The following is a 52789-nucleotide window of genomic DNA, read 5'->3' as shown; positions in this document are numbered from 1 at the left end:
GCCAAAGGGGAAGATATTTTGAATAAAATACAACGAGCCCGTGAGGCCATGGCCTCAAAAGCATGAGGAGCTTTATTTCTGAGACAGCACACTAGCGAGGACGGGAAAGCCCGAGCAGCCACCTCGCTCGGCCATGGCAACGTCCCCTCCCCCAATAACCCCTGCTGAGGCCCAGTCCCCATAGGGTCTGCGGCAGTACATGGATATATTCCATTATTCACGCCATACCTCCTTTTAGCCGATAAGCTGGATTCTGCAGCAGCCGGAGAATACTGCGCACCACATCTGATACCACGACGGTACCTTGGGCCGTGCAAACGCGGACGCGGTTGCTCAGCACTGAAGGCCATGCGGTGGACATTCCAGCCTTAAAGAAGCACCGGCTCGGGTAGGCACGCATGGGAACAAGATCCATCGTCATTTGCATCTCCTTGAAGGCAACTGGCAGCACGCTACCGCCGCGCTGAGCAACACATGGTCAACGCAACGACAGATTGGAGCATCATCATACCAATCATCGATTGGATCGCGGCTTAGCCTTACGTATCGGCACCATATTGGTGGAAACCTAAGCAACCGGACAGTGCAACGTGCCAGTAGCTGTCGCGAGTCGCGACCCTCTTCACAGTCTCAAGACCCTTACAGCTGCTTCAGGTGAGAAAGGAAACACCTGCGACCCCCGCCATGTCAACCCAGCTAGGCTCTGTACGTAAACTCAGAAAATACGATTTTCTGTAAAATACATCGCCATTAAAGCCAGGAGGCCAAGATGGCAAAGCGGTATGAGCTCCCCGACGCAACCTGGGCTCTGGTTGCAGATATCTTCACCAAAACCCAACGCACCGGGCGCCCTCGGGCCGATGATCGCCTGATGCTTAACGGTATCCTTTGGGTGCTTTGCTCTGGCGCAGCATGGCGAGATATGCCCGAGCGATTCGGTCCTTAGTCGACGATTTATCAACGGTTCCGGGAATGGCGTGATTGCGGAGCTTTTGATCTGATGCTCAAGCGTCTTCATATCCGCTTGAATGAGCAAGGTTTGATTGACCTGGAAACATGGATGATCGACTCCACTGCCGTACGAGCAACCCGGGCCTCATCAGGTGCCGGGAAAAAAGGGGGTTCGAAGAACCGCAAGACCACGCGCTCGGGCGCAGTCGGGGCGGTCTGACAACCAAGATTCACATGCTGTGCGACGCCAATGGTGTGCCAGCAGCATTGCTGCACGACGTCATCGAGGACACCGAGATTACGCAGGAAGCGCTGGCTGAGGCATTCGGAACAGATGTCGCTTCAACGGTGGCCTGCCTGAGTAAAAACTTGATCGTGCCGTTCTCTTACGAGCGCTACTTTCAGGCCATTGAACGAGCCCCATGAAAGACAGGACACCGTTCCCCCCTTAAGATAAGGGATAGGCAAACGGGTATGTTTATGACTAACAGCAACGATAAGGGTGGCGAGCTGCTCGGCCAGGAACGCCGACGCCGCTGGAGCACCGACCAGAAGCTGGCCATGGTTCGCGAGAGCCTTGAGCCTGGGCAAAGCGTTTCCGTGGTGGCCCGACGCAACGGCATAAACGCCAACCAGCTGTTCCTGTGGCGCAAGCTTTACCAGGACGGAAGCTTGTCGGCGGTCAGTGCTGGCGAAGCCGTTGTACCTGCGTCGGAACTTACCGATGCGCTCAAGCAGATCCGCGAATTGCAGCGGATACTGGGCAAGAAGACGATGGAAGCCGAAGTCCTCAAAGAGGCCGTGGAGATTGCCCGGTCGCGAAAATGGATTGCGCACTCACCCTTGTTGCCGGGGGACGACCAGTGAAACTGGTCAGCGAATGTCTCGGTGTGTCGCGCTCGCAATTAACGGCTCGGATCAAGCAATTGGTATCGCCCAAAGTACGGCGACGTCGGCTCGTGAACGATACTGAACTGGTCGCTGAAATTAAGCAGCAGGTCAGCGAGTTGCCAAGCTATGGCTACCGCCGGGTTTGGGGGTTGCTGCGCCGCGAGCGTGAAGTCCAGTTACTGGCTCCGATCAATGTGAAGCGGGTTTACCGCGTCATGCGCGATCACAATCTGTTGCTGGAACGACGCATCAAGCAGCCTGGCGTGCAGCGTCGGCATGAAGGCCGAATTGCCGTTACTACCAGCGATACCCGCTGGTGCTCGGACGGCTTCGAGTTTCGCTGCGATGACGGTGCGAAGCTAAGCGTGACCTTCGCCCTGGACTGCTGTGATCGCGAAGCCATCGGCTGGGTCGCCAGCCCGACAGGCTACAGCGGCGATGACATCCGGGACTTGATGTTGGAAAGTGTGGAGAAGCGCTTTGGAGATCAGCTGCCGAGTACGCCGGTGCAATGGTTGAGCGATAACGGCTCGGCCTATATCGCCGAGCAGACGCGCCTATTTGCTCGCCAGATCGGCTTGCAGCCGGTGACCACACCGGTACGCAGCCCGCAAAGCAACGGCATGGCTGAGAGCTTCGTGAAAACGATCAAACGTGATTATGTGGCGCACATGCCCAAACCTGATCGAGAAACGGCGCTGCGCAATCTGACGATTGCCTTCGAGCATTACAACGAGCAGCATCCGCACAGCGCTTTGAAATATCGGTCGCCGCGAGAATTTAGGCGTTTGGCAGCAGCATCAATTTAACGGGGAGTTGGTGTCCGGTTTTGTAGGGGCAAGTCCAGCCATCGCCAATCACTCGAAGGAGGCCGCATCGATCAAGCTGTGCGATCGCATCACTAACCTTCAGTCTGCGCCGCCCACTTGGACGCCAGCCAAACGCGCGTCGTATCTCAAGGAGTCCGCGCAGATTCTTGCAGCGCTGGGGCATGCGAATGAATACCTGAAACTTCGCTTGAGTGATGCCATGGCACGATACGAGGCGCTGTATGTAAGTAAGCAGTAGCGAGCTACCGAGGGGCAAAGTATCGAGGCCCCTTGGCGTGCCCTCTTACAGACACGCTATGCACCCCTCTCGCTACGCAGAATTTCAAGCCTGCGCAGCATATTCAGCACATGGCCTTTCTCTATCATTGAACCGTGATGCCCATCGCAAAACTCTCCTCTGATGCAATACGTCAGCATGGTCTGTAAGTCTGCGAAGCTGGCGTGGGCGATGTAGGGTTCGTTCTCCAGCATCAACGCGGCCCCATTGCTCAGGTAATCGAAGTCATTCCAGCAATCCTTGGCGACAGCCTTGTAGAAATCATCGACGACGTCGAAGTAGCGCGACCAGTGAGTGCCCTCGGGGACGGTGTAGGTCTTGATCGCGATCCCGTTGGGGTACAGCTGGGGCAAGTATGAGAGCAGTTCGTCCATCTCGGCAGGCTGGGGAACGGGTTCTCCGGGTGGGCGTGCAGTGCTTGCATCGCGCATCAGCAGCACATTGCCTGATTGAAGTTTGGAGGTAAAAACTTCGACGTAGAGGTCAAAAGCCCAAACCTGGCCTGCTGTCATTCGTCCATTCTTGTAATGATGCACATCCTTTGTGAAGCGAATGAAGTCTTTGGACTCGGCACCATCTGCAACCAGTGAAACGAGGGCCGCACACTGCAGGTACCAGTAAATTTCCGCGCATTGCTCGGTGGCCTTGGCGCAGCTTAGATCGATCGCCCTTGAGTGCAGTTGCTGCGCCAGTTTATGGCCTTCCTCACAGCAGGGCTCTGTGAGCGCCAGTGGACCGACCTCCTGGGCGTGCGTCACGTAGGCCAAGTACCGGTTACGCAACTCGTTATCTTCCGGCCACAATCGTGGGCAACCGGGTAGCGGCGTCGAGAAGGGCTTCGATTCCTCATGGGTCGGCAGCCAACTCAGGTTATGTTGCACCGGAGAAAGCGCCTGAATCTCGCTTGGTGCAACCACCACTGGTTCAGATTGAACCGGCACCTTGCGACCCAGATACGCTCTCAAGCTACGCAGCAATTTCATTGGCCATTTCCCTATGAACGTTTTCGATTTCCAGACTGGGTAGCAGGCTGTCTTGCTAAACCGCAGAAGCCACACCACTGACACCGGCTGGAGAAACTACTCCGGCTATTACGACCTTGATCTCTAAGTCGCCAAGGATTTTGCTCATTCGGGCGTGCTATCACGCTGCAGGCTTTCCGGTTGCCATCATTTGTTCTCACCAAAAAACTGGATCTAACGAAATTCTTGGAGGCTTCGCCTCCCACGCAGGTAATCCAGTTCACCTTTTTGTACGTTTATTCAATGCCCGCTCACTCACTTGGAAAGTCGGCTTAAGCCTTGATCTATAGGGGTTTAACGTTAGATCAGGTTGCGAATAAGCAAGCTGATGGCATAAGGTCATCATTGCGCTGTGTACCGAAAGCGAGAAAAACTTAGCACCTGTGGGAACTTTTCTACGTAAAATAATGCCTCAGCTGACATTGCTGGCTACTCGATATCGATTTGCTAGTACCACACTCCCACTTATTCTTCGGGGTGAATTCTCGTGATGATTTCATCCGGGATAAAACTTCTCGAGAAGGTGTGCCAGTCGAGAAATATGTAGCCCTCCTGATGCCGGGTTGTCATGCGTGACATCGCACAGGGGGGTTCAGGGACGATGTACCTATGACTCAGACGTTTGATGTAGAAGCCTTGATCAAGCTGCGAAGCCAGACTCGAGCCGTTTCGGATGTGCTCAAGACTGAGGCCTCGGATTATCTGGCGACCCTTGCTCTGCTCATTCGCCCGCAAATGCTGTTCGGTGAGTATCTGCAAGGCGCACAGCGCAGCAGCGGCAGAGAAACACAGCATCACTTCAAAGAACTCAAAGAGCTGTACGACAGAATTGGTTCGGCCTCTTCGTTCCAGTTGGTCAATGAACTGGAAGTGCCGCTGAACCTGATCAGCACCACGCCTGAATTGTTCCCGCTCGAATATGACAAGGTCCTGGCACAAAGCGGCCAGACGATTCGCATCACAAGCCCGACGCGTTGGGTGGTAGGGTTCAATTCGTTCGATCTGGCCCAATTCCGCAAGGTCATCAAGGACCCGAATCGCAGCAGCGCCGAGCTTTATCGCTTTGTCGTGCATTACCTGGTTCTGTTCTATTGCGTGAGTAAATCACCAGGTCTCGGCCGCTTGTTCGAAGGGTTGCGTTTCCCGGTCAGTTTCGAGCGGTTGAAGGATTTCGGCGATCTGCCGTTCTGCGTGATCAGCTCACCGGTGCGTTCAACGCTGCCCGATGACTCGGTTATTCGCAGCAGTACACAGATTGCAGGCAATGCCAGCTTTGAAGAGCTGGTGGGCCACGACAGCATCATGGAAATGAAAGATGAGATTCGTCAGCGCTTGCTGATGACGATCGAAGGACTGTAACGCGGCCGGCTCAACGCTGGGCCGACACGCAAATGAATTGCAGCGAGTAGCTCGCACAGGAGATCACGATGGCGAAGAAGGAAAGTACCCAGCACAAGCTCGATCGCGTTCGCGCCCCTCGGGTTCACATCACTTACGACGTGGACATCGGCGATGCTCAGGAAAAGAAAGAGCTGCCCTTTGTCGTCGGCGTGTTGGGCGATTTCTCCGGCAACCCACTGGAGCCGCTGCCAAAGCTCAAGGATCGCAAGTTCATCTTCATCGATCGCGACAACTTCAACGGCGTGCTCAAGGGCATCAAGCCACGCCTGACTTATCGCGTCGATAACACCCTGGCCAAAAACGGCACGCAACTCGGTGTCGAGCTCAACTTCAACGCTCTGGAAGACTTCGAGCCGCAGAACGTCGTCAAGCAGGTCGAACCGCTGCGCAAGCTGCTGGAGGTTCGTAACAAGCTGGCAGATCTGCGCAACAAGATGGGTGGCAACGACAAGCTTGAAGAGCTGCTGATGGACGTGCTGCAGAACACCGAGAAGTTGAAAACGCTAGGCAAGGAATTCGGCCGTGAAGCCGCTGCTCCAGCCACCGATGCCAAAGAGTAAGCAGGAGCACGACGATGACCGATAAACAAACCGTGGCTCAGCAGGATACTGACCTGGTCGAAGTGGAAAACTTCGCGCCGCAGTCCTCTCTGCTCGACAGCATTATTTCTGAAAGCCGCGTTGCCCGCTCCGAAACCGAACGCACCCGCACCCGTGATCTGATCGGCGAGCTGGTAGGCCAGGTGCTTGAAGGCGAAATGACACCGAGCAAGGACCTGATCGCAGTCCTGGATGCGCGGATTGCTGAGATCGATTCGATGCTCTCCGAGCAGATGAACGAAATCATGCACGCTCGCGAATTTCAGCAACTGGAGGCCTCATGGCGCGGCCTGAAATACCAGGTCGATCAGACTGAAACCAGCACCACGCTGAAGATTCATCTGCTCAATGCTTCGAAGAAAGATCTGGTACGCGACCTCAAGGCGTCGTCCGAATTCGACCAGAGCGCGCTGTTCAAGAAGATCTACGAAGAAGAGTACGGCACCTTTGGTGGCGCACCTTTCGGCATGCTGCTGGGCGATTACGAGTTCAATCGCAACCCGGAAGACATGTACCTGCTTGAAGAGATTTCTCACGTTGCCGCTGCAGCCCACGCACCGTTCATTTCGGCAGCCTCGCCTGAGCTGTTCGGCTGGGACTCGTTCACCGACATGTCCGGCCCACGTGATCTGGCGAAGATTTTCGATACCGTCGAATACGCCAAGTGGAAGTCGTTCCGCGCCTCCGAAGACTCTCGCTATGTCGGTCTAACGCTGCCGCACGTATTGGGGCGTCTGCCTTACGGCCCGGATACCACCCCGGTCGAAGAATTCAACTTCGTCGAAAGCGTCGACGGTCGTGACCACAACAAATACCTGTGGATGAACGCTGCCTATGCGCTCGGCACCCGGGTTACTGATGCGTTCTCGCGTTATGGCTGGTGTGTGGCGATTCGCGGTGTGGAAGGTGGTGGTCTGGTAGAAGGCCTGCCGACCCATACCTTCAAGACCGATGACGGTGAAATCGCGCTCAAATGCCCGACTGAAATCGCCATCACCGACCGTCGTGAAAAAGAGCTGTCGGATCTGGGGTTCATTCCGTTGGTGCACTGTAAAGGCACCGACTACGCTGCATTTTTCGGCACCCAGTCGACCCAGAAGCAGAAGCAGTACAACACCGACATCGCCAACGCCAACGCCCGCCTCTCGGCGCAGTTGCAGTACATCTTCGCCACCTCGCGTATCGCTCACTACATGAAAGCGATCATGCGCGACAAGATCGGTAGTTTCGCTTCGCGCAAAGACGTCGAGATGTTCCTCAACAAATGGCTGTCCAGCTACGTGCTGCTCGATGACACCGCCAGCCAGGAAGCCAAGGCCAAGTTCCCGTTGCGTGAGGCGCGTGCCGAGGTATTCGAAGTACCCGGCAAGCCAGGGGTGTACAAGGCCGTGACGTATCTGCGTCCGCACTATCAACTGGACGAGTTGACCGCGTCCCTGCGACTGGTAGCCGAATTGCCGCAATCCACACGCGGCTGACCGCAGGGTTTGCCAGGGAGGCAATATGAGTAGCCAACACAAGCTGTTGCCATCACTGCTGGACCGATTGCTGGACGATCGTCCGCATCAGTCCGTCGAAGCTTCGTCGCAACGCTTGTGTTCGCTGTCCGACTACAAAGCCAGCATCGTTCGTGACCTGGAGATTCTGGTGAACACTCGCCAGTCTCTGGTCGCCGACGAGATCGACGACTTCCCCCAGTTGAACGGCACGATCCTCGATTACGGCATGCCTGACTTCACCAGCAGAAGCGTGCTGGACCCGCAGGACCGTTTGCTGATTCAACGACAACTGGAGAAGGCGATTTCGGTGGGCGACCGGCGCTTTCGCAGCGTCAAGGTACAACTACTGGCACAACAAACCGGCCAACGCATGCTGACTTTCCGCGTAGACGCGGTACTGCGCCTGCAAGACATCTCACGTCAGGTTTCCTTTGACGCGGTGCTGCAGGTCAACACCCAGGAATACAAAGTACAGAACCTCAACTGATGCTCGACGACCTGCTTCCCTACTATGAAAAGGAACTGTCGCACCTGCGCTTTTTGGGCCAGGAGTTCGCGAGCCAGTATCCGAAAATCGCATCGCGCCTGCTCATTGAAGGGGACAACTGCGAGGACCCGCACACCGAGCGTTTGATCGAGGCTTTTTCGTTTCTGGCTGCCCGCGTTCACAAGAAGCTCGACGATGAGTTTCCGGAAATCGTCGAATCGTTTCTTGAGGTGATGTACCCGCATTACCTGCGTCCGACGCCATCGATGTCCATCGTCGAATTCAGCATGGGCAAGAACGAGAAGGTCACCGAGGCCTATCGCATCGCTCGTCACACCCAACTGCACGCCAACCCGGTCGACGGCGTGGTGTGCAAGTTCCGCACGTGCTATCCCGTCGAGCTGTGGCCGATCACCGTGCAGCAGGCCTCCTTCGTGGAAATGGAGCGCTCAGCATTCAACGGTCACAGCGCCGAGCTGGTCGCGCGCCTGCGGATGGTGCTGGGGACTACGAGCGACGCGCTGTTCGGGCAGATGGAGCTGGACAGCCTGCGCTTCTTCCTGGACGGCGAAAGCACACTGATGCTGCAGCTGTACGAATTGCTGTTCAACAACCTGGCCAAGGCGACGTTGACCTTTCAGGATGAGGGGCGCACCCGGGAAGTGGTACTGCCTGCCAAGGCCCTGAAAGCCGTGGGCTATGGGCTGGATGATGGGCTGATCGACTACTCGGAGCGCTCGTTCCTGGGCTATCGCCTGTTGCACGAGTACTTCACGTTCCCCGACAAATTCATGTTCTTCGACCTGTCCGGGTTCAGCCGCATTCTGGCGGGCAAGGCGCTGGAAAAGGTCGAGATTAATTTCTATTTTTCCGACTACGACCTCAACGACCGTCTTGCACGCCTGACGCAGAACATCGGTCGCAGCAACTTCAAACTCAACTGCACACCGATCATCAATCTGTTCCGCCAGCAGGCAGAGCCGATCAAGCTGACCCACGCACAGCACGAATACCCGGTCATCCCCGATGTGCGTCTGCAAAGCTCAGCAGAGGTCGTGTCCATCGACCGCGTACGCCGTGTGAAAAAGCTCGGCGGCATCGACCAGGTCGCGACCTGTCACCCGTTCTTCGAACCCCGCGCCGACCAAGGGTCCGGCAACAGTTTCTGGATCGCCCGTCGCCGCCCCGTGCAGACCCAGCAGAGCGATGGCACGAACATGTTCATCCGTGTGGTCGACCGTGATCTGGAGTTGATCGATTCGACCAACGACACACTGAGCATCCGCCTGACCTGTAGCAACCGCGACCTGCCCTTGATGTTGCCATTTGGCGGCGAGCGCGGGGATTTCAACATTCCCGCCAATTCGGTCATCACCGACATTCGCTGCCTGCGCAAGCCCACAGCATCGGTGCGCGTGCCGCTGGGCAATGGTGTGATCTGGCGTCTGATTTCACACCTGTCGCTAAACCACATGTCGCTGGTCTCCAAAGGCCGTGATGTGCTGCTGGAACTGCTGTCGCTGTACAACTACCGCAATACCTCGGCGATCCGAAAACAAATCAACGGCATCGTTTCGGTCAGTAGCGAACCTGTGGTTGCGCGCATCGGTCATCCGCGCCCGAACTTTGTGCGCGGCGTCGGCATTACGCTCAAATTCGATGAAAGCCAATACACCGGCAGCGGTGTGTTCCTGTTCGGCATGGTGCTCGACCATTTCTTCGGTCAGTACTGCTCGATCAACAGCTTTACCCAATTAACCCTTCGCAGCTTGCAGCGCGAAAAGAGAGTGGTCCAATGGCCCCCGCGAACCGGCGATCAACCCCTGGTCTGATCGACCAGGCAAGGGCTGAGCCACACCGATTCGAGTTTTTTCAATTGGTGCGTTTGCTCCGCCTGCACTACAGCAGAAACGGGCGCATGGACCTGGAAACGCGGCCGCATGAAGATCCGTTGCGTTTCCGCTCGCAGCTGTCACTCAACTTTCCGGCGAGCGAAGTCAGCGACCTGAAGTTCGAGCGCGAGGGCAAGGTCTCGGCTGCAGGTTTGCCGCTGTCGGAAGTGCAGGTTACGTTCATGGGACTGGTCGGTCCCTCCGGCGTTTTGCCGCGTCCGTACACAGAGCTGTTGATGGAGCGCCACATTCTGTATCGCGACGACGCTGCGCACGCCTTTCTCGATCTGTTTTCGCATCGCATGACCACGCTGTTTTATGAGGCCTGGCAAAAGTACAAGTTCTACATCGAGTACGAACGCAACGGCAGCTCGAACTTCGACCGCTACCTGTTAAACCTTGTGGGCTTCGGGCCTCAGGCGCAGAAGCAGAAATTCGGCAAGGACGGCTCGCCCTTGCGTCGCGAGCTGTTCAGCTATTTCTCCGGGATGTTCGCTCAGAAGCCGCGCAACTCGCTGAACTTGCAGGTCATGCTGAGTTTTTATTTCTCGCTGCCCTTCAAGGTCAGGCAATTCGCCGGACGCTGGCTGAAGCTGGACGTCAGTCAATGCACGCAACTGGGCCTAAAAAATGCGGCGCTCGGCCAGAGCGCCGTAGCGGGCAACCGGGTCTGGGATTACCAGTCGTGCGTGCGCATCGAAATCGGTCCGTTGCTGCTGGCTGATTACCAACGCTTCCAGCCGGGCACCGACGACTACCAGAAGCTGGTGGAGCTGGTGCGTTTTTATGTAGGCGCGCACCTGGATTTCCAGGTGGCACCCACGCTCAAGCGCGAAGCCGTGCCAATGGCCCGGCTGGGTCGTCAGGGCAACGTTGCACTGGGCTGGATGGGCTGGCTCAAACGTCCGGGTGTCGATGTCGAGCCTTCCCGTTGTGCTCTTTTTAATATTCCTTTTGATGGGGTCTCCCTGTGAACCTGAAGTCGTTGTTCGCCAAGCTGAACGAAACCAGTCGCACAGCTACAGAAGCCGCGGCTGCCCTGTGTCTGTCAGAGCATCATTACGACGTCGAAGTCGAACACTTGCTCTTGCAGTTGCTGGAAGGTGACGACAACGACTTGCCAGCCATTCTTCGCCATTACGATGTGGTGCCGGAGCGTTTGCAGGCTCAGCTGGTTACCGCCCTTGGCACCTTCAAGAAGGGCAACACCCGTACGCCGGCGTTGTCGCCGCACATCACACGGATGATCGAGCAAGCCTGGGTGCTGGCGTCCATCGAATTCGGGCAAAGCCAGATCCGCACCGGCTATCTGCTCCAGGCCCTGCTGGACGACGATGAACTGCATCGCGTGGTCATCGCCTCGGCACCGGAGCTGGAAAAAATCAACGCCGACGATCTGCGCGTCAATCTCGGTGCTTTGGTGGAAGGCAGCGCGGAATCCCGCCTGTCCAGTCCGCTGCAAAGCCCGGACACCACCAGCAGCCGCCCGCTCAAAGGCAACGGCAAGACGCCTGCACTGGATCAGTACACCATCAACCTGACGCAAAGCGCTCGCGAAGGCCGCATCGACCCGGTGCTGGGTCGCGAATTCGAAGTGCGCCAGATGGTGGACATTCTCACGCGTCGTCGCCAGAACAACCCGATCCTCACCGGTGAGGCTGGCGTGGGTAAAACCGCTGTCGTCGAAGGGCTGGCCTTGCGCATTGTCCAAGGCGATGTGCCTTCGGTGCTCAAGGATGTTGCGATTCACACCCTGGACCTGGGTCTGCTGCAGGCCGGTGCTGGCGTGAAGGGCGAGTTCGAAAATCGCCTGAAGTCGGTCATCGAGGAAACCAAACGTAGCCTGCACCCGATCATTCTGTTCATCGACGAGGCGCACACGTTGATCGGCTCGGGTGGCCAGGCCGGTCAGAACGATGCCGCCAACCTGCTCAAGCCTGCCTTGGCGCGAGGCGAATTGCGCACCATCGCCGCAACGACCTGGGCGGAATACAAAAAGTATTTCGAGAAAGACGCCGCGCTGGCTCGCCGCTTTCAAGTGGTGAAAGTCGAAGAGCCCGACGAAGACAAAGCGATCCATATGCTTCGTGGCCTGCTCTCGAAAATGCAGGAGCATCACAAAGTTACGGTAATGGACGAGGCGCTGGTACAGGCCGTGCGGCTGTCCAATCGCTACATCACCGGGCGTCAGTTGCCGGACAAAGCTGTCAGCGTGCTGGACACCGCTTGCGCGCGCGTGGCGTTGGCGCAGTCTGCGCAGCCAGGTCCGTTGGAGGACTGCAAGCGACTGATTGAAAACGTACAGTCGGAAATCGCTGTACTCGAACAGGAGGCGTCCAAAGGCAGTGACCACACCCGTCGTCTCACGACGCTGAACGAAGAATTAAAGGCTGCACAGCAAAATCGTGAAAACCTCGAGCAACAGTGGAAACGCGAGCTGGATCTGGTCGAGAAACTCGCTGCGCTGAGTGCGGCCGACAAACCCGATGCAGACGGTATTTCAGCTGTGCGCGTCGAGTTGACTGCGGTTCAAGGCGAACAGCCTCTGGTCCATGCACTGGTCGACGGCGGCACCATCGGTGAAGTGATTTCCGGCTGGACCGGCATTCCTCTTGGCAAAATGCTGCGTGACGAAATCGAAACCGTTCAGCGTCTGCCTGCGCTGTTGGGTGAGCGCGTATTGGGCCAGGATCACGCGCTGCTGGAGATCGGCAAACGCATCAAAATTTCCCGCGCCCGCATGGAAGACCCAAACAAGCCTATTGGCGTATTCCTGCTGTTGGGCCCAAGCGGTGTCGGCAAGACCGAAACTGCACTGGCGCTTGCCGACACCCTTTACGGCGGCGAACGCAATGTCATCACCATCAACATGTCCGAGTATCAGGAAGCGCACACCGTTTCCAGCCTCAAGGGTTCGCCTCCGGGCTATGTCGGTTACGGCGAAGGCGGCGTGCTGACCGAAGCAGTGAGACGCAAACCCTACAGTGTGGTGCTGCTGGATGAGGTGGAAAAAGCTCACCCTGATGTGCTTGAGCTGTTTTTCCAGGTCTTCGACAAAGGTGTGCTGGACGACGGCGAAGGCCGGGAAATCAACTTCCGCAACACGGTAATCATCCTCACATCCAACACCGGCACCGACCGCATCATGCAGTGGTGCCTGAATACGACTGAGCAGCCGACCCCGCAGGACATTGTCGAGGGCCTGCGCGACGAGCTGAATCAGGTATTCAAACCGGCCTTCCTCGGCCGCCTGACCATCGTCCCTTACTACCCGGTCCAGGACGCGATTCTGGAGCGCATCGTGGCGCTGAAACTGGAACGTATCCGCAAGCGTTTCGAACGCAATCACCAAGCCGTGCTGGGGTACGACGAGGCGCTGGTAAAAGCCATTGCCGCACGTTGCACCGAAGTCGACAGCGGTGCGCGCAACATCGACAACATTCTGTCCAAAACCCTCATGCCCGAACTTGCCCAGCATGTTCTGGAGCGCATGGCGCAGGACAAACCGATCCAACGTCTGGACATCGAGCTGGGCAGCGATGGCGACTTTTCATACCGCCTGACTTGATCGAGCTTTCATAGGTAGCAGTCATGAATATGCACAACTTGGAACGTGTTTACCCCGGCGCAGGCTGGGCAAAGGGGCTGACCTTCCTTGCCATGTTACTGGCGCTGACGGCCTGTGGCATCACCGACAGGGCCGGCAAGCGGGTCGACGACACCTGGGCTGGCGACATGCTGTTCGGCGACAAAGAGAAGGTTATCCTGGTTTCCGACGGCGGTAATCAGCTGAATCCAGACGACGCGGGCAAGCCACTCTCGGTCGTGGTACGCGTGTATCAGCTGACCGCTCTGGAGCGCTTTGCTTCGGTCGACGCCGACACGCTGTGGGACGACCCGCAAAAAGCCCTCGGCAACACGCTGATCGACAGTCAGGAAATCACCCTGCTGCCAGGCATGGGCCAGAACAACCAATGGCCGCTGAATAAGGCTGCTGGCTATGTCGGCGTTGCTGCGTTCTTCCGCTCGGAGGAAAAGAGCCGCTGGAAAGTCGCCTTCGACGCCAACTCGCTGCGCAAAGACAGCATCTGGTTCTCTGCCGACAGCCTGCGGGTGTTGATAGACAACAACCAGGTGCTGGCCGTGCGCGGTGCTGACGTGCTGAACAAGCCACCGACCGAAGCACAGCTGGCGCAGCGCAATACCATTCCCGAAGACCCGGCAAACCCGACGCTCACGCAGAAAGTGCAGGACGCGATGATCCAGAAGGCTCAGGACACTGCGACGGAGTCTGCGCAGAAAAGCATGCAGTCAAAATTCGATTCATTATTGGAAGGCGTTCATGAGTAAGCAGAGCCGCGTGATGTGGTCCGAAGGAATGTTCCTTTTGCCACAGCATTTCCAATATCAGGACGAGTTTCATCAGCACCAGCTCGCGGAATCGACGCTGCGCAATACCCCGTTTCACTGGGGCGTGCAGGCAATGCAGATCGACGAAGAGGCGCTGGGCAATGGCTCGCTGCAGCTCACACGCCTGAAGCTGGTGTTTCCTGACGGCACTCTGTTCGATGCGCCTCAACACGACCCGCTGCCGGCAGCGAGGGATTTGCGCGAGCTGCTCAAGGGTAATGACTTCAAGGTTTATGCCGCCCTGAAGCTGCCTGAGCTGTTCGGACTGAACTATGTCGAGGATGGACAGGAGCAGAAGAGTGCGCGTCGTTTTCGCAAGCAGTTCGACACCCTGCCCGACCTCAACGAGGGTGATCTCGAAAACGAAATCACCAGCCTGCGCCTGAACGTCGTGATGCTGATTGATGGCGACACGCTGGACGGTTACAGCTACTGCCCGGTTGCACGCCTGTCGCGCAACAATATCGGCGGCTTCAATCTGGACACGCACTTCGTGCATCCAACGCTGCACCTTGGCAACCATGAGACCTTGATTGGCCTGGGCAAACGCCTGCTTGGCGCATTGCAGTCCAAGAGCAAGGCGCTGTCGGGTCGTCGTCGCGAACGCGCCGATCAAATCGCAGAATTCGGCTCCAGCGACGTCACGCTGTTCTGGTTGCTCAACACCGTGAACCGCGCCTATCCGAACCTGGCACATCTGCTTTCGCACCCTCGCCTGCACCCGGAACGCCTGTATCTGTTTCTGGCCGAACTGGCCGGGGGACTGCTGACGTTCTCTCTGGATACCGAACTCAACGACATCCCTGAATACGATCATCACGATCCGGCGGCCTCGCTGGTCAAGCTCGACGAGATGATTCGTGTGCTGCTGGATAACGTTATCCCGAACCAGTGCATCATGATTAACCTGACGCAGACCAAGCCGTCCTACTGGCAAGGACAGTTGCACGATCCTCGCCTTGTGGAAGCGGACTTTTACATTTCCGTGCATGCCGACATGCCAGGCTCAAGCCTTCTGGAGTTGGTGCCGCGTGCCTTCAAGGTCGGCTCGCCGGAAGACATCGAAGTGGTCGTCAACAGCGCCATGCCGGGCGTCACGCTCAATCACTCCACTCGCTTGCCCAACGCGATTCCCGTGCGGCTGGACAATCACTATTTCTCAATCGAGCCACATGGCCGGGTCTACGAACGCATGATGAGCGCGCAGGCAATTTCATTTTATGCACCCAGTGCCTTCACCAACCTCAAGCTTGAACTGATGGCGGTACTCAAATGAACGAAGCCGTAATGCAAGGCGCCTCGACCGCCAACCACGCCACCCCAACCTTGAAAGACCTGGTGCAGGACTTCATCAGCATGGCGCTGATCGTACGTCGTGGCCGCCAGGTGACTTCGGTGACCGCGTTCGAAGCCAGTGTCGATAGCTTTTTCGTCACCCTTGAGCGAGATGCACGCAGCGCCAATTACAGCGTTGAGCAGGTCAAGGACACGCAGTACGCACTGTGTGCCTTTCTGGATGAAAGCGTATTGCGTTCGGGAGACAACGAGCTGCGCCGTCACTTCGAGCTATCACCGCTGCAGTTTCGCTATTTCGGCGTGCACCTGGCCGGGGAAGGGTTCTTCGACAAAATCGACGCGCTGCGTGGCGACGTCAAACACAACCTGGATGTGCTGGAGGTTTACCACCTGTGCCTGGCGCTTGGTTTCGAAGGCAAGTTCGGCCTCAGCCAGAAAGACCAGTTGCGTTACCTGGCTAATACGCTGGGTCAGGACATTGCGCGTTATCGCAAGACCCCTAAAGCATTGTCGCCCGATTGGGCGCTGCCGGATCAGGTCTCGCAAATGCTGCGGCACGAAGTACCGGTGTGGCTCTACCTGGCGCTCATCGCGCTGGTCTGCCTGGGTGTTTACCTGACGCTAGACTGGTTGCTGGGCAAGGACGTCGCCGTACTGTCAGAACAAATAAGCCAACTGTTCAGTGCCTGAGCAATGGTCAGGTAACCGAGTCAGGAAGACATGAAAACATTACTTCGCGTATTAAAAAGTTTCTGGTTCCTCGTCATCGCGTTGTGGCTGGCAAGCCTCGTCGTGTGCTGGCTGATTGCGCCGCGCCTGCAATGGTCACGCGATCACGCGCTGCAAACGATGTTGATCGTCAGCGCGTTCTACATGCTGATTATCGTGCTGCGCCAATACAAACGGATCCGCACCGAGCGCAACCTCGAAAATCTGGTGCAGATCGAGGTCGACCGCTCGGTCAAGTCCAATGGTGAGTTCCGTGATCAGCAGGTGCTCAGGGACAGGCTCAAGCATGCAATTGCCATGTTGCGTGCTGACCGTTCCGCCGGCGGCGGCGGCTCTTCGGCACTGTATGACTTGCCGTGGTATCTGGTCATCGGTATGTCGGCAGCGGGCAAGACGTCGCTGCTCACTCGCTCGGGTCTGTCGGCCAGTATTGCCAGCAGTCAGAACGATAACGACAGCGGTACCCAACACTGCGATTGGTATTTCAGCCCGGATGCTGTGCTGATCGATACGGCGGGGCGCTACTTGCGCGACGACCAGTCTGCGAGCGAATTCACAGCATTCCTGCAACTGCTGAAAAAGCAGCGCAAGAAATCTGCAGTCAATGGTCTGGTGCTGGTCGTAAGCCTGCCGGAATTGCTGGGGGCCACGGCGCACGAACGCGCGGAAATGGCCACGCAGCTGGTGTCCCGGATCGAAGAATACGTTCGCTGTCTGGATGCCAATCCGCCCATCTACCTGATGCTCAGCAAGACCGACCAACTGCCCGGTTTCAATCAGGCTTTCGACGGCCTGGACCTCGCCGAGCGCCAGCAGCCGCTGGGCATGACCTTCGGACTGTCGGAAATACGCACCGACGGCCTGCGCACCGTACTCGACAGCAAACTGGCGAACCTGCACCACGGCATTCAGCGCCACGTCGATGCGCAGATGATCAATCTGGGCTCTGATGCCAACAGTGCATTACTCAACTTTCCGAACTACTTTGCCGAACTCTCGGGTGTGCTCGAACAGTTCCTTGAGCATTTCATCCAGCCTGCCAGCCAGGGCAGCCCGCTGTTGTTGCGCGGCTTGTACTTCACCAGTGCACTGCAGACCGATCAGCAACTGAGCCAGGTGTATGAGGACGATCTTGCTGAGTCCTTCGCGCTGTACCCTGCCGCCGACAGCCTGCAGTTCGCCGACGCCGGTGGCCGGAAGCTGGGTGATCGCAGTTACTTCATCACCGACACCTTCCGCCGCGTCATCTTCCCAGACCGCGATCTGACGCGTTATCAGTCGCGCACAGGACGTGACACGTCTTTGAGCCCGGCCGTCATCGCCCTGGCATTACTCTTTGGCCTGGCCTTCATTGGCTGGCAGGCACTGACGTTCAAGAACAACCGCGAATGGATCGCGGCCTTGCAGCAGAAGATCAGCAACCTCAGCGACGCCTCGGATCGTCCGCAGCGCATGGCCGCTGGCGAAGGTCTGGAGTTGCTCCGCGATGAACTGGCGCTTATTGAAAAGCACCGCGCCAAAGGCGTACCTCTGCACTTGAGCGCAGGCCTGTACCGCGGTAACGAGATCTTTGCGGCGGCGCAATCAGCCTACCTTCAGCAACTGCGTACCCAGGCGCTGGAGCCTGTGGCGCTGAAGTTGCAAATGCAGATGCGCACGTTCAACGATTTCGCCCTGGCGATGGATCCGCAGAATGAACCCAAGCCAGTCGCTGGCAAGGCAGCCGGGAAACCCGTCAAGGGGCAGAAGCTGATCGACCGTGGCATGCAGAACCTGACTGCAAACCCGGGCAAGTCGAGTCTAAGCAGCATTCCGCGCAGCGTCGGTGATGCAGGGAGCCGTTTCAAAGGAGCAGCGCGAGGCGTGGCGAGCAAAACCCGAGACGGCGCGCTGGCGGACCTGCGCAACCCGGCAACGACCAATGATGCTGCCGAGCTATCGGCCACCACGGGTGGGCTATCGCTGTCCGAAGAAATGCTGGGCCGTCTGGACGAGCAACAAGTTGCCTCGATCATTGAGGCCTACAACTCGCTCAAGCTGTACCTGATGCTCACTCAGCCCGGCGTTCATCCGGATCCTGAGTTCGTCGGCGCCGCTCTGCCTGTTGCGTGGGCCAGCACCTCGACCGATGACAGCCCTGTCAGCAATCAGGTGATCGACGATAACGCTCCGATGTACGTGCAACTGCTCAAGAATGGCCAGGCCCCTGCCCTGCCGCGCAATGAGCAACTGGTCGAGAGCACACGCACAAGCCTCAAGTCATTCATGATTTCCAGCTCGCTGGTTGACCGTGAATACCTGCGCCTGCAACTGGAATCCAGTCGTCAGTTTCCGGCCATCAGCCTGAAAGATCTGGTGCCGCTGCCCGGTCGTCAATTGCTGTATGGCACCGAAGCGGTGCCCGCGATCTTCACTCGGCAAGGCTGGGACGGGTTCGTCAAACCCGAACTGATCAAGCTGGTCTCGGGCAACCTGCGCAATGAGTCCGACTGGGTGCTCGATGGCGAGGGTGGCGACAGCATCGTGCAGAAAGCCAATTTCATGCGTGAATTCATGGCGCGTTACAAACGCGACTACGCACAGGTCTGGTACACCCTGCTCAACGGTGTTGGTGTTCGTCATTTCACCGATATGGCCAATGCCACCGAGCAGCTGTCGCTCTTGAGTGACGTGCAGAATTCGCCGGTGAAGATCCTGTTGTATGCGGTCAATGAAAACACCCAGTGGGATCTACCGGCGTCGCACGAGACGCAACAGCCGGGTAGCAAACCGCAGGACACGTTCTGGAGCAAGGTGACCGGGATCTTCGATGACTCGGACAAGTCTGCGGTCGGCATGCTGTCACCGCTGCCCGCCGTCGATGACGGCAGTCTGGCAAAACGCTTCGAGCCAGTTTCCCGGGTATTTGCCACGCAGAACGCCGAGGGTGCCGACAGCACGATCATGGATCGCTATCTGGCAGCGCTGCGCAAACTCAAGGTGCGCATGAACAACATCCAGCGTTCGCAAGATGTCGGTAAAAGCAGCAAGCAACTGATCAGCGAAACACTGGAGGGCCAACCGAGCGAAGTGACCAACGTACGCAACTACGTCGAGACTACCGTCGACACCAGTCAGGGTGGGCTATCTGCTTCGTTGCAAGGTCTGTTCAGCCTGCCTATCCAGTTTGCCTGGGAAACTCTGCGCGACCCGGCAGGCCAGCAAATTGCCAAGGCCTGGGCACAGCAGATTGCCAAACCATGGGAACAGGTCATGGCACACCGTTATCCGATCGCTGCGGGCAGCCGCAACGAGGCATCGGTCAAGGACTTGCAGCGTTTCGTCGATCCTGATTCGGGCCTGCTGCCCAACTTCAAGCGTAACGAAATCGGCAACCTGTCAGGGGGGGAAGGTTTGGGAATGAGCAGCGGTGCCAAAGCGGCACCGCTGGTCAACCCCGGTATGGTCAACAGCATCGACAAGGCCAGCTCCCTGGGTCAGGTCATTGCCAGCCTTTCCGACAAGGAAAACGGCTTTGAGATCATGCTGGAACCGTCGGCCTACTTCACCGACATCATCTTCACACTCGACGGTCAGGAGCAGCACTACCGCAACGGCAAAACCAGCTGGAGCCGCTTCTCCTGGCCGGGCACCACCACTGCGCCCGGCGCTCGCCTGGACGTGGTCACGCTGACCGGCGCGCGAATCACGGTGTTCGACTACCCGGGACGCTGGGGCCTGCTGCGCATGAACGACAGCGCCCGTGTCGAGGATCTGGACGGCATTCAACAGCGTTTCAGCTGGAACACCGCCAGCGGCCAGGTAAGCCTGGCCGTGCGTAACTACGGCGGGGTCAAGTTGACCGACCTGGCCAACGTCAAAGCACTGAACACCTTGAATGCGCCGGTGAACGTCGCGGATGGGCGCACCAAGTGAACGACCGGACCCAGCACCCAGGGAGCGACCAATGATCGGCTGCTTCGGGAAAATACCGGCCAGCGCCGACTTCGTCAGCCTGCATGGCGCAGCTGATGAGGTTTGCGAGTTCGACGGCTGGCTTCAGACCTCACTGGCGGCCATTCATCCTCGTGATGACTGGCGAGCGCTGTTCGACCGCCTGCCGGTGTGCTTTTTTTCCTACCGGGCACGCTCGGGCAACTGGCTGCTGGGCGGCCTGATCAGTTCGATGGACTCAAGCCATCGGCGCTATCCCTTCTTCATCTTTCAGAAGGTGAACGCGGCGCAGAGCGAGCCGCTGATCAATCCGTTCACGCTGAGCGAACTGTTCTGTGCGCAGATCAAACCGCTGTTGCATCGCGGCGTGCAGGGTGAGCATCCCACCGTTCTGTTCGAAAAAATCAAGGCACTGCGACCGTTACAGGGCCAGGATTTTTCGCTATTCCGTCAGGTGCACGACAAATTCCTGCGCAACTTCAATCTGCGGGACATCGCCGATGCGCTGAAGAACTCGTACCCCGAATTCATCACTAATGCGGCGCTGACCCGGCTTCACGCATTGCGTCGACAGTTGCGACATACGGATGCACTCAGTATCTCTCTGCCGCTTCCCGCCGAACGCGGATTGAAGAATCCGACCGCCGATCTGTGGGTCGATTTGCTGAGGCGAATGAGCATAAGTCGCGCCTCCCCTAGCGTGAGTTTGCTGGCAGACGATTTCATGCGTCCAAAACTGTTTTGCTTCCCCTCCAGAAGCAATCCAGGCATTTATGCCGCACTGACGGGTAACCGCGACCGCACCGAGAATTACGACGTATTGGCGAACTTCGGGGCGTTCGACGAACACCACCAATCGCCTGAGTTTCCAACTGCCGAAAGCCCCCTTTATGACGTCATCGACCGCTTTGTCGACGCGCCGGATGTGAAGTCTGTATGAACAAGATCAAGTATTACTTCCTGCGTTACCAACCCTACGTTCTGGGGATCTGCTTCTTCCTGATGATCTTCATCGTCTGGTCAATCGGTCGCGCATTGGGCTTCGATTCGCTGAACAGCCTGCTGGCGGGCATCGGGCTGTTTCTGCTGCTTTCGGCTGGTTATGTTCTGCTGCTGTACCGGGGCGCTTCGCGGCATCCCAACCTGGAAGGTTTGTTGCGCGAGGACGCCGATCAGGCGGTGCTCAATGCAAGCCCCGCCGACCGCGAGGAAGTCAGCCTGTTGCGGGAGCGGCTGCTGCAAAGCATCGAGCGTCTGCACAGTAACAAGCCGCGCGGTACCAATGCGAAGGACGCGCTTTACGCACTGCCGTGGTATCTGGTGGTGGGTCAGTCGGCGGCTGGTAAAAGCACCATGCTGTATCAGTCCGGCCTGAATTTTCCCTACGCCGAACGTGAAGGCGTTCGGGTCGCAGGGCTGGGTGGCACACGCAACTGTGACTGGTTCTTCAGCTCGGAAGCGGTCCTGCTGGATACCGCCGGGCGGTACATGAACAACCAAGAGGAAGCGGGCAAATGGCGCGCCTTTCTCCAATTGCTGCGCCAGCATCGCCAGCGTCGGCCCCTCAACGGGCTGATCGTGACGGTGAGTATCCACGACATCCTGCAAACATCGCTTGAGGATCAGGAGCGCTTGGCCAAGCGTTTACGCGAGCGCATTCAGGAAACCTACTCGCTGCTCGAAGTACGTCTACCGGTCTATCTGGTCTTCACCAAATGTGACCTGGTACCGGGCTTCAGCGCGTTTTATCGCCGACTGGACGAAGTGGCCCGCGGCGAGGTCATGGGCAAAACCTTCACGCACAAGGATTACGAAAAAACCGACTGGGGGCAGCGCTTTGCCGTTGCCATGGATGAGCTCATTCGTTATTGGCAGGATGTAGCCAGCCAGCAGCTGGTTTTGCAAGATATCCAGATCACGCGTCAGGATTCGGCCGTGTACCGATTCCCCCTTGAACTGGCAGCCCTCAAGCCCAGATTGCAACTGTTCGTCGACGCCTTGCTGCGTGCCAACCCTTATCAAAACGCCGAGCTGCTGCGTGGCTTCTATTTCACCAGCGCACTGGATGCCGATGCGCCGGAACTGGGCAGCCACACCCGCCAGGTCAGCGAACGCTTTTCCCTGGAAGCCGAGCAAACGGCCACCGGTATCGACGCGCAGCCGCAGCCGCTGTTCATCAACAGCCTTTTCCGTAAGGTCATCATCCCGGACCAGCATCTGGTCGCGCTTTACACCACCAATTTCCGTGAACGTCGCCGCAAGGCCGCGTGGGTAGGTGGCGCGAGTCTGGTGGCGTTACTGCTGTGCAGTTTGTGGGGCTGGTCGTATTGGAACAACAAGACTGTCATCGAGAACATCTCGACCGAGTTGACTGCTGCTGCGGCTCAGGACAAGTCCAATACGCAACAGTACACATCCTGGCAGACCCTGGACCGGATGCGTTTCTGGACCTCCGATTATTACGCGCAGCATCACGATCAGGGCGTGCCGGTGCGCATGCGTCTGGGCCTGTATCAGGGCTACAAGATCGAGCCCGTGCTGCGCAGCCGCTACTTCAGCAGACTTGAAACGGTGATGCTCAAACCCACTGCAGACAACCTGACTCGCTCGCTGTACCTGCTGACCACGATCAAGGTCTATCAGCGCAATGCCAAGGACTTGATGCCGATAACGAATGTCGACAGCGTTGAACCACGCGCGCTGCCAGGCGACAACCGCGCTCACTCGATCGCCGACTTCGGCAAGGCCACCCTTGAGACCTACGTGATGCTGTCGCGGTCGCAACGCGAGAAAGCTGATCCGGCGTTCCTCAAAGCGAAGATCCCCGATTATTGGTATCCGGCCATCGCCCGGCAGACAGGGAAGACCATGACCGCAGCCAGCGTTGCGGTGAATTCGGGAACCGATTACGAATTGGCCAGCCGCCAGGTCAACTTCTACAACGATCAGATCCATGAGCCTGACGTGCCGAGGATTCTGGATAACGCCTTCCTGGTTTCCAGCTCGCGCAATTACATCAACAGCCTGCTGTCGCAATCGCTGCGTTCGATCGAAACGATCACCCTGGAGTCCGACACATTGTTCGCCTTCGCACGCGCCGATTTCCAGAGCCTGAAAACCGAGGGCCAAAGCCAGCTGAGCGCCATCGCCGGCAAGCTGCTGAGCACCCCCAACATCGGCAAGATCATCATCGCCGGACACGCAGACCAATTGGGTGATCCGCAAGGCAATATGCAGGTGTCCAAACAGCGCGCCCAAACCATCAAAACTTACCTGGTGGGCAAGGGTGTGCCTGCCGAACTGGTCGATGCGATAGGAGAAGGCAGCGAAAAGCCTTTGGTCAAATGCGACATGCAGCTGCCAAGGGCGCAGTTGATTCAATGCCTTGAACCCAATCGACGGGTAGAAATCGAAGTGCGCGCGCTCAATTGACGCGCGTCACACCAAGAAACCGGCGCCTGGACCTCTGAGAGCGGAGATACAGGCAGCGGCAACAGACCTCTCTTGAAGCTTCAAAGAGGTCGAATCAGGGGGGCTGTGATCTGGCCGCTGGTAAGGCTAGCCCTCAAAATGTAAGAAATGGAGAATCAAGAAATGGCATTTGACGCATATATTCAGATCGACGGCATTCCAGGTGAAGTACTGGATGACAAGCACAAGGACTGGATCGAAGTGCTCGGCTACGAGTACGGCGCCACACAAGCGACTTCCGCTACTGCCAGCTCTTCGGGCGGTGCGTCGTCCGAGCGTGTTGCACTGAGCGACTTCAGCATTCGCAAGGCCGTCGACAAGGCCTCTGCCAAGCTGTTCGAAGCATGCTGCAAAGGCACTCACATCGCCAAGATCCAGCTGAACGTCAACCGCGCCGGCGGCGACAAGTTGACCTACCTGACCATCAACCTCGAAGAAGTGGTTGTGTCCTCGGTCAAGGCCGTCGCCGGTGGCAATCAGGACGGTGAAGACAAAGCCGTCAGCGACCTGCCGATCGAAGAGATCAGCTTCAACTTCGCTCGCATCAAAACCACCTACACCCAGCAGAGCCGTGCAGATGGCCAGGGTGGCGGTAACGTGACTGGCGGCTGGGACCGCACAGCCAACAAGGTTTTTGCGTAATCGATTAGTCGACATGGGCCGCCGCCATTCGCGGTGGCTCGTATTCAACACCATGCCGAAGCAATCGGCGTGGTGTTCTTTTATCTATTCCCGAGTTGACCATGTCTGAATTTCTCAACGACCTTTCACTGACCGAACTGACAGCGCCGATCAACGGAGGAAGCGGCGAAGACATGAGCTTTTCCACGCTGTTCGACAATGTCAAAGAGGCTCGTCGAGCAGACCCTGACTACCTGACCCAAGGTGATTGGCAGACCGATCTGAAGTCGTCGGATTGGGACCTGACCATCACCCTGGCTGCACAGGGGCTTGCTCAGCAAAGCAAGGACCTTATGCTCGTCGCTTGGCTCAGTGAAGCCTTGGCGCACCGTTATCATTTCGTCGGCATCACATTTGGCCTGACCCTCGCCGAAAAAATTCTGCAGCAATTCTGGGACGATCTTTTTCCGCCTCTTGATGAAGGTCTCGAAGAGCGTGCTGCACGGTTAGCCTGGTTGAAAACCACGCTGGCAGACGTGGTCGGCGGCTTGCCGATCACCCAGGGCGACAAGTTCGGCCTGTTGCGCTACGACGAGTCCCGGCATATCGAGAACCTAGCCCTGCAAAATCAGCAAGCCATGCGCACCGCCTTGGACGAGGGCAAGATCAACGCTGAAATCTTCCAGCGTTCGGTGGTACTGACCGACACCGAGCACCTGTTGCTCAAGGCCTCGGAGATCACCGACAGCCTGCACGCCTGTCGTCAACTGCAAGCCACTGCCAACCAGCTGTTTGGAAGCGAGGCGCCCAGCTTCGCCGCACTGAGCGAGATTCTGGCCCGAGCTGCGCAGCTTGCCGAGAAGCTGCTCAAGGACCGCGGCGTCGAGCTCAATACCCCCGAGCCGCCAGCACCATCCGAACCTGCGGCTGAAGTGGCCGATCAACACACTGCGGGGCCAGCCCTGAGCACGACCGTCAAAGACAACGCGTCGGCACCGCTGCGCACTGCCCCGCTGACCCGCGATGAGGCATTCACCATGCTTGCCGGCGTCGCCCAGTTTTTCAAACAGACCGAGCCACAAAGCCCTGTGCCCTATCTGATCGAACGCGCAATCAAGTGGGGCAACATGCCGCTCGAAGGCTGGCTCAACGACGTGATCAAGGACAGCAACGTCGTAGACAGCATCCGTGATGTGCTGGGTACCAAAGAGAAAAAATCCTGAGTGGTGATCGACTATAGGACCTGAATCTGGAGGAATAACGCCGAGCGGCAAGATGAAGGGAGTTACCGGAAGAAACCATTAATGGAAAAGAAAGGACAGCAATCATGAGCACCACAGAACAGCTTCAAGGCACGAGTAAACACAGCGCCAAATGGCAGGAACGTTTCAACTTTTTCGAAACCTATGGCGCACCAAATGACCCCCGATACAAGCAAGCACTCAAAGCAATGCCTACCATTGGCAAAAAGTTCTTGATCAATAGCAACATCATCGCATTCTTCTTTGGTCCGATTTACCTCTTCGTGCTTGGCCTCTGGAAAAAGAATTTAACCCTTTTGGCCTGCATGTTCTTAATCTATGCCGCGCTGACGGCGATCTTTGCAATCTTGGGCGTTCAATTCCCAAGCGCTTTGAACAATGGCTTGGGTTTCGGTTTTTCTATGGGCTACGCCATTGTCACGAACTACGCCTATTACCTTAAAGAGGTTAAAGGTGAGCAGGGCTGGAGCCCGTTCAAAGGTATGCGCTTTTAAGCTGAGAATGTTTCGACTACGCCGTCCGGTCTCATTGGTACGAGCGCGTATGACCTCGAGCCATATGGCATGACGCAGGGGTGATCGCAGCACCAGGCCAATACCTCGATCGCGAGACAGGCCTGCGCTACAACACCTTCAGGTTTTACGATCCGGATATCGGTCTGTTCACCAACAAGGACCCGATTGGTCTACAGGGCGGCTTCAAACTGTATGCGTACGTACCTAACCCGATGGCTTACGTCGATCCACTCGGTTTAAGCACTGCGCTGATTCCCTATTGGCCACCCAACCTTGGGCGCTCGGCCCCATCGATATCATCACCTTGAGCCGGGCTCGACCCAGCCGGTGCATGCACCGTCCCCGTCGGCACTCCTACAGCATGCGCGCGCTGGCGCCGGGCACGCATCTCAAGCCTCACACGGTTTATGAGGTAATGAAGCCTCTTCCTAACGTATCTTCCAGCAAAATCGCGCCGTGGTTCGCTGAACTGGGTTATGGGCGGCAGTTCGAGTTTGATAAGTCCGTCCAATCCTATATCGACTCAGGACATTTGAGAGAAGTCAAAAAAGGGGGCAAATGTGGATCGCCATGAGTTGGCCCAGCGCTTGAAAAAAATCCAGGCGCCTGCCGACAGCTACGGCATCGGCGAAGTCAAAGACGAAGCGCTATGCATCATCGAGGAAGGCCAGTGGTAGATTTTGTACAGCGAGCGGGGTCTGCGCACCGAAGAACAACGTTTCGATGACGAAGACAGCGCCTGTATGGCTTTTTTGCAGCGGCTGAAGCACATGCTGGGGCTCGGCTAAAGCGGCCGCATTCTGACCTGATTAGGGCCGGTCGCTGCGTAGCGGTAAACGGGCGGCGGCGATCTGGAGTTTGATCCAGCTGGCGCGTATGAATGGGCATGATCCGCATGCCTATCTCAAAGATGCACTCATGGGGCTTCCGACGCAGCGCGCCAGTGAGATTGATCAACTGCTGCCGCATCGATGGTGCGAGCTATGGCCTATAAATTCCTGAGGCCACTTGGAGTTTCGATACAGGAAACCAAGCGTGACGCCTCAATGCTATCGCACCTATGAAGTCGAACTGGCCCGGAAAAATTCATGGCCGCAAGCAGGTGGTTAATTCTCTCTGGCGCAGGATGAAAGATATCGAGCATCTGTAATGAGCAGCCTTTATCTTCAAGCATCGCCGCAGGGTGCACCGGCTGTCCCCATTGGATAAGGCTGGGCGCGGCCCCCTCCAGAGGCAGTCTGCCGTCCGCTAAAATTGTAATATCCCAGCACAGCTCGCCTCGGCTCATGGGCTGCACCTGGCCGACCACCTCTGCGAATATTGGGTTAAGCGTTTTCAAGGTGTCGGTTTTAGCGACCCAATGGGCTAGACGAGGAGGCACGTTGTCTGGCAGCCCGTCCAGGCCAAACCACCGAGGCCGATCCGCAGGCAGGGCCGCTGGGTTAATAGCGATCACTTCTAGATAAGAATGTGTACCTAGCCGCAGCAGTTTGTTGTGGGTTCCCATAAGCGGATGGCAACCGCCTGGTTGAAGTTCCACACCCAGTTGCTGACTCACGAAGCGGGCACCCGCTTCCAACGTAGGCGCCACGATGACCAGATGATCCAGCGAAGTTTGCATAAGGGCCTCAATCGCCACAGGCGAGGTGTCAAAAGGGTATGCTCGTCGAACTGCTAGCCCCACCTGTAACCGTAGTGAGGTGTGCTGGCGACCATTGGCGTCGAAATTATCATCGGCCAGCCACTGCCCAATTAGAAGTTTGGTAGCTGGCCATTCTTCTGCAAGCTGTGCATACCCATCTGCCTCGTGCCATCTACCTTGATAACGTGGTGAGAAGCGATTCTGCCTATTTCAAGAGCGGTGGTATGCGGCTCGATGTCCCGGTATGTCACGGTTCTTTGTAATGCCGGTGTAGGCTTCGACACGCAGCGGCGTAGTTATGAAGGATCGGAGATCGATGAGTTTCGAGCCGTTCTCGATTATACGAGCTTAACGCAAATCTCCCCTGCCAGGTGCGAGCGAGGGCTAGAGAAATCCTGAGCCAACCAGTTACGTAATGCGCCGTAATTCACCTGTTGAATGCTTATGTAAACCAGCCCAAAAGTACCTGCCTTTATACAAAAACTTACAGGCCAATACATTAAAATCTGTCAACGTAAATTATTTGCAAAGTTCACCCATCTTATTGAACTCCCTGTAACCTGTGCTTCGCTCCATACCCGTTACAGGTCATCCCCCATGAACCATCTACTCTGGAAGTTATTTCCAAAGGCCCAGCGTGAGTTTCTGCTGGAGCGGCTTTCTGTCGTGGACCGTCAGGTGGTCAACAAGACGTTATCGCGCAAGGCCCGGTTCCCCGAGGCTTTCGACCATTTCGAATGCATTTTCATTCACGTCCCTAAATGCGCCGGCAGCAGCGTGGCGATGTCGATCTTCGGCGACACGCCCACCGGTCATTTGCCGCTCTATTGGTACGAGAAGCAGTTCAAAGAGCGTTATGAGCAATACTTCAAGTTTGGCTTTGTACGCGATCCATTACATAGAGCACTGTCGGCTTATCATTACTTATTACAGAACCCGCAACCCCGAGATAGAGCGGCTTTCGAATTGGTCAGCCGTTATTCCGGCTTCGATACGTTCATCAATGGCTGGTTGCACGCGGAGAATATATCGAAGCAAATACATTTCGCGCCTCAATACCATTTTCTGCAAAACACCATGGGCCACATTGCCGTGGATTTCATCGGGCGCCAGGAACATCTGGAATCGGATTTTACTGCGCTGTGTGAGCGTCTCGGGATCAGTGTCCCACTTCGCCACCTCAACCGCTCGTCCGACCCACGCCATCAAACCAGCGAGCTGTGCTCCGTTGCTTCACGCAAGCGGATCCGCGAGGTCTATGCCCGCGACTACGAGCTGTTTTCCTATGACTGACCCACGCTCCGAAGCGCGTCCCTTGATCATCGATTCACCGCTGACGGTCGGGCAGGTGCAGCGCGAGTCGCTCAAGCAGCAGCGCGCTTGTTGCGTCTGGTTCACCGGTCTGTCTGGTGCGGGGAAGACCACGCTGGGCAATCGACTGGATCAGACGCTGGTCGCCCACGGGCTGCACAGTTACCTGCTAGATGGCGACCGGCTGCGCCGGGGGCTTTGTCACGATCTGGGCATGAGCGAAGAAAGCCGGCGCGAGAATGTCCGGCGCATCGGGGAGGTCGCCAGGCTGATGGTGGATGCCGGACTGATCGTGATTGTCTCGGCGATTTCGCCCTACCGTTCAGACCGCGATGCCTGCCGACAGCATTTCGCCCAGGGCCAGTTCATCGAAGTTCATGTCAGCACGCCGCTGAGTGAGTGCATGCGTCGGGACGCCAAGGGTTTGTACCGTGCCGTGCGCGAAGGGCGGATACGCAACTTCACCGGAATCGACAGCCCGTATGAGCCGCCGCTCGAGCCTGAGTTCGTGGTCGACACCAGCGCCGGGTGCGGCAGCCTGTTCATCGATCAGCTGCTTTCCGTGCTCGTGGAAAACCGGCCGCGAGCCGGCGCCTATCCAGGCCTTATTGACTCACGCGCTCTGGCCCGCGGCTGACAGACCGTTGCCATTTCGGCGAATGTCCGATTGAGGGGGAACGTTTGGCAGTCTTGAGGGCTCACACCTCTTGTCTTTGAACCATCTCCCCGCGAGCGAACTGCATGGAACACATACTTCCGCAGGCCTGGCTCAATGCCCTGCCGTTACCCTGGCTGAACACCCTGATTGCCGCTACCGCCGCCGTGTGCTTCGCACTGTTGGGGCGCTGGATCGCGCTGGCGGGCATGCGCCGTGTGGCCCGATCCTTCGTCTTCGCCCAGCAACTGATATATCGCGCCGAAGCCCCGACGCTTTGGCTGATCCCTCTGCTGGCCTTGCAAACCGTTTGGACCTCCGCGCCTGATGATCTGATGCTGATCAGGGGCGTAAGGCATCTGAACGGCATGTTGGTGGTGGCAGGGTTCACCTGGCTGGCGCTGAGCTGCGTCAAGGCGATTGGCGAGGCGGTGGCGATCCGTAACCCGCTGGACATCGAAGACAACCTGCAAGCCCGGCGCATTCAGACGCAGGTGCGGGTGCTGGTGCGCTGCCTCAATGTGCTGGTGTTGCTATTCGGCACCGGTTTGATCCTGATGAGTTTCCCGCCGGTGCGGCAGATCGGTACCAGCCTTCTGGCCTCTGCCGGCCTTGCGGGTCTGGCAGCGGGTTTTGCGGCCAAGCCGGTGCTGGGCAATCTGATTGCGGGTTTGCAGATTGCGATCTCGCAACCGATTCGGCTGGACGATGTGGTGATCGTCGAAGGTGAATGGGGACGCATCGAGGAAATCAGCGGCACCTATGTGGTGGTGAAGATCTGGGACGAGCGACGGATGGTGATTCCGCTGCAGTACTTCATCGAGAAGCCGTTCCAGAACTGGACGCGCAGCACGTCGAGCCTAATTGGCTCGGTGTTTCTGTGGGTGGATTATGCGTTGCCGCTGGAAGAGCTTCGGGAAGAGGCTGAACGGATCTGCAAGGAAATTCCGCATCTGTGGGACGGTCGGGTCTGCGTGCTGCAGGTCACCGACACGACCGATAAAGCGATGCAACTGAGGGTACTGCTGAGTTCGGCGGATTCGTCCCGCAGTTGGGATGCGCGGTGCCACATGCGCGAGCGGCTGATCAGCTTCGTCGCCAAGCAATATCCGCAATGCTTGCCGCAGTTGAGGGCAGAGATGTCATCGCGCACCGTACAGCCCGAGCGCGACAGTCACGACGCGCCAATCGAGATCGCACGCCAGCCGCCAGTGTGATGAAGACGCCGTGAAGCTGTTGCCCCCCTCGCGATCGTCGTAGCCTCCGGTTGCTCCTACAGGGTTGGGGGGTTGCCACAGAGCGGGTGCCTAACGCTAGTTCGTGGGAAAGAGCGGGCCTGACTCCTGAGGCGAAGTCTGTGGCATAGAGACAGACTGTCGCCCTGCACAAACCCTGTGCGCGCGAGCTTGCTCGCCAAGGCTGTGCAGGGGCCAGAGCGATGTCATTTCCCGCCGATGAACATTCCTGCTTTACCCATCATGGCTGCGGCGAATTGCTGGGCGGTCATTTTCTCGCCGTTGAAGTCGACCACGTCATTGGCGTAGTGCACGTTGGAGACGATATTGTCGCCATCGACCTTGCCCAGTTGCAGCATAACGGCCATCCCGCCCACGGAGTCGGCGGCGCCCTGAGCCTGTTGCGCAATGGCAGCGTGGTCGGTTTGCCCGGCCAGTTTGGCTTGCAGGGTGGCGAGGTCACGAATCATCGGTTTGGACAGCACCAGCTTGGCGTCTGCCTGAGTGAGCAGCTGTTTGAGCAGCTCCGAACCTGCCTGATCGAAGCTTGTCGGGCTGCCCAGGTCCATCGTCAGGCTGAAATGGCTCTCACCGCTGGCGGTTTTCAGGGAAAGCTTTTCCAGTTCGATGTACGGCTTGGCCGCCAGCAGTTTGCTGAACTCAGCTTGCAACAGCGCGCGATCCTCTGCACTCAGCTGTGGCGTATACAGCTGCCCTTGGGCCAAGGCCGCCTGGGTCTGGGGCTCGATTTTTTCCTGATAGATCCGCAGCAGTTTCTTGGTTGAAGCGATGTCGATATTGGCGAATTTCCACAGCATTTGTGAAGACCCGATGTCCTTGCTATCAAAGCTGATGTTGCCGATGTCGTAACTCATCTGCGCATTGAGGCGCCCCTCTACCTCCTGCGACAGCGTGGTATAGGCGACATCCTTGAACTGCAAAGGTGACTGAGCTCCGGACTGTAGCGAGATCGAGGCCACCTTGGCGTCGTTGTGCCCAAGGAAGAAACCGGACTTGCCCAGGGTTCCGCCGCTGTTGAAGGTCAGGTCCTTGACCACCAATTGCACCGGTCCGTCCTGGGAGTTGGCGCTCACCTCGAGGCTGTTCAGCAAGCCGCTAGCTTCGAGTTTTTCGCCATCAGCGCTGCTCGACCCGTTAAGGGTTGCGCCCGAAAACTTGAACAAACCATCCTGATCGGTGAACTGGAACGGCAGGAATTCCACCCGGCCCTGGCCCGCGCGGTCGTAGCCCATGCTGAAGTGCCCGGTCACCGGTGGCTGCCCACTGGTCATGGCAAACCACTTCTCGGAAAACGCGTTCTTTTCCAGTGCCATGTTGCTGGCGGCCATCACCGGCATCAGGTTAAACGACTTCACCCGGCTCCACGGAAAAGGGCCGTGTTCGATGTTATCCACAAGCAGCAGCTCGATGGGCTGGCCCTCGTTGTACTGGGGATTCTGGAACGTGAGTTTGTAATGGGCGGTGCTGGTGAAAAAGTGACGATCCAGCGACAGCAGTTCGATGCTTTCGCTGCCTCCGTAGCTACTGAATGCGGTCTTGAGCTCCTGATTGCCCTGCTCGATAGCCTCACCGAGCACGCTTTCAAGGCGAGTCCCTGTGTACCAGGCGCCAGCGGTAATAAGTGCGCCGGCAACGATGACTACGCCTACGGCAATGTTGACTGATTTTTTCATGTGTCGACTCGAAGATGTCCGTTCTTGAAAGATGATGTCTTCCCTGATCTGCGCAATACCGGCACCGTCAACACGACAGCAGGCAGTACTTCGCGCCGTCCAGAGCCCGGCGAGGTTAGCACTTGGCGATGGCATTTGGCAGTCGTTGTGCCTTGGCGCCGTGCTCGTTCGACCATCAGCCGCGTCTAGCCAGAGCCTTTGCCAAGGCGTTAAGCTGCAAGCCAATCTGTAAAGGGGCTAGACGAAATGAGCGACGCGCAAAAGCCAAAAGGGCCGATCAAGGCGGTGATTTTCGACATGGACGGCCTGTTGCTGGACACCGAAGGCATCTACACCGAAGTGACCGACAGCATCGCCAAACGGCACGGCAAGACCTTCGACTGGGCGGTGAAACAGCACTCCATCGGGCGTGGCTCCCAGGACTTCGCCGAGTATGTGATCAGTGCACTCGAACTGCCGATGTCCGCCGAGGAATTCCTCACCGTGCGCCAGCCGATGCTCGACGAGCGCTTCCCCCATGCGCAGCCCATGCCGGGCGCAGAGGCATTGGTGCGACACCTCGCCAAACACAACATCCCCATCGCCGTGGGAACCAGTTCCTCGCTGCATTACTTTGGCGTGAAGACGAGCAATCACGGTTCGTGGTTCGAGTTGTTCAGGCACGTGGTGACTGCAGACCATCAGGACGTGACGGCAGCGAAGCCAGCGCCGGACATTTTTCTGGTGGCCGCCCGCAACCTCGGGGTCGACCCGAAAGACTGCCTAGTGTTCGAAGATTCGCCCTTCGGCGTTACGGCCGCCAAAAAAGCCGGGATGTACGCCGTGGCAGTGCCGGACTCGCACATGCCCGTCGAACAATACGCCCATGCGGACCTGATGTTGGGCTCGCTGGCAGAGTTTCCACTGCAGGATTGGGGATTGCCGGGGTATCGCGACTGATACGTCTTCGATGGCCCGGCTATTCGCCCGTCAAACCATTCGCTTCAAATCCACTCCCAACGCCTGCGCGAACGCCTTTACCAGTGGGCTGCGTGGGGCGTTGTGGCGCAGGATGAGGTTGAAGGGGGTACTGAGGTGAATGAAGTCGGGCCGTAGCGCACGTAGCTGGCCGTCGCGGATCAGCTGGCGGGCATAGTGCTCGGGCAGAAAGCCGATGAAGCGGCCGGTGAGAATCAGCATGGCCACCGCTTCCACTTGGGACGCCGACGCCGACTGACTGTCGTAGGTGACGAAGCTGGCCTTGTCGCGATGGAACAGCGGGTGCCCCACGCCGCAATAAGCGTAGCAGCGTTCCTCGTACAGCTCGAAATAATCGAACTCTTCACGGCGTTGATAGACCGGCACGATCCCGACGCTCAAGCGTCCCTCAACCACACCACGCTCTATTTCGTCGAGTTGCGAGGCATGCAATCGCAGTCTTACTTTGGGTGCCTCATCGTGCATTGTTCTGAGCGATGCAACTAGCGGCGAACGTTTATCAGACACCGTGTTGTCGATAACGCCAATACTCAAATCGCCAATCAATTCATTTTGCGCAGAACTAATCCGGTCGCGAAAAGAGTCGACCGAGGCGAATAATTCGATAGCCGCCTGATAGACAAGTTTGCCTTCTTCGGTCAGATGAAAGCCTTCCCGGCCCCGCGTGCACAGGCGCATGCCGATGCGAATTTCCAGGTCAGAAATCTGCTTGCTGATCGCCGCAAGTCCCACGTTCAGCTCGTTCTGCGCTGCACTGAAGCCTCCTGCCTCGACGACTGCCTGGAACACGCGTAACAGCTTGAAGTCCATCCCGCTGAGCGATAAAGGGGGGCGAATCCCAGGTTTGGGCGGCACGTTTCCAGAAGTGGAAAGTGGAGTTTCCATAATGCTTATTTACCTCGCCCGTCATATTCAACAGGCTTTGACCCACAACAAAAAAACATGCCCGATTGATAATAATGACCACACAAAATGGCGATTGGCAACCATCTGCACACTGCCCTGCTCAGTGATTTGACCGCTGATTAAGGGCGATAAACCTGACACTTCGATCAGGACGTTGTACCCGAATCTGCCCTCCACTCTCAGCCAATACCCAGCTTTGGATGCGTGCCCGAATACCCATCCACCGGCCGGATAATGAACTCGTTGTCATCGAACACGCACGGCCTGAATCCAGCTTCGGAGAGCACCATGAACCAGAACCAGAACCAGGCAGAGCGTCTGCAAGCCGAACGCAAGAAGGTCGAAAACGAGTTCGACATCACCCGGTACGAGCATGTGCCGCGTCGGTATTACGGGCGGATTTTCTTCGCCACCCTGATCGTCATCGCGCTGGCAGGGCTGGCCCGGGCTTTCGCCAACGGCCAGATCGAGTGGGGCTACATCGGCCAGTTTCTGACCTGCGAAGCGATTCTCTGGGGCCTGCTCAACACCATCATCATGTCGGTGCTGGCGATGCTGCTGGGCGTAGTGATCGGCGTGATTACGGCCATCATGCGCATGTCGGCCAACCCGATCCTGCGCTACGTGGCGATCACCTACACCTGGTTGTTTCGCGGTACGCCGCTGATTCTGCAATTGCTGCTGTGGTTCAACCTGGCATTGATCTTCCCGGTGATCGGCGTCCCCGGCCTGTTTCAGCTCGACACCGTGAGCCTGATGACGCCCTTTGTCGCTGCGCTGCTGGGCCTGAGTATTAATCAGGGCGCCTACACCGCCGAAGTCGTTCGCGCCGGCCTGCTGTCGGTGGACAGCGGTCAGTATGAAGCCGCCAAGTCCATCGGCATGCCGCGCTTACAGGCGCTGCGTCGGGTGATCCTGCCGCAGGCGATGCGCGTGATCATCCCGCCGGTGGGTAACGAATTCATCGGCATGGTGAAGATGACCAGCCTGGCCAGCGTGATTCAGTACTCCGAGTTGCTGCACAACGCGCAGAACATTTATTACGCCAACGCCCGGGTGATGGAGCTGCTGATCATCGCCGGTATCTGGTACCTGGCCGTGGTCACCGTGCTGTCGTTCGGTCAAAGCCGTCTGGAGCTGCGCTTTGCTCGCGGCGCCGGCAAGCGTTCGTAAGTCAGGCCCAGGAGAACACGCATGAGAAGCATCGTTAAAGCCGTCGGCCTGAACAAATACTACGACCAGTTTCACGCCCTCAAGGACGTCAGCATCGAGGTCGAACAAGGCGAAGTGCTGTGCATCATCGGCCCGTCGGGTTCGGGCAAGAGCACCCTGCTGCGCTGCGTAAACCAGCTTGAAAAGATCGACAAGGGCGGCCTGTGGGTCGACGGCGAGCTGGTGGGTTATCGCATCGTGGGCAACAAGCTGCACGAACTCAACGACGCGCAGATTGCCCGCCAGCGCTTGAGCACCGGCATGGTATTCCAGCGCTTCAACCTGTTCCCGCACATGACCGCGCTGCAAAACGTCATCGAAGGGCCGATTCAGGTCCTCAAGCGCTCGCCCAAGGAGGCCAACGAGGAGGCCGTCGAGCTGCTGGCCCGCGTTGGTCTGGCAGACAAGTGCCATTCCTATCCCGTCGAGTTGTCCGGCGGCCAGCAACAGCGCGTGGCGATTGCCCGTGCGCTGGCGATGCGGCCCAAACTGATGCTGTTCGATGAACCCACTTCCGCCCTCGACCCGGAGCTGGTGGGCGAAGTGTTGTCGGTGATGCGTGATCTTGCGCATTCCGGCATGACCATGATCGTTGTGACCCATGAGCTGGGCTTCGCGCGCGAAGTGTCCAACCGCATGGTGTTCATGGACAGCGGCCAGATTGTAGAGGCCGGTAGCCCCGAAGACATTCTAATAAGTCCACAAAACCCGAGAACCCAAAGCTTCATTTCTGCCGTTCGCACTTAAACCAGAACAAACGAGAACGACCATGAAAAAAATGCTCCTCCCCACCTTGCTCGCTAGCCTGATGTCCTGCGCTTGGGCCTTCGCCGACGTGCCCGCCAGTCTCAAGGACAAAGGCCAAATCACTGCGGCCATCGTGCCGAACTACCCGCCGATGGATTTCAAGGACACCAGCACCAACACGTTGACGGGCCTGGATGTCGATCTGGGTAACGCGCTGGCCGAGCGTCTGGGCGTGAAAATCATATGGCAGGAAACCGCGTTCGAGCAGATGGTCAGCGGCTTGGTGACCAAACGTTTCGACATCATTCTGTCGGGCATGACCGACACTGCCGAGCGGCAGAAATCGGTGACGTTTATCGACTACTTCGCCAGCGGCCCGCAGCTGTACACGCTGACCAAGAACGCCGAGCTTAATGAGCTGACCGATCTGTGCGGCAAGAAAGTCGGCACCAGCCGCCGCACCACCTGGCCTGCGGAAATCGCCGCGTGGAGCAAGGCGAACTGCGAAACGGCGGGCAAGCCGGCCATCATCGTCACCGGCTCCGAAGGCTCGGCCGACGCCCGCGCGCAGTTGCGCCAGGGGCGTCTGGATGCGGCCATGCAGGGCAGCGAAACCATTGCGTATCTGATGTCGCAGGAAAAAGACGCCTACAAGCCGATTGGCCTGGCGATCTCCAAGCAGTTCACAGGCCTGGGCGTAAGCAAGTCCAATCCGGAACTGGCCAAGGCCATTCAGGACGCAATGCAGTCCATGGTCGACGATGGAACATACGGCAAGATCCTTAAAAAGTGGGAGCTGGAGCAAGGTGCCGTGACCAAGGTCGGAATGGATCAGGGGAAGTAAGCGCAGCAGGCGAACGCGCTGGGGCAGGTGCACTGATGGCGGCTGGTCCTGCGCGTTCGCTGGCGTCGTAACCGCCGACCTCTCCCACAGAGACTGCGTTGAGTCAAAGAGAGGTGTCGCTTCTACAAGCAAGGATCTCGTGCCAAATACAGGACATCACAACGACAGTGGCCACCTATTCCCTCGTCATCCGCCGCCTGATGGTCTGTTCGCTGACCATCGTCATGAGCCGGGCGATGACCAGCCCATTACTCACGCTGTTCCTGAGTACCAAGCTGGGCCTGAACCAGCAGGATGTCGGGCTGCTGATGGGTATCGCGGTATTTCTGGCCACGCTGCTGGGGCTGTATGGCGGCTACATCATCGACCGGCTGGAGAAGCGCAAGCTGCTGATTCTGGCGATGCTGTCCAGTGCCGTCGGCTTCACTCTACTGACCCTCGCCCAGAACGTTTACCTGACCACTCTGACCCTGGTAATCACCGAAACCGCGTCGGCGCTGTTTCTGATCGGCTCCAAGGCGATCATCAGCGAGAACCTGCCCATCGCCCAACGCGCCAAGGTGTTCTCCCTGCGCTACACCCTGACCAACATCGGCTATGCCACCGGCCCCATGCTGGGCGTGCTGATTGCCGGGCAACTGCCGCTGGTGCCGTTTCTGATCGCCAGCGCCATCGCCTTTGGCAGCATGTTTTTGATGATCGGCATCCCGCCGACCCTGGCTGACAGCGAAAATCAGCCACGCAGTTTTCTCGACACCCTCGCCACGCTCAAGAGCGACCGCAGCCTGATTCTGTTCACCGGCGGCAGCTTGCTGAGCACGGTCGTGCACGGTCGCTACACGCTGTACCTCTCGCAGTTCCTGTTAGTCACCCACACCGCAGAACAGGCGCTGAAAATCCTCTCGGCGGTGCTGGCCTGCAATGCGCTAACCGTGATCCTGATGCAATACCAGATCGGACGCTTTCTGAAACGCGAGCAACTGCCCTACTGGATTTGCCTGGGCACCGCGCTGTTCGTCATCGGCCTGTTCGGCTTCAGTTTTGCCCAGACGACTTTGGCCTGGTGCGCGGCGATGTTTGTGTTCACCTTGGGCGAGATGATCATTTACCCCGCCGAGTATTTGTTCGTCGACACCATTGCCCCGGAACGCCTGCGCGGCAGCTACCTGGGCGCGCAGAATCTGGCGGCGTTCGGTGGCGCGTTAAGCCCGGTTATTTGTGGTTATTTATTGATCAACACCCCAGCGCCGACGATGTTTTATGTCCTGGCTGGCCTGACCGCCGTTGGCGGCACGCTGTGCTTTTTCGCTGGACGCCGCGCCAAACTGACGAGTCCGGATCTCACCCTGTAACGGCGCCATCTTTAGTGAACGTCATGCACCTCTGAGCGTTTTGCCGAGCCTGGCCCACCCATCAAGCTTGTGCCCCGGCTGCAACAGGCGCGGCATGTCTCGCAGGCGGATCCACGGCTCATCCTGCCAATGCAGCACGCTCAACGTTCCGCGCTGCCACTCCAGCAAACCCGGCGCAGGCGCATTGTTGAACGCGGGCACGTTTTGATTACGCAGCACAGGCAGGACCTGATAAGTCAGCCATTTGCGAATTCGGGTCGTGGCTGGCGTGACCGTGGTAAATCAGCAGCGCGTAAGCGGCGGATTTGCTGACCATCAGCACGTCTTCGATTTCATCGTAATAGCGCAGCGGCACGTAACGGCGCTGGTCGGGGGCGAGTTTGCGGGTGATGCGTTCTTCGAAAAACATGCCCAGAAAACGCCCAAGGTCGCGCAGGCAAAACCAGGCCTGGCGTTCGAGAATCAGGGCGTGAAGCCTGAGTTTGTGGCGGGTGAAAACGACGGGGTCGTAATGCGATTCCATGCGGCGTCTGTCCTTGCTGGCCCTTGGAATAAGAGTGTCGGGAGCTAAGAACACCGCGAAGAAGTGCCGACATATTCCCCAAAGGGTCTTGTATTAGCCGACTCCCGACATGACAAACGCGCAGAGTGTAGTGCCCAGCACCCGCGCATGCAGAAGCGCCCAATTGTTACTTTTCAAGTCCGCCATAAACAGGCGAGTATGTCCGGCCTGGAGCTGTCGGTCTGAACGGCCTTTACGAGACCTCTTGCAAGCCTGCACAGACTGTTCCGATTTCCATTTCCCTGACGAACAGGATATCGAGCAATGAACTACCGCATTCTTGGCCAATCCGGCCTCAAGGTTTCGACGCTGACGCTGGGTTCCATGATGTTTGGCGTGCAGACCAGCACCGAAGAGTCGCTGCGCATCATCGACAAGGCTTGGGACGAGGGGGTGAATTTCATCGACACCGCCAACGTCTACAACGCCGGCCGCTCCGAAGAAATCGTCGGCGAAGCCATCGCCTCGCGTCGCAGCGAATGGGTGCTGGCAACCAAGGTTGGCAGCAGTTCCGGCAACACCGCACCGAACACCAGCGGCCTGAACCGCAAGCACATCTTCAACGAGATCGAGTCCAGCCTGCGTCGCCTCGACACCGATTACATCGACATCCATTACCTGCACAAGGAAGACCACAGCACGCCGCTGGAGGTGACCGTTTCGGCCATTGGCGACCTGATCCGCCAAGGCAAGATCCGCTATTGGGGCGTGTCCAATTTCCGGGGCTGGCGTATCGCTGAAGTGGTCAATGTCGCCGAGCGTCTGGGCGTCGACAAGCCGGTGATCAGCCAGCCGCTGTACAACATCGTCAACCGTCAGGCGGAGCTGGAGCAGATCACCGCTGCCAAGTTCTACGGCTTGGGCGTGGTGCCTTACAGCCCGCTGGCGCGCGGCGTGCTCAGCGGCAAGTACGCACCCGACGCAACCCCCGACAGCGGCAGCCGGGCGGGCCGTCAGGACAAGCGCATTCTGGAAACCGAGTGGCGCGCCGAGTCGCTGCATATCGCGCAGAAGCTGCAGCACTACACGCAGGACAAGGGCGTCGGGCTGGTGGAGTTCGCCATTGCCTGGGTGCTGAACAACCAGGCCGTGACCTCGGCCATCGTCGGCCCGCGCACCGAAGAACAGTGGAACAGCTACACCAAGGCGCTGAGCGTGCAGATCACTGCCGAAGATGAAGCCTTCATCGATTCGTTGGTGACGCCGGGGCATGCATCGACGCCAGGCTTTAACGATGTGCAGCATTTTGTGACGGGGCGATGCCTCTGAGGGCTGCCCGGGCACGCGCGGCACTATTGACGCAAACGACCGAAGGTACTCGCTGACGCGTCTGCAACCGAGGAAAATAGTGGCATATGGCAATCATATTCTTACGAACCCTGCCCTCGGTTGCCTGACAGCGTGCGCTCTGGAAGTCCATGCAAGAATCATCGTTTTCCGACGCCTCATGTCGAACAGACAACAGGTCACGGTAAGCACATGAATGCCAGAAAGCCTTGTAGAATGCGGTCCGCCGCAGTCCGGTACAGGCAATTTATGCCGTTTGACAAGGCTGGGTGGGGCCGTTAGTGTTCCATTGGATCCAATGTTTGATCATTGAAGAAGAAGCAACGATGCGCAGGATTGAGAAAGAACAATTTCTCCGGGAAGTTCTTGGAAACGAACAGCCGCCGGCGCACATGGCGCGTGCGGTGATCGAAGAGAAATTGCGGAGTGCGATACTCGACGGCCGCCTGCCTGCAGGGATCGCGTTACGTCAGCAAGAGCTGGCCACCCTGTTCGGTGTCAGCCGCATGCCTGTGCGCGAGGCTCTGCGCCAGCTTGAGGCCCAGTCGCTGCTGCGCGTCGAAACCCACAAAGGTGCCGTTGTCGCGCCACTGATCAACGAAGACGCCACGGATGCCTACGCGCTGCGCATCCTGCTGGAGTCCGAGGCCCTGCGCCAGTCGATTCCGAAGCTGACTGCGCAGGACATCGCCACGGCACGCCATTTCATCGAGCAACTGGAGACCGAAACCGATTACAGCAAAATCGGCACGCTCAACCGGATGTTCCACATGACGCTCTACTCCGCAGCGTCGAATAAACGCCTGCTCAAGCTGGTGGAAGACGGTCTTAACGAGGAAGAACGCTTCCTGCGCTTTAACCTTGAGCACATGGAGCTGGGCGAGTTGTCGCAGCACGACCACCTGGAATTACTGAGGATGGCCGAGGCAGGCGACATCGACTCCACCGTCAATGCGCTTACGCAGCACTTGAATCGCGGTGTCGATGCCATCAACAACTACCTGCAAAACCGTCCGGTGGAAGTCTCAAGGCCCGCCTCGGTGTCAAGGAAGCGCGCCCTCGCTCAATAAGATTTCAACGATCGTGATCACGACTGTTCACGGTCCAGCATTTGTTCCCCTGCCTGGCGTCGGGAAACCCGACAGGCAGGGGATTGATCGAGCACCGGAGGTTGCGGTGCCAGCGCCGAAGGACCCGGCCCCACGGTTGTCAGTTGCCCGCTAATGCAGGCTTGGGGAACCCTGAGTGTACGCCGAGAAAAACAAGTGGCTGATGGTTGTCAATTCCAGACAACGTGTCAGGACGCGCCTGATCTGCTTTCCCCATGCGGGCGGCGACCCGGAGCAGTTCCGGGACTGGTCCGGCGGCCTGGCGGACCATATCGAACTGGTCACCGTGCGCCTGCCCGGCCATGGCAGCCGCTTCAAGGAAACCGCTTACGAACAGTGGGCCCCCTTGCTTGAGGACACCTTCGGCGCTTTGCAACCCTACCTGACCGAGCCACACGCTTTTTATGGCCACGCTTTCGGTGCCCGCATCGCCTACGAAATGGCCCGTCGGGCGCAAGTGCGTTACCCGGAGCAGACGCGTCATCTGTTCATTTCCGGCTGCCGCAGCCCTGACAGCCAGCAGCCCAGACCCTATCTGCATACCCTGCCCCAGAGCGATTTCATTCAGGCCTTGGTCAAACTTGGCGTGGCACCGGAATCGATGCTGCGCGACAAAAAGATGATGCGTCTGTTCGAACCGGTGATGCGCAATGACGTGAAACTCTCGGAGCTCTGGTCACATTGCCCGGACGAAGGCTTGAACATCCCGCTGACGGCACTCTACGGCAGCGATGACCCTCTCTATACCGCCACCAGCATGATGAACTGGCGCGGATTCACACGCCGCGAATTCGAGCTGATTGAAGTGCACGGCAGTCACGACTTTCTGAAGTCGCAGCGCAATCGCCTGCTTCATATCATCAATACGCACCTGGGTTTGCTGGACGTCTGATCTCCCGTTCTGTTCGGTGTGTGTGTGCTGCGATCCCTCTACGGCGTGTCACCGAGAGCGAGCTTGCTCCAACAGTCTCGGAACCGAGCCAGCACGCGGGCAGGCAGGCAGGCTTATTCCTACACAGATTTGTGATGCACAAACCTCTGAACGCTGAACAAGCCCCACTTCCGAACGCCTTCATCATCTCCCGCGCCCCGCGATTTCTCTACGCGCTAACGCAGCGTCAGGCTGTGTTTCAGGCAAACTCATGTAACGAACTCGCCTGCAGTCGGTTCCGCGAACGCAATTCTTATGGAGCAACGAAAGGAGCAGGGCCTGGGCCAGGACGTAATGAGGTACTCCCGTTGACGTCGCCCGCGAAAAAATTCTTTAAATCGATTATTCAGTTAACGAGCAACTCTGGACGAGGCATTCGTTCATTATTATCGATTCTGACTCTATTGAGCTGGAAGGGTTGCTCTCGCCCAAATAAAACTTTCTTATAAAGTTTTATAAACACTTTTCATGCACAGTTTTTACATTATATAAAAATTAATAAAAAATGTTTGCACCTTAATTAAGAAGTGCTTTAACGTTTTCTCGCCGCTACTCGTATGACGCCAAAGCCTTGTGGCAAAGGCCTCATGCAGAAGGGTAAACGCCTGGCCTGTCACGCCCGGCCTGGAATACACATGATCATCAAACGAAATATCCGTGCGTAATCGTGCCTGTCCGTTATTTAAATCGGCGCAATAAGGCCGTTCGAACCAGGCCAACTTATTGTCAGTAATCCGAAACGACACGACCGGTTTTGCACAGCGATCATTATCTCAAGGACGTTAAACATGAACACTCAGAAGCAACTACTTGACCGGAAAAAACTGGAACTAAGCGCTCATCCTATCTTTTCTGAAATTGATTCCCTGGCGGTGCTGCAACGTTTCATGGAGGCTCACGTCTTTGCGGTGTGGGACTTTATGTCGCTCACCAAACGCCTGCAACAGGAGCTCAGTTGCACTCGGCTGCCGTGGTTGCCGCCTAAAGACCCAAAGGCCGCACGCCTGATTAACGAGATCGTGCTGGGGGAGGAATCGGACGACCGCCTCGACCACGGCCACTACAGCCATTTCGAGTTGTATCTGGACGCCATGCGCGAAGTCGGCGCCAGCACCGCACGCATCGAACGCTTCGTCGCGCTGCAAAAAGAAGGTGTCCATTACGCAACTGCACTGCACAGCGTTGATGCCGGCAGCGCCGAAGCACGCTTTGTCCGCGAGACCCTCGACACGGCGCTCAATGCGCCAGCCCACAGCGTTGCGGCGGCTTTTCTGCACGGACGTGAAAGCGTCATTCCGCAGATGTTTCAACGCATCCTCGACGACTGGGGCATCACCGCCAACCAAGCGCCGACGTTCCGCTATTACCTGGAACGCCACATCGAAGTCGATTCCGAAGACCACGGTCCGGCAGCCGAGGCACTGCTCGCGCGCCTGGTCGATGGCGACGCGCAACGCGAGCAGCAGGTTTATGAGGCCGCCATTGCCGCCGTGGACAGTCGCCTCGCCTTGTGGAATGCCCTGCGCGTAAGCATGCGCCAACAGGCCCTGGAGGTCAGCGCATGAATCGCTCGCCAACCGCTGAACCCTTTGCCCTTCACACGAGGACGACCTCATGAACGCTGACGACTATCGGTCCTTTGCCGATGACTGGGAAAGCCGTGCGACGATTCGCACCCGCCCGCGCCGCGTCGTCGAGAACGACGAAAAACTCATCTACCCCCTGAGTCGCCAGCCGCTGGTGCTCAGTGAGACCTTCACCCGTCATTGCCCACACCTGCGCGACTTTGCACTGATTCAGAGCCTGTACAAATTCATCAACGACGTGGTGATTTTCGAGACCGAAATCGTCGACAGGACCGCGCGCAGTATCGCCAAGGACAACTTTGCGATCCGCTTTCCGTTCGCCTGCCGCTACGACGCCATGACGGTGGTGGTCGATGAGGACTACCACGCGTTGGTGGCCATGGACTTCATGCAGCAGACCATGGCACTGACTGGCATCCAGCCGATCCAGCTGCCGCTGGAAATCGAGTTGAGCCGGGCGATTCCTGCTGCCCTGGCGCTGGCGCCTGAACACTTGCGCGGCGCCGTCGAGTTGATTTGCGTCGCCATTGCCGAGAACACCGTGACCAACGATGTCGCGGCATTTGCCAGGGACGACACGGTGAAGCAATCGATCAAGGGGTTGATGGCCGATCACCTGCTCGATGAAGGCAGGCATTCAGGATTCTGGGCGCGGATGGTGCGCATTTACTGGCATGCAGCGCCTAAAGAAGACCGGGAAATCATCGCTACGATCATGCCGGTGTTCATCGCTCAATATCTGACCAACGACATTCAGAAGTCCTTCGACTTCGTGCTTATCGAGCACCTCGACGTGGCCGAGCCGATCCGTCAGGCGCTGCGCGACGAAAGCCAGGCGATGTGCTTCCCGATCAATCGTCATCACCCGCTGGTGGGCAACATTGTGCGTTTCTTCAAGACCAGCTCGATGCTCGATTTCACCTGTGTGCAACGTGCCCTTGCTGACTACCTGCCAGCGGGAGGCGTGCAATGAAACGCCTGAAGATCATACTCGTCGGCCACAGTCGGGCCTTGAGCCAACTGAGCGCAGAACTCGACAGCCACGGCCACCAGATCCATCGTTTGGTCGATGCGCAAGCGCTGCAAGACAGCTCGCTGAGCGGTGTGTCGATGCTCATCGAGGATGGCACCCTGGACTTGGCGAGCGTGCGACGGCAAGCCTTCGGGACCTCTGTGCACTTGGGGCTGCGGGTGGGCCTGACGCTGCATGCCGGCTCCGGGTTGCCAGCAGTGGAGCTGCTGTGTTGGTCCGGTTCGGCCACTGCCCAGCGCTTGATCGTGCGAGAACACGTACCTGCCGAGCCCTCGGGCAACGGTCGAATGCTGCATGACAGCGTCGTAACCATGCTGATTGAGCGCATCGCATTGTTGGTCAGCCGCTCCTCTCGCGATCCCGAATACCTCGCCCGCGTCGGGCAGGTCGAGCCGCCCCAGAGCGAATGCCAGGCGGGCCTGCACACATTGGATCGACTGGCCTTCGAACATCGCTTTAATCACACCGCGCAGCCTACATTGTTGAGCATCGCGGAGCAGCCTTTGGCGGTACGACTGGACCGCAGCTTCGCCACCTTCGGCACCCGAACTGCGTTGAACGTCGACGGTCAGCGCGTCAGCTATGACGCTTTGCGCGCCCACAGCGTCGCGATTCAGGCGCTCATGCAACCGCTGCTCAAAGACGCTGAAGAAGGTCCGCAGGTGATCGGCATTTGCCTGCCGAAATCGGCCGCGCTGTTCGCCGGGGTTCTGGCCATTCTGGGCCATGGCGCGGTGTATCTGCCGCTTGACCCCAGCCAACCGTTGCAGCGCCAGCAGTACATCCTGGAGAACGCGAACGCCGTACTGCTGCTCCACGATGGTCAGCACCCGCTGGCGGGTGAATGTGTGCCGGGCCTGGACATCAGTAACGTCGCAGTCACGCCCACCTCCGAGCCGTTGCTGCGACGCACACCCGAGCCAGATGCGCCCTGCATGGCGCTCTACACCTCGGGCACCACCGGGCATCCCAAAGGGGTGATGCTCAGTCAACGCAACCTGAGCCACTTTACGGCCTGGTATGCCGATTACGTCAGCCTGTCTGAGCAGAGCCGGGTCTTGCAGTTCTCGACGCTGAGCTTTGACTCCTCGGTGATCGATATTTTCCCGACGCTGCTTAGCGGGGCCGAATTGGTGGTGGCCTGCGAGGACCATCGCCGCGATCCACTGCAATTGATGCAGTTGCTCAAGCAAAACCTCAGCCACGCGTTTTTGCCGCCCGCTCTGCTCAGCATTTTGCCGATGGATGAGGCGTTGACGCTTGAACATCTGTGCACCGGAGGCGATGTCTGCGAGCCTCACGTGATCGAGCGACTGGCTGCGCAGTGCCAGTTTCACAACCTGTACGGGCCGACCGAAGCGACGGTACTCATCACCGCCGGACAATTTTATCCGGGGAGCAGCAATCGCAATCTGGGGCGGCCCATTGCCAACAGCCAGTTGTTGATTCTCGATGACCACATGCAACCGGTTGCCGAGCAGACGCTTGGGGAGCTGTACATCGTCGGGCCGGGCGTGTGTCTGGGCTACATCCACAACCCGACGCTCACCGCAGCGCGCTATGTGCAGATCGAGCTGGGCAATGGTGAAAGGCTGCGGGCCTATCGCACCGGCGATATCGGCAAATGGACCGCCGAGGGCGTCGAGCTGTCCGGGCGGCGTGATAACCAGGTGAAGATTCGCGGGTTCCGGGTCGAGCCGGAAGAAATCGAGCATTGCCTGCGCGACAGCCAGTTGTATCGACAGGTCGCCGTGGTGGTTGATGAGCAGCGGCGGGTCCTGGCCTTTGTCGCTCAACCCCACGGCGCTGAGCCCGACGCGGCGTGCCAATTGCTAAAGGCGCACGTCGAGCGCCTGTTGCCTGACTACATGCGGCCGACAGCGTACACCGAGCTTGCCGAAATGCCGTTCGCCAGCAATGGCAAGGTCGATCGCAAGGCGCTGCTGCAGTTGCCGGTCAAGCTGGTTGAGCACGTTGCGCGCCGTCAGCCGGAAACCGAAAGCGAGCGCCTTTTGCTGGCGATGTGGGCCAACCTGCTGGATCTACCGCCTGGGGATATTTCCACCGAGGAGAGCTTCTTCAATCTGGGCGGACACTCGATCCTGCTGTCGCAGATGCTGCTGGGGATACGTCAGCGCTTCGGGCGCAGTATTGCGATCAACCGCTTCATCGAGGCACCGACGCTGATCAACCTGGCGTCATTGATCGACAGCAATGGATCAACGTCGTGGAAAGTCAGTGCGCAGGCGATTCAGGACGCGACCATCGCACTGCAGTTGCCTGCGCTGCCGGCCGGGCGGCTGGGCGATGTGCACAAGGTCATCGTCACCGGCGCCAACGGGTTTCTCGGTGTGCACATCGTCCAGGCGCTGCTGGCCTGGGGCGCGACCGAAGTGGCCTGTCTGGTGCGTGAAAGCCACGGGATGACGGCGCAGGATCGCTTTGGGCAGGCCCTGCGCGAGAACCGCCTGGAACATCTGGACCTGAGTCGAGTGCGGGTTTATGCAGCCGATATCACCCGGCCACAATTGGGCTTGAGCGACGACGTGTACGAGCGACTCGATGGTGAGTTCGGCGCCCTGGTGCACAACGCCGCCAACGTCAATCACGTGCAGGATTACGAATCGCTGGCCAAAGACAATGTGGCGCCAATCTTCGAGTGCCTGCGCCTGTGCGAGGGACGCAGCAAGAAGGTCTTCAACTTCATCTCTACCCTTTCCGCCTCCAGCGCCGTGGGCGCCGATGGCAGCGTGCTAGAAGCGCCTGCCGCGCAGACCCCGCCGATCTACATCAAGAATGGCTACAACCTGTCCAAATGGGTTGCCGAGCGCATCCTGCAACAGGCGCGCGAACAGGGCGCGTGGGTGAACGTTTATCGCCCTGGCAACATTGCGTTCAACAGCGTCACAGGCGTGTGTCAGCCTCACAAGAACCGGCTGATGCTGATGCTCAAGGGCTCAATGCAACTGGGGCAGGTGCCTGATTTCCCGATGGCCTTCGACCTGATGCCGGTGGATTTTCTCGCCCGCTTCATCGGCTTTCACGCCAGTCGTTATCAACCCGATCGCGCGGTATTCAACCTGCATAACCCCGAGCCGTTGAGCTGGGCCGGCTATGTCGACGCCTTCCGCGAGGCCGGGCGTGAATTCGAGATGGTCAGCATTGCCCACTGGCAGACACAACTGAGCAGGGTCGACAGCCAGAACGCGCTGTTCGGCGTACTCGGTTTTTACCTCGACGGCGTCGAGGAAGACATCGGCGACATCTCGATGATCGCCCATCCGAACGCCCTCGCCGGGGTGCAGAGGATGGGCGAACCCTACCCGCAGAAAACCCCGGCGCTGCTGCGCAAGGGTTGTGATTACCTGAAAGAAATCGACTTCATCTGAACGCTCTCAACGCGACACTCACTACGAAACCGGAGAATGACATGAACGTAATCAACAACATCCAGCCCCTTAGCCCCGACACCCTGATCCGCAACCCGGCAGCCACGCCTGTGGTCGCTTCGGTTAACGTCTCAGCCGAGGCGAGCAAGGTGTGGAAGGTGGTCGGCAATTTCGGCGGCTTCGACAAATTCATTCCGGCGCTCGACAGCATCCAGGTGATTGGCGACGGTGTCGGTTCGGTCCGCCACAAGAAGTTCAAGGAGGGCGGCCTTGAGGTGGTCGAGCAACTCAACTCGCGGGACGACAATGGGTTTTCGATGACCTGGACGACCCTCTATAACAACCTCGGCGTCGGCAACCTTTGGGCGTCGATGACTGTGAAGGCTACCGACGAGAACAGCAGTGTCGCTACCTGGACGATCATTGCCGAACCGGCTGCAGGCAACCCGCTCAGCACCGACGATTTCCGGGCGTTTCTGCAGGGTTTTGCTGCGGGTGCGATGGAAAACGTAGAGAAACTTTTCGCCTGATTCAAAGCTTTTGCAATGCGTAGCCCGCCCCGGAACAGACCTGGGCGGGCTTTGTTATTGTCGCGAACGGTTGCAAATTGCTCGACGCCTTCACACAATGCGACTAATTATCATTTAAGCGACGCTTGGATGGCGCGTTTCGATGCCTTCTTACGACATGACCCTGCGCACGCTATACAGCGATCACCATGGCTGGCTCAACGGCTGGCTACGCAGCAAGCTGGGCAACGCAGCGGATGCTGCGGACCTGGCGCACGACACGTTCCTTCGCTTGCTCAATCGCAGCGAACGACTGGAACTGACAGCGCCGCGAGCGTTTTTACGCACCGTCGCGCGAGGTCTGGTCATCGATCATTGGCGCCGCGAGGAACTGGAGCGTGCCTACCTTCAAGCGCTCGCCCGTTTACCCGAGCACGAGACGCCTTCACCAGAAGTCCGGGAGCTTGTGTTCGAGTTGCTGGAAAGCATCGCAAGGATGCTCGACGGGCTCAAACCGAATGTACGCCGCGCGTTTCTTCTGGCGCAGTGCGAAGGCATGCCTTACAGGCACATCGCCGAACAGATGGGCATCTCCCTGCGCTCTGTTGAACGCTATGTGGCCGACGCGCTGTATCACTGCTATCAACTGAAGTATGAAACGTGAGCCACAACGCATGAATCAGGCGTCCTTGATCCACTCCCCTCAGCCTTCACCTGCGGTGGTCCGGCAAGCCATCGAGTGGATGATCCGCTTGAATGACCATACCGTCAGCCCACCGCTACGCCAGCGTTGCGATCAATGGCGTGCTGCTCATCCTGATCATGAATGCGCCTGGCAATGGGTGCAGAGGCTCGACACCGATTTACACAGCCAATTTGAGGCTCTCCCCGCGAGCGGCGCGGCCATCAATGCGCTGCAAGCAACCGCTCAGCGATTGGGTCGCCGGCAGGCACTGAAGCTGTTGTCGGGGCTGGTGGTGGCAGGGGCCGGTGCGTACCTGGCCAGGGACCTGACACCTTGGCAACAGTGGACAGCCGATTTCTCGACTCAGGTCGGCCAGCGCAGCGGTGTTGCGCTGGCTGACGGGACGCGGCTGCTGCTCAATACCGATTCGGCCGTGGATCAGCACCTCAGCGCGAAGCAGCGGCTGATCGCGCTGAGCAAAGGCGAGATTCTGGTCACCTGCGGTGCCGATACGGGGAGCACAACCCCACGACCACTGCTCATCAGCTGCCAGCATGGAAGGGTCGAAGGGCTCACCGGACGCTTTGTGGTGCGTCAGGATGAACATCGTACGCGGCTCAGCGTCATGGAGGGTCGTGTGCTGATTCATTCGCTGGGTTCATCGCCGCAGACTGTGCTCGCTGGCCAGAGCTATTCGCTCAACGGTCAGCGGGCGGAGTTGCTGCCTGCGCTGGATATGGACCCGGGTGCGTGGGCTGACGGATTGCTCGTCACCCGTGACATGCGTCTGGACGATTTCATCGCTGAAGTCGCACGCTATCGTCGTGGCTATGTGGCCTGCGAGCAGGACATCGGCCAGTTGCGCCTGTCCGGGGTGTTTCGTCTGGAAGACACCGATAAGCTGCTGGCGATCCTTGCGCAAACCTTGCCGGTACGACTCAAATACCGAACGCGCTGGTGGGTGACGCTGCAACGCAGTGCCTGACGAACGATTATTTTGGCGGGTTCTGCGAGCAAGTCCGGCTTAGAGATCAGTACTCTCATTACCGACCTCGACGGAATCCGCAATGACCAGGCTCCCACGTTTATCCCAAGTTCATCCTGAGCCGCTTATGCCTCTGGGCTCAGATACCGCCAGACCTTCCCTGCTCGGTTCGGCCATACGCGTGGCGTTGATCTCCACCACGCTGTCCGCCTTTGCCGTACCGTTGCAGGCGCTGGCCGCGCAGGCTTCGGTTGTGAGCATCGACTTCACCGAACACACGTCGCTTACGCTCCAGGCGTACCTGCAGCATGACCCTGAAGGCGGCTACCACGGTGGCAACCCGGCAGACGGCGCGTTGCATCAGCGCAACGGCCAGCGCATCTCCGAGCACTTCTTCGAAGGCGAGCCCGGCATCAATGGTTATAGCCGTGATCAACAATCCTTCGGCTACCAGCTCGAGCATCGCTTCAATGATGTCTTCCCCGCACGCCAGAACTTCCGTTATCTGGATTCGAAGGTGAATCTGGATCAGGTCTATAGCTACGGCTGGACGTCACCGACGAGCAACGAGCTAAACCGTTATTACTCAGGCGCTAACGAGCACCTGCATTCGTATGTCGTCGATAACATGCTGCAGGCTGATTTCTTCACGGGCCCCGTCAAACATACTGCGCTGCTTAGCGCGGACTATCAGCGGCGAAAAACGGTGGTCGATTGGCAGAGCGGGTCGCTGGCGCCGATCAATGCGTTCAGTCCGGTATACGGCAACTCAACGATCAGCTACTACGATCCGACCCGCTACCTGCGGCGTCTGGAGCAGACCGGTGCGTATGCGCAGGATCTTGTCGAGTGGGATAAGTGGCGCTTCTCGCTCGGTTTGCGTCATGACTGGGTAGAGACGTCTGACGAGAATCGCATCGCCGAGTACAACCGACCTGAAGGCACAGAGGTCAACGACAAGCGCACCAAGACCACAGGTCGGGCCGGTGTCCTGTATCTGTTCGATAACGGTATTGCGCCTTACATCAGCTATTCGGAATCCTTTAACCCGAATTCGTATTCGGACAGCGCGGGCAACCCGTTGGCACCTACCGATGGCAAGCAGTGGGAAGCGGGCATCAAGTACCAGCCACCTGGCACTGACGATCTGTTTACGGCTTCGGTGTTCCGTATCGATCAGGAGAATCTGGCTACCAAACTGCCTCAAGAGAACTTCTATCGCGCGATCGGGGCTGTTCGCGCTCAGGGGCTGGAGCTTGAAGCGCACAAGCAGTTGACTGAAAACTTCAAGGTGCTGGGCAGCTATACCCTGACTGATATTGAATATTCGAAGTCGATGCCGAGCACGGTCAGCGATACCGACAACAAGGGCAACTCTCCCACTCAAGCGCCGAAACACATAGCATCGGTTTGGGGGACTACACGTTCAACAGCGGCGCACTGGAGGGGCTGCGTTTGGGCACTGGCGTGCGCTATGTCGACTCAAGCTGGGTCAACATCATGAAGGTGCCTTCCTATACGCTGTGGAACGCTTCGGTGGGTTACGACCTGACGTCCGGCTTAATGCCAATACCCTCACCAATGAGTCTTACGTTGCGTCCCTGTGCCAGCCTGAATTTCTGCTACATGGGCGAAGAGCGCAATGTCAGTGCGACGGTAAGCTACCAGTTCTAAAGCAGGGTGATCAGCGCCAGCTTTCGGCAACGGAAGCTGGCTTTTTTATGACCCTGAAACGACAAAACCCCTGTCTGCGTGAGCAGACAGGGGTTTTGGAATTCAATCTTGACGATGACCTACTCTCACATGGGGAAACCCCACACTACCATCGGCGATACATCGTTTCACTACTGAGTTCGGGATGGGATCAGGTGGTTCCAATGCTCTATGGTCGTCAAGAAATTCTGCAGCTGATCCGTTACCCGGTAACGTGCCAGCGAAAATGGATGACCTTCACTTAAAACAAAACCCCACCTGCTTGCGCAGACGGGGTTCTGAAATTCAATCTTGACGATGACCTACTCTCACATGGGGAAACCCCACACTACCATCGG

The 52789-nt window shown here is 58.0% G+C and carries 41 protein-coding genes, 1 rRNA gene and 6 pseudogenes; 41 read left to right on the top strand and 7 right to left on the bottom strand.

Annotated elements, in window-relative coordinates; genetic code table 11:
- Positions 1–769: 769 nt before the first annotated feature.
- From EC915_RS25010 to EC915_RS25390, 4 genes and pseudogenes are all read left to right on the top strand, one after another.
- Positions 770–1212: pseudogene (locus tag EC915_RS25010) on the top strand (IS5 family transposase); the annotation flags it as partial.
- Positions 1207–1362, top strand: a pseudogene (locus EC915_RS24920) (bifunctional (p)ppGpp synthetase/guanosine-3',5'-bis(diphosphate) 3'-pyrophosphohydrolase); the annotation flags it as partial. The pseudogenes EC915_RS25010 and EC915_RS24920, both read left to right, overlap by 6 nt.
- Before the next feature lie 69 nt (positions 1363–1431).
- Positions 1432–2651 (top strand): IS3 family transposase gene (locus EC915_RS23850; RefSeq protein WP_218568097.1). Its coding sequence is split into 2 segments (ribosomal slippage): positions 1432–1777 and positions 1777–2651, totalling 1221 coding nucleotides; the frame shifts between segments, so codons are not numbered across the junction.
- A 40-nt stretch (positions 2652–2691) separates the two neighbouring features.
- A pseudogene (locus tag EC915_RS25390) lies at positions 2692–2910 on the top strand (bifunctional (p)ppGpp synthetase/guanosine-3',5'-bis(diphosphate) 3'-pyrophosphohydrolase); the annotation flags it as partial.
- 56 nt (positions 2911–2966) lie between these two features.
- On the opposite strand, the gene EC915_RS23840 reads toward EC915_RS25390, so the two are convergent.
- Positions 2967–3932 carry a DUF6508 domain-containing protein gene (locus EC915_RS23840; protein ID WP_133752938.1) on the bottom strand — a complete coding sequence of 322 codons (966 nt, stop codon included), beginning with the start codon at positions 3930–3932 and terminating at the stop codon, positions 2967–2969.
- Between the two features lie 648 nt (positions 3933–4580).
- Here EC915_RS23840 and EC915_RS23835 point away from each other — a divergent pair.
- The 19 genes and pseudogenes from EC915_RS23835 to EC915_RS23740 form a co-directional block, all read left to right on the top strand.
- Positions 4581–5330 carry a hypothetical protein gene (locus EC915_RS23835; protein WP_133752937.1) on the top strand — a complete coding sequence of 250 codons (750 nt, stop codon included), beginning with the start codon at positions 4581–4583 and terminating at the stop codon, positions 5328–5330.
- Between the two features lie 68 nt (positions 5331–5398).
- Positions 5399–5932, top strand: a complete 534-nt coding sequence (gene tssB, locus EC915_RS23830) for a type VI secretion system contractile sheath small subunit (protein ID WP_133752936.1) — start codon at positions 5399–5401, stop codon at positions 5930–5932.
- Between the two features lie 14 nt (positions 5933–5946).
- The gene (tssC, locus tag EC915_RS23825) at positions 5947–7449 is read left to right on the top strand and encodes a type VI secretion system contractile sheath large subunit (RefSeq protein ID WP_133752935.1); all 1503 of its coding nucleotides are present in this window, start codon (positions 5947–5949) and stop codon (positions 7447–7449) included.
- A 25-nt stretch (positions 7450–7474) separates the two neighbouring features.
- The gene (gene tssE / locus EC915_RS23820) at positions 7475–7957 is read left to right on the top strand and encodes a type VI secretion system baseplate subunit TssE (protein WP_133752934.1); all 483 of its coding nucleotides are present in this window, start codon (positions 7475–7477) and stop codon (positions 7955–7957) included.
- Positions 7957–9789, top strand: coding sequence for a type VI secretion system baseplate subunit TssF (gene tssF, locus EC915_RS23815; protein ID WP_133752933.1), 1833 nt, complete (start codon positions 7957–7959; stop codon positions 9787–9789). Before tssE ends, tssF begins: the two co-directional genes overlap by 1 nt.
- Positions 9753–10823 (top strand): type VI secretion system baseplate subunit TssG, encoded by a 1071-nt coding sequence (gene tssG / locus EC915_RS23810; RefSeq protein ID WP_133752932.1) that lies wholly within the window; start codon positions 9753–9755, stop codon positions 10821–10823. The genes tssF and tssG overlap by 37 nt, the downstream gene beginning before the upstream one ends.
- A complete protein-coding gene (gene tssH / locus EC915_RS23805; RefSeq protein ID WP_133752931.1) occupies positions 10820–13417 on the top strand; it encodes a type VI secretion system ATPase TssH in 2598 nt (865 codons plus the stop codon). Before tssG ends, tssH begins: the two co-directional genes overlap by 4 nt.
- Before the next feature lie 23 nt (positions 13418–13440).
- A complete protein-coding gene (gene tssJ, locus EC915_RS23800; RefSeq protein ID WP_133752930.1) occupies positions 13441–14199 on the top strand; it encodes a type VI secretion system lipoprotein TssJ in 759 nt (252 codons plus the stop codon).
- Positions 14192–15535: a type VI secretion system baseplate subunit TssK gene (gene tssK / locus EC915_RS23795; protein WP_133752929.1), complete on the top strand. Its 1344-nt coding sequence runs from the start codon at positions 14192–14194 to the stop codon at positions 15533–15535. Before tssJ ends, tssK begins: the two co-directional genes overlap by 8 nt.
- Complete coding sequence (icmH, locus tag EC915_RS23790; RefSeq protein ID WP_133752928.1) at positions 15532–16245, top strand: type IVB secretion system protein IcmH/DotU; 714 nt, start codon at positions 15532–15534, stop codon at positions 16243–16245. Before tssK ends, icmH begins: the two co-directional genes overlap by 4 nt.
- A gap of 30 nt (positions 16246–16275) precedes the next feature.
- Positions 16276–20199 (top strand): type VI secretion protein IcmF/TssM N-terminal domain-containing protein, encoded by a 3924-nt coding sequence (locus tag EC915_RS23785; protein ID WP_133752927.1) that lies wholly within the window; start codon positions 16276–16278, stop codon positions 20197–20199.
- A 31-nt stretch (positions 20200–20230) separates the two neighbouring features.
- Positions 20231–21157, top strand: coding sequence for a type VI secretion system-associated protein TagF (gene tagF / locus EC915_RS23780; protein ID WP_133752926.1), 927 nt, complete (start codon positions 20231–20233; stop codon positions 21155–21157).
- On the top strand, positions 21154–23649 hold the full coding sequence (gene tssM / locus EC915_RS23775) for a type VI secretion system membrane subunit TssM (protein ID WP_133752925.1): 2496 nt from the start codon (positions 21154–21156) through the stop codon (positions 23647–23649). Before tagF ends, tssM begins: the two co-directional genes overlap by 4 nt.
- Before the next feature lie 162 nt (positions 23650–23811).
- Positions 23812–24330 carry a type VI secretion system tube protein Hcp gene (locus EC915_RS23770; protein WP_133752924.1) on the top strand — a complete coding sequence of 173 codons (519 nt, stop codon included), beginning with the start codon at positions 23812–23814 and terminating at the stop codon, positions 24328–24330.
- Between the two features lie 101 nt (positions 24331–24431).
- On the top strand, positions 24432–25532 hold the full coding sequence (gene tssA, locus EC915_RS23765; RefSeq protein ID WP_133752923.1) for a type VI secretion system protein TssA: 1101 nt from the start codon (positions 24432–24434) through the stop codon (positions 25530–25532).
- 104 nt (positions 25533–25636) lie between these two features.
- On the top strand, positions 25637–26065 hold the full coding sequence (locus EC915_RS23760; RefSeq protein ID WP_133752922.1) for a DUF2628 domain-containing protein: 429 nt from the start codon (positions 25637–25639) through the stop codon (positions 26063–26065).
- A 95-nt stretch (positions 26066–26160) separates the two neighbouring features.
- A pseudogene (locus EC915_RS23755) lies at positions 26161–26322 on the top strand (RHS repeat-associated core domain-containing protein); the annotation flags it as partial.
- A 95-nt stretch (positions 26323–26417) separates the two neighbouring features.
- Entirely contained in the window at positions 26418–26660 is a 243-nt protein-coding gene (locus EC915_RS25740) for a TNT domain-containing protein (protein WP_133752920.1), read from the top strand.
- A gap of 245 nt (positions 26661–26905) precedes the next feature.
- Positions 26906–27088 (top strand): annotated as a pseudogene (locus EC915_RS23740) (transposase domain-containing protein); the annotation flags it as partial.
- On the opposite strand, the gene EC915_RS23735 reads toward EC915_RS23740, so the two are convergent.
- Positions 27075–27707: a VOC family protein gene (locus EC915_RS23735; protein ID WP_133752919.1), complete on the bottom strand. Its 633-nt coding sequence runs from the start codon at positions 27705–27707 to the stop codon at positions 27075–27077. The pseudogene EC915_RS23740 and the gene EC915_RS23735 sit on opposite strands and share 14 nt — an antisense overlap.
- Before the next feature lie 618 nt (positions 27708–28325).
- Between EC915_RS23735 and EC915_RS23730 the strand changes: the two genes are divergently transcribed.
- From EC915_RS23730 to EC915_RS23720, 3 genes are all read left to right on the top strand, one after another.
- The gene (locus EC915_RS23730; RefSeq protein ID WP_133752918.1) at positions 28326–29021 is read left to right on the top strand and encodes a sulfotransferase family 2 domain-containing protein; all 696 of its coding nucleotides are present in this window, start codon (positions 28326–28328) and stop codon (positions 29019–29021) included.
- Entirely contained in the window at positions 29014–29676 is a 663-nt protein-coding gene (gene cysC / locus EC915_RS23725) for an adenylyl-sulfate kinase (RefSeq protein WP_133752917.1), read from the top strand. The genes EC915_RS23730 and cysC overlap by 8 nt, the downstream gene beginning before the upstream one ends.
- 104 nt (positions 29677–29780) lie before the next feature.
- The gene (locus EC915_RS23720) at positions 29781–30911 is read left to right on the top strand and encodes a mechanosensitive ion channel family protein (protein WP_133752916.1); all 1131 of its coding nucleotides are present in this window, start codon (positions 29781–29783) and stop codon (positions 30909–30911) included.
- A gap of 224 nt (positions 30912–31135) precedes the next feature.
- Here the strand turns inward: EC915_RS23720 and EC915_RS23715 are convergent, their stop codons facing one another.
- Entirely contained in the window at positions 31136–32623 is a 1488-nt protein-coding gene (locus EC915_RS23715) for a YdgA family protein (protein ID WP_133752915.1), read from the bottom strand.
- Positions 32624–32869: 246 nt separating this feature from the next.
- On the opposite strand from EC915_RS23715, the gene EC915_RS23710 reads away from it, so the two are divergent.
- Complete coding sequence (locus EC915_RS23710; protein ID WP_133752914.1) at positions 32870–33562, top strand: HAD-IA family hydrolase; 693 nt, start codon at positions 32870–32872, stop codon at positions 33560–33562.
- Positions 33563–33592: 30 nt separating this feature from the next.
- Here the strand turns inward: EC915_RS23710 and EC915_RS23705 are convergent, their stop codons facing one another.
- Positions 33593–34486, bottom strand: a complete 894-nt coding sequence (locus tag EC915_RS23705) for a LysR family transcriptional regulator (protein WP_133752913.1) — start codon at positions 34484–34486, stop codon at positions 33593–33595.
- Positions 34487–34795: 309 nt separating this feature from the next.
- Between EC915_RS23705 and EC915_RS23700 the strand changes: the two genes are divergently transcribed.
- The 4 genes from EC915_RS23700 to EC915_RS23685 all read left to right on the top strand — a co-directional run bounded on the left by EC915_RS23700 (position 34796) and on the right by EC915_RS23685 (position 38662).
- Positions 34796–35680, top strand: a complete 885-nt coding sequence (locus tag EC915_RS23700; RefSeq protein ID WP_133752912.1) for an amino acid ABC transporter permease — start codon at positions 34796–34798, stop codon at positions 35678–35680.
- 21 nt (positions 35681–35701) lie between these two features.
- Positions 35702–36466 (top strand): amino acid ABC transporter ATP-binding protein, encoded by a 765-nt coding sequence (locus EC915_RS23695; RefSeq protein ID WP_133752911.1) that lies wholly within the window; start codon positions 35702–35704, stop codon positions 36464–36466.
- Between the two features lie 22 nt (positions 36467–36488).
- Positions 36489–37310, top strand: a complete 822-nt coding sequence (locus EC915_RS23690; RefSeq protein WP_133752910.1) for an ABC transporter substrate-binding protein — start codon at positions 36489–36491, stop codon at positions 37308–37310.
- 167 nt (positions 37311–37477) lie between these two features.
- On the top strand, positions 37478–38662 hold the full coding sequence (locus EC915_RS23685) for an MFS transporter (RefSeq protein WP_166651070.1): 1185 nt from the start codon (positions 37478–37480) through the stop codon (positions 38660–38662).
- Between the two features lie 21 nt (positions 38663–38683).
- Here EC915_RS23685 and EC915_RS23680 read toward each other — a convergent pair whose 3' ends face one another.
- Positions 38684–38881, bottom strand: a complete 198-nt coding sequence (locus EC915_RS23680) for a hypothetical protein (protein WP_133752909.1) — start codon at positions 38879–38881, stop codon at positions 38684–38686.
- Entirely contained in the window at positions 38871–39185 is a 315-nt protein-coding gene (locus tag EC915_RS23675; RefSeq protein ID WP_133752908.1) for a hypothetical protein, read from the bottom strand. Before EC915_RS23675 ends, EC915_RS23680 begins: the two co-directional genes overlap by 11 nt.
- A gap of 303 nt (positions 39186–39488) precedes the next feature.
- On the opposite strand from EC915_RS23675, the gene EC915_RS23670 reads away from it, so the two are divergent.
- The 10 genes and pseudogenes from EC915_RS23670 to EC915_RS23625 form a co-directional block, all read left to right on the top strand.
- Positions 39489–40493: an aldo/keto reductase gene (locus EC915_RS23670; RefSeq protein WP_133752907.1), complete on the top strand. Its 1005-nt coding sequence runs from the start codon at positions 39489–39491 to the stop codon at positions 40491–40493.
- Between the two features lie 344 nt (positions 40494–40837).
- Positions 40838–41581, top strand: a complete 744-nt coding sequence (locus EC915_RS23665; protein WP_133752906.1) for a GntR family transcriptional regulator — start codon at positions 40838–40840, stop codon at positions 41579–41581.
- Between the two features lie 175 nt (positions 41582–41756).
- Positions 41757–42512 (top strand): thioesterase II family protein, encoded by a 756-nt coding sequence (locus EC915_RS23660; RefSeq protein ID WP_133752905.1) that lies wholly within the window; start codon positions 41757–41759, stop codon positions 42510–42512.
- Positions 42513–43339: 827 nt separating this feature from the next.
- The gene (locus EC915_RS23655) at positions 43340–44116 is read left to right on the top strand and encodes a DUF3050 domain-containing protein (RefSeq protein WP_133752904.1); all 777 of its coding nucleotides are present in this window, start codon (positions 43340–43342) and stop codon (positions 44114–44116) included.
- 49 nt (positions 44117–44165) lie between these two features.
- Positions 44166–45110 (top strand): diiron oxygenase, encoded by a 945-nt coding sequence (locus EC915_RS23650; protein WP_133752903.1) that lies wholly within the window; start codon positions 44166–44168, stop codon positions 45108–45110.
- Positions 45107–48559: a non-ribosomal peptide synthetase gene (locus EC915_RS23645; protein ID WP_133752902.1), complete on the top strand. Its 3453-nt coding sequence runs from the start codon at positions 45107–45109 to the stop codon at positions 48557–48559. The genes EC915_RS23650 and EC915_RS23645 overlap by 4 nt, the downstream gene beginning before the upstream one ends.
- A gap of 59 nt (positions 48560–48618) precedes the next feature.
- Positions 48619–49089: an SRPBCC family protein gene (locus tag EC915_RS23640; RefSeq protein WP_133752939.1), complete on the top strand. Its 471-nt coding sequence runs from the start codon at positions 48619–48621 to the stop codon at positions 49087–49089.
- A 142-nt stretch (positions 49090–49231) separates the two neighbouring features.
- On the top strand, positions 49232–49732 hold the full coding sequence (locus EC915_RS23635) for a sigma-70 family RNA polymerase sigma factor (RefSeq protein ID WP_133752901.1): 501 nt from the start codon (positions 49232–49234) through the stop codon (positions 49730–49732).
- 10 nt (positions 49733–49742) lie between these two features.
- Positions 49743–50738 (top strand): FecR domain-containing protein, encoded by a 996-nt coding sequence (locus EC915_RS23630; protein ID WP_133752900.1) that lies wholly within the window; start codon positions 49743–49745, stop codon positions 50736–50738.
- A 238-nt stretch (positions 50739–50976) separates the two neighbouring features.
- Positions 50977–52412, top strand: a pseudogene (locus EC915_RS23625) (TonB-dependent siderophore receptor); the annotation flags it as partial.
- A gap of 106 nt (positions 52413–52518) precedes the next feature.
- Here the strand turns inward: EC915_RS23625 and rrf are convergent.
- A 5S ribosomal RNA gene (rrf, locus tag EC915_RS23620) occupies positions 52519–52634 on the bottom strand.
- Between the last annotated feature and the right edge of the window lie 155 nt (positions 52635–52789).

It is taken from the genome of Pseudomonas sp. LP_7_YM (genome assembly GCF_004364435.1).
In the GTDB taxonomy this organism is placed as follows: domain Bacteria; phylum Pseudomonadota; class Gammaproteobacteria; order Pseudomonadales; family Pseudomonadaceae; genus Aquipseudomonas.
The sequence above is the reverse complement of the archived record's forward strand: the minus strand, read 5'-3'. Positions and strand labels throughout refer to the sequence as shown.

Bases quoted from the DNA above. Each gene is read 5' to 3' on its own strand.
- EC915_RS23840 (WP_133752938.1), bottom strand. From the start codon at position 3,932: ATGAAATTGCTGCGTAGCTTGAGAGCGTATCTGGGTCGCAAGGTGCCG.
- EC915_RS23835 (WP_133752937.1), top strand. From the start codon at position 4,581: ATGACTCAGACGTTTGATGTAGAAGCCTTGATCAAGCTGCGAAGCCAG.
- tssB (WP_133752936.1), top strand. From the start codon at position 5,399: ATGGCGAAGAAGGAAAGTACCCAGCACAAGCTCGATCGCGTTCGCGCC.
- tssC (WP_133752935.1), top strand. From the start codon at position 5,947: ATGACCGATAAACAAACCGTGGCTCAGCAGGATACTGACCTGGTCGAA.
- tssE (WP_133752934.1), top strand. From the start codon at position 7,475: ATGAGTAGCCAACACAAGCTGTTGCCATCACTGCTGGACCGATTGCTG.
- tssF (WP_133752933.1), top strand. From the start codon at position 7,957: ATGCTCGACGACCTGCTTCCCTACTATGAAAAGGAACTGTCGCACCTG.
- tssG (WP_133752932.1), top strand. From the start codon at position 9,753: ATGGCCCCCGCGAACCGGCGATCAACCCCTGGTCTGATCGACCAGGCA.
- tssJ (WP_133752930.1), top strand. From the start codon at position 13,441: ATGAATATGCACAACTTGGAACGTGTTTACCCCGGCGCAGGCTGGGCA.
- tssK (WP_133752929.1), top strand. From the start codon at position 14,192: ATGAGTAAGCAGAGCCGCGTGATGTGGTCCGAAGGAATGTTCCTTTTG.
- icmH (WP_133752928.1), top strand. From the start codon at position 15,532: ATGAACGAAGCCGTAATGCAAGGCGCCTCGACCGCCAACCACGCCACC.
- EC915_RS23785 (WP_133752927.1), top strand. From the start codon at position 16,276: ATGAAAACATTACTTCGCGTATTAAAAAGTTTCTGGTTCCTCGTCATC.
- tagF (WP_133752926.1), top strand. From the start codon at position 20,231: ATGATCGGCTGCTTCGGGAAAATACCGGCCAGCGCCGACTTCGTCAGC.
- tssM (WP_133752925.1), top strand. From the start codon at position 21,154: ATGAACAAGATCAAGTATTACTTCCTGCGTTACCAACCCTACGTTCTG.
- EC915_RS23770 (WP_133752924.1), top strand. From the start codon at position 23,812: ATGGCATTTGACGCATATATTCAGATCGACGGCATTCCAGGTGAAGTA.
- tssA (WP_133752923.1), top strand. From the start codon at position 24,432: ATGTCTGAATTTCTCAACGACCTTTCACTGACCGAACTGACAGCGCCG.
- EC915_RS23760 (WP_133752922.1), top strand. From the start codon at position 25,637: ATGAGCACCACAGAACAGCTTCAAGGCACGAGTAAACACAGCGCCAAA.
- EC915_RS25740 (WP_133752920.1), top strand. From the start codon at position 26,418: ATGCACCGTCCCCGTCGGCACTCCTACAGCATGCGCGCGCTGGCGCCG.
- EC915_RS23735 (WP_133752919.1), bottom strand. From the start codon at position 27,707: ATGCAAACTTCGCTGGATCATCTGGTCATCGTGGCGCCTACGTTGGAA.
- EC915_RS23730 (WP_133752918.1), top strand. From the start codon at position 28,326: ATGAACCATCTACTCTGGAAGTTATTTCCAAAGGCCCAGCGTGAGTTT.
- cysC (WP_133752917.1), top strand. From the start codon at position 29,014: ATGACTGACCCACGCTCCGAAGCGCGTCCCTTGATCATCGATTCACCG.
- EC915_RS23720 (WP_133752916.1), top strand. From the start codon at position 29,781: ATGGAACACATACTTCCGCAGGCCTGGCTCAATGCCCTGCCGTTACCC.
- EC915_RS23715 (WP_133752915.1), bottom strand. From the start codon at position 32,623: ATGAAAAAATCAGTCAACATTGCCGTAGGCGTAGTCATCGTTGCCGGC.
- EC915_RS23710 (WP_133752914.1), top strand. From the start codon at position 32,870: ATGAGCGACGCGCAAAAGCCAAAAGGGCCGATCAAGGCGGTGATTTTC.
- EC915_RS23705 (WP_133752913.1), bottom strand. From the start codon at position 34,486: ATGGAAACTCCACTTTCCACTTCTGGAAACGTGCCGCCCAAACCTGGG.
- EC915_RS23700 (WP_133752912.1), top strand. From the start codon at position 34,796: ATGAACCAGAACCAGAACCAGGCAGAGCGTCTGCAAGCCGAACGCAAG.
- EC915_RS23695 (WP_133752911.1), top strand. From the start codon at position 35,702: ATGAGAAGCATCGTTAAAGCCGTCGGCCTGAACAAATACTACGACCAG.
- EC915_RS23690 (WP_133752910.1), top strand. From the start codon at position 36,489: ATGAAAAAAATGCTCCTCCCCACCTTGCTCGCTAGCCTGATGTCCTGC.
- EC915_RS23675 (WP_133752908.1), bottom strand. From the start codon at position 39,185: ATGGAATCGCATTACGACCCCGTCGTTTTCACCCGCCACAAACTCAGG.
- EC915_RS23670 (WP_133752907.1), top strand. From the start codon at position 39,489: ATGAACTACCGCATTCTTGGCCAATCCGGCCTCAAGGTTTCGACGCTG.
- EC915_RS23665 (WP_133752906.1), top strand. From the start codon at position 40,838: ATGCGCAGGATTGAGAAAGAACAATTTCTCCGGGAAGTTCTTGGAAAC.
- EC915_RS23655 (WP_133752904.1), top strand. From the start codon at position 43,340: ATGAACACTCAGAAGCAACTACTTGACCGGAAAAAACTGGAACTAAGC.
- EC915_RS23650 (WP_133752903.1), top strand. From the start codon at position 44,166: ATGAACGCTGACGACTATCGGTCCTTTGCCGATGACTGGGAAAGCCGT.
- EC915_RS23645 (WP_133752902.1), top strand. From the start codon at position 45,107: ATGAAACGCCTGAAGATCATACTCGTCGGCCACAGTCGGGCCTTGAGC.
- EC915_RS23635 (WP_133752901.1), top strand. From the start codon at position 49,232: ATGCCTTCTTACGACATGACCCTGCGCACGCTATACAGCGATCACCAT.
- EC915_RS23630 (WP_133752900.1), top strand. From the start codon at position 49,743: ATGAATCAGGCGTCCTTGATCCACTCCCCTCAGCCTTCACCTGCGGTG.